We start from the raw sequence: 47,680 nt of genomic DNA, 5'->3' as shown, positions 1-47,680 counted from the left end.
ATTGGCAACGACTGCGGTCGTTCCAATTCTGCTTTTTCACGCAAGGGGCCGTAAAGGCCAACAACAAAAGCGAAATAAAAAATCTGGATTCCGCTGAACATAGCCAGAGCGAAAGCGGAGGCTATTTAAAATCGAAAAAGGGATACACACCCAGTTTAAAAATAAGTATACCACGTTTTTTGCCTGTGGAAAATAGTCTGCGGATATGTTATGATAAGAAACAACGATATTCCCATAAAATGTTAAAAATGAGGAAGGTAATAGCATGCGTGAAAGTGGAATCCTGATGCCGGTGTCCAGCCTGCCCGGCCCTTACGGTATTGGCTGCTTTGGCAAGGAAGCATTCAAGTTTGTGGATTTTCTGGCACAAGCGGGCCAGAAGATCTGGCAGATCCTGCCGCTCAGTCCCACCGGCTACGGTGACAGCCCCTATCAGAGCTGCTCGGCCTTTGCGGGCAACCCCTATTTTATCGACCTCGACGCTTTGAAGGAAGAAGGCCTGCTCACCGCCGCCCAGCTCAAGGCCGAAAAATGGGGCACAGACCCCAAAGAGGTGGACTACGGCACTTTGTATGTGAGCCGCTTTAAAGTCCTGCGCACCGCCTACGCCGCATGGCGCAAGCAGTGCGCAGGGCTGCACGGCTGCAGCTATTACTTCCCGGATGATTATTATGCCTTTACTCTCGCCAATGAGGAATGGCTGGACGACTACGCCCTGTACATGGCCCTGAAAGTGGCCAACGGCATGAAGAACTGGGTGGAGTGGGACAAGCCCTACCGCCTGCGCGACAAGAAGGCCCTTGCTGCCTTTGCCGCCGAAAACGAGGAAGAGATCGGGTTCTGGAAGTTCGTGCAGTACAAGTTTGCGGCCCAGTGGCAGGCGGTGAAGGCCTATGCCAACAAAAAGGACGTGCAGATTTTGGGCGACATCCCCATCTACGTCTCTGCCGACTCGGTGGATGCATGGGTGGGCGGCGCGCTGTTTGAGCTGGATGCCGACGGCGGCTTTGCCCGTGTGGCGGGCTGCCCGCCGGATTACTTCTCTGCTGACGGTCAGCTGTGGGGCAACCCGCTGTACAACTGGGCCTACCACAAAAAGACCGGCTACGCGTGGTGGGTGCGCCGGGTGCGCCACGCACTGGGCATCTACGACCTGCTGCGCATCGACCACTTCCGCGGCTTCGATACCTATTGGGCCATCCCGGCGGACAGCACCACCGCCCGCACCGGCAAGTGGGAGAACGGCCCCGGCATGGAGCTGTTCGATGCGCTGGAAGCTGCCCTTGGCAAGCTGCCCATCATTGCCGAGGATCTGGGTGAACTGTTCCCCAGCGTGCGAAAGCTGCTGGCCGACAGCACCTTCCCGGGCATGAAGGTGCTGCAGTTCGCCTTTGGCGGCGGGGACAGCGAGTATCTGCCCCACAACCACGTCAAGAACAGCGTAGTGTATCCCGGCACCCACGATAACACCACCCTGACCGACTGGTGGGAGAACGGCGCTTCCGAAAAGGAAAAGGCTGCCGCTGCCGCTTATCTGCACCTGACCGGCGTAAAGCCCACCGTAAAGGAGCTGGCGGCCATCCGGACCGATGATGTCCGCATCGCTCTGCTGCGCGCAGCGCTGGGGTCGGTGGCTGACCGGGCCATCATCCCCATGTACGACTGGCTGGGTCTGGGTGCGGAAGCACACCTGAATACCCCCGGCAAGCTGGGCGGAAACTGGGCATGGCGCGCCGCTGACGGCTTTGCCGCCAAGGCACTGGCCAAGACCATCCACGACGAGTGCAGTGTGTACTGCCGCGTATAAACAGAAGGCACAGAGCGGCGGGAGCTTAGCAATTTGACGAAAATATAAAAACTCCGGCAGAAAATTGTGCGTTTTGCTGGTAAAATCGGAAGCTGAATGGTATAATGTTGCTAAAGCGGCATTATGCCATTTTTCTTTGCCTGATGCGTTCCCGGCATTTCCGGAAACAGGGCGGGCGCGAGATGCATAATGCGGCAGATGGTTCCTGAACGTATGGGGAACAGGTGACTGCACGCGGGATACGGGAGCGCCGCGTGCGCAGATGATGGGGAAAATTACATGAAGAAAGAATGTACCGAGCAGGATCTACGGGAACTTGCGCGCTCAGCGCAGGCCGTATTTGAGGCAGTGACCCTGACCGAAGCACCGCTTTGTGACGGCTGGCAGGACGATGGCCTGCGGGTGGACTACGAGCTGCGCAATGGCCGTGTGGACTGTGTGCTGCACCGCAGAGTGGAAGCGGACGGCAAATGCTGGGAGCTGGAAATGTGCGCACCGCTGGCAGGCAATGTGCTGCCGGAAGAGCGCATGACACCCCGGGAGCGGGAGCTGTGCCGCGAGGATATGAGCCACGATTTCCTTACCGGTGTGTACAACCGCCGCTATCTGGAAACGGTGTTTGCCCAAAAGCTGGAACAGTGTGCAGCGCAGGGCCGCAAGGCGGCTGTGGCGCTGGTGAGCATCGACAACGGCCAGAAGCTGCGGGATACCTACGGCCAGCCTGTGATGGACCAGCTGCACTGCTTTGTGGGCAACCAGTGGAAAAAGAGCTTTGATACCCCTGCGGCCCGCGTGGTCTGCCGCCTGACCGGCAGCATCTTTGCGGTGGGCTGTCTGGACGCCGACGGCAAGCAGCTGGCAGAGGAAATGCAGAACCTGTATCGGCAGATGCCCCGGGAGTGTATCACCACCACCGGCATGATGCGCCGGGTGCCCTTTACCCTGAGCTGCGGCGTGGCGAGCCTTGAGGATGTCCCTGCAAAGAACTGGCAGGCATTGTATGAGCTGTGCGACGCACGCCTGCGGGAGGCACAGAACGCCGGCGGCGATCAGATGCGTGCAGAATAAAACCAGTGTATAAAATCCCCCTTTTGGCGCAGACTAAGGCCAGAAGGGGGATTTTTTGTATGGAAAACCAGAAAAACGACAACCTGAACCTGCTGGAAGCCGTGGTGCAGAATACCGAGATGGGCAAGAACACCTTGGAACAGATCGTGCCGATGACCGACGATGTGCAGTTCAAGGCCGAGCTGCTGCGCCAGCGCAATGTGTACCACCAGCTCAATCAGGAAGCGCACACCGCCATCGAGGCCTGCGGCGGCACCGCGCAGGGGCAGAGCGCCATGGCAAAGCTGAACACGAAAATGGGCATCAGTATGAAGACCCTCACGGACAAGTCCACCCGCAATCTGGCCGAGATGCTCACACAGGGCAGCGGCATGGGGGTGGTGGACTGCGTAAAGGCCCAGAAGGATTACCCCAATGCCGCGCCCGGTGCAAAGCGCCTTGCCCAAAGGCTGCAGGAGTTTCAGGAGGATAGCCGGGTAAAGCTGGAACAGTTCTTATAAGGCTGCGCTGCGGCGCATGAAAAAAAGCGACCCCGTCCGTCAGGTACAGCTGCCTGACGGGCGGGGTCATTGCCGCAAAAGCGGCACATCCTTTTACAGTGCTTCCACCATTGCTGCCACGATCTTGGTGGCGGTGGCTACATATTCCGCAATGCTGAACTTTTTCACCACCAGCACCTCGTGGCCGTCCTCGTCAGCGTTGTCGCTCATGGCGCGCAGGATGACGCAGGGCACACCGTTCTTGGCGGCAATCTGGCTCACAGCGGCACCTTCCATCTCCACGCAGTCGGGGGCGCATTTGGCTTCAATGGCAGCCTTGGTTTCACTGTCGCCCACAAACAGGTCGCCGGTGGCGATCTTGCCCACCAGAGCCTTCACACCCGCTTCGGCGCAGGCTTTTTCGGCGGCAGCGATCAGCTCCGGGTCGCCGGTGTATTCCTTGAGGAACGGCGGGTTCTGGCAGATCATGTCCAGCTGTGCGTCGTGGTACAGCACGGTCTTGCCGATGACCACATCGCCAATGCCGATCTTCGAGGTCATATTGCCTGCGATGCCGGAAAAGATGATCTTCTCCGCGCCGAATTTTGTGATGAGCACCTGCGTGGTGGCGGCGGCATTGGCCTTGCCCATGCCGGCACAGCACACCACCACCTGTCTGCCGGCCAGCGTGCCCTTGTGGTAATCCACGCCGCCGTAGGGCTCCACGGTGACGTTTTCCAGCTTTGCACACAGCTGATCGACTTCATCGGGCATTGCGCCCATAATACCGAAAATCATAGGAAACCTCTTTTACGATTTTAAATGGCCGACGCGTGCGCTCTGGCCATATATAGCGGAAGGTTATTTTTGATTTTGTAAGTTCCAAAAGCCTGCGGGCTTTTGGAACTTACTTTTTCACGGGAAGGGCTTGGGACGAACCCTCTCAGTCATCGCTGCGCGATGCCAGCTCTCCCAAAGGGAGAGCTTTTATGGCTCTTCCGGTTCGCTGCAATCGAGCTCCCCCTGAGAGGAAAGACTTCCCCCGGCCGGGGGAAGATGTCACGCAGCGACAAAAGGGGGAATCTGTCAAAACCGTCGGGTTTTGACTGAGAGGGTTTCCCTTTAAACGTTGAACAGGAACTCGATCACATCGCCGTCGTTGACAACGTACTCCTTGCCCTCGGTGCGCTGCAGACCCTTGGCCTTGACGGCGGCGTAATCGAAGTTGTTGGCTTCCAGATCGCTATAGCCAATGACGCTGGCACGGATGAAGCCGCGCTCGAAATCGCTGTGGATCTTGCCGGCAGCCTGCGGTGCCTTGGTGCCCTTGCGGATGGTCCATGCGCGGCACTCCTTCTTGCCGTCGGTCAGGAAGGAGATCAGGCCCAGCAGATCATAGCTGGCAGTGATGAGGTTGTCCAGACCGCTGGCTTCAATGCCCATTTCAGCCAGAAAAGCCTTCTTTTCCTCGGGAGAGTAGTCGGCGATATCCTCCTCGGTCTTGGCGCAGATGGGAATGTAGCGTGCGCCCTCTTCCTTGGCGCGTGCGGCCACCAGCGGGACATACTTGTTGTTTTCGATGCCCTCCATCAGGTCGTCCTCGCCCACGTTGCAGGCGTACAGCACCGGCTTTGCGCTCAGCAGACCCATCTCGTGCAGAACAGCTTGCTGCTCGGCATCGCCCTCGTCAAAATCGAAGCTGCGGGCAGGCTTGCCGGCGCTCAGGTGGTCGGCCAGCTGCTGCAGCCATGCGGCTTCGGCGGCAGCACCCTTGTTGTTGCCGCTCTTGGCAGCCTTTGCCATGCGGCCTGCGCGGTTCTGCACCACCTCAAGGTCGGACAGGATCAGCTCGTAGTCGATGGCGTCGATGTCAGCAATGGGGTCCACGGCCTCGGCCTTGGAAACATCCTCCACCACATGGATGATGTTGTCATCGTCAAAGCAGCGCACTACATGCACAATGGCGTCGCACTCGCGGATGTGGCCCAGGAACTTGTTGCCAAGGCCTGCACCCTGGCTGGCACCCTTCACAAGGCCCGCGATATCCACGAACTCCACGATGGCAGGGGTCTTTTTATTGGTCTGCCAGATCTCGGCCAGCTTGTCCAGACGCTTGTCCGGCACGGCTACGATGCCGCTGTTCGGCTCGATGGTGCAGAAGGGATAGTTTGCGGCTTCTGCGTTCTTGGTGGAGGTGATGGCATTGAACAGAGTGGACTTGCCGACGTTCGGCAGGCCGACGATACCTAATTTCATTTTATTATACTCCTTGCGAAAAAGATTTTACGCTGCGGTAAAAAGCGATATTATAACAAAATAATTGTAGCACAATGGACGTTTTTTCTCAATACTCACTTAAGTGGAAACGAAAAGCCGCCCGTGGAAAAGCAGTGCTGCTTTTCCACGGGCAGTCCTTATGATTCAGGTTGTACGGGTCTTACTTGCAGATGGCAAGGGTGCCGGACGCGGTCTCCTCAAAATGGCTGGCGTAGAATTCCTCCATCAGCCGGATGAGAGAAATGATGTCCCGGGCACCGGCGGTCTCGTAGCAGGAGTGCATGGCCAGCTGGGGCAGGCCGATGTCCACGCAGTTCATGGATACCTGTGCCATGGCAAGGTTGCCCAGCGTGCTGCCGCCGACCTTATCGGAACGGTTGGCAAAATACTGCAGCGGGACACCGGCGCGGGCGGCAAGCTCCTTTGCCACGGCCATGCTCATGCCGTCGCTGGTATACTTCTGGCCGGCGTGCACCTTGACCACAACGCCCTCGTTCATGTAGGTGCAGTTGTTCACATCGGTATATTCCGGGTGGTTGGGGTGCACGGCGTGGGCGTTATCGGCGCTGAACATGAAGCTGGAGGCCACCGCACGGTGGAAGTCCTCATCGCCGGGGCAGACGTTCTGCGCGATGCGGTGCAGTACATCGTACAGGAAGGTGGAAGCTGCGCCCTGCTTGGTGCCGGAGCCCACTTCTTCGTTGTCGAAGAAGGCGGCAACGTTGATGGAGCGGGCGCAGTGCGCGTTCAGAAAACCCTTCAGGATGCCGAACACGCACTGCTGGTCATCCAGACGGCCGGAGGAGATGAACTCTTCATTGCAGCCCCAGACGGCGGCCTTTTCGCGGATGCAGAGGAACAGGTCACTGCCAAGGATCTGCTCTTCTGCCACCTGCAGCTCAGCGGCGATCAGCTTTTTCAGCACGCCTTCCTCGGCGGCACCGCCCAGCAAAGGCAGCATATCCACCTGCTTGTTGTAGGAAGCCCTGTCGTTGACTTCGCGATCCATGTGGATGGCTACGCTGGGGATCATCAGCAGGTCGCGGTCCAGCGTGAGCAGGCGGGAAGTGATGGCATTGTTCTCCTTTATCAGCACGCGGCCTGCCACCGACAGCGGCCTGTCCATCCATGTGGAGCAGATCATGCCGCCGTAGCCCTCGGTGTTCAGCTTAGTGTACTTCTGGCCCATGTGGATCTCGGCGTTTTCCTTGATGCGGAAGCAGGGGGAATCCGTGTGGGCAGCGGCCACGTTGAAGCTGTAGTTTTCCAGCTGTTCTCCCATGCGGAATGCAAGGATGCTGGAGCCGTTGCGGCAGACAAAATAGCTCCTGCCGGGTTCCAGCTGCCACCGGCGGCTCTCCAGCAGCTCGGAAAAGCCCTCCTTCAGCAGGATGTTCCGGACGGATGCAGTGGTGTGGTATGCGGTAGGATTGCCGTCAATGAAGGACAGCAGCTCCTGTACTTCTTTTTCGATCATTGGAAGACCCTCCATGGATTTATCGGTTTGGATGCTCCTATTCTACTTCTGCTGTTTGCGCTTTGCAATAGCCGGCCCTGCGTGCGGGGAAGAATTTGTTTTACATTGCGCGGGTTCTATAGTATACTATTCCTGTTGGTAAATATCGAATCGACAGGAAAGGCAGGGACCCGTCATGGAACGCAGTGATCCGCGCTATCAGGCGTATGTGAAAATATTAAAAGAGGAGCTCATCCCGGCAATGGGCTGCACAGAGCCCATTGCACTGGCTTATGCTGCGGCCCGGGCACGCGAGGTGCTGGGCGCACTGCCCGAGAGCGTGCAGCTGCAGGTGAGCGGCAGCATCATCAAAAACGTGAAGAGCGTCATCGTGCCCAACACCGGCCACCTGAAAGGCATGGAAGCCGCTGTGGCAGCGGGCATCATTGCCGGTTCGGCAGACAGAGAGCTGGAAGTCATCTCCGAGGTCAGCGAGGACAAGAAGGCTGCCATCCGGGACTATCTGCAGACGGTGCCCATTTCCATCCAGCACATCGAGCAGGGGCATGTGTTCGATATCATCGTTACCGAGCGCAGCGGGGATTCCTACGCAAAGGTGCGCATTGCGGATTTTCACACCAACATCTGCCTGATCGAAAAGAATGGCCGGGTGCTCTACGAAAAGCCGCTGCTGAACGAGGAGACCCGGCGGGACAGCCGGGCCGACCGCAGCCTGCTGAACATGAAGGACATCTGGGACTTTGCCGAGACGGCCGACCTGCAGGATGTGGCGGACCTGCTGGAACGCCAGATCCGCTATAACAACGCCATTGCAGAGGAGGGCCTTCTGGGCGACTATGGCGCGAACATCGGCCGGGTGCTGCTTTCTACCTACGGCAACGATGTGTCTATCCGGGCCAAGGCCAAGGCGGCCGCCGGTTCGGATGCCCGCATGAACGGCTGTGAGCTGCCGGTCATCATCAACTCCGGCAGCGGCAATCAGGGCATCACCTGCTCGGTGCCGCTCATTGAATATGCCAAGGAGCTGCACAGCGGCAAGGAAAAGCTTTACCGTGCCCTCATCATTTCCAATCTGGTGGCCATCCACGAAAAGACCGGCATCGGCACCCTGTCCGCCTACTGCGGCGCAGTCAGCGCCGGTGCGGGCGCTGGCGCGGGCATCGTATATCTGTGCGGCGACGGCTATCAGGCCGCCATCCACACGGTGGTCAATGCGCTGGCCATCGTGTCCGGCATCGTGTGCGACGGCGCAAAGGCCTCCTGCGCGGCAAAGATCGCATCCTCGGTGGATGCGGCCTTGCTTGGCTACAACATGTACAAGTGCCATCAGGAGTTCAAGGGCGGCGACGGCATCGTGATGAAGGACATCGAGACCACCATCAAGGGCATCGGCCGTCTGGGCAAGGACGGCATGAAGGAGACCAATGAGGAGATTATCCGGCTGATGATCGAGTAAGGCCGGGCCGGAATTGTGAAAAAATCATACAAATCCTTCTTTATTTTGTCATAACTCTTCCGTATAATAAGAAGTGGAATACTTTGCTGCTCTGCCCGCCCGGCGGGCATCCGATAAAATGGGAGGAGATCATTATGGCCAACGAAAAGATCCTCGTTGTGGACGACGATACCAATATCTGCGAGCTGCTGCGGCTGTACCTGACCAAGGAGGGCTATCAGGTCACGGTGGCAAACGATGGCGAAGAAGGTCTGGAAAAGTTCAATCAGGTCAAGCCCGATATGGTGCTGCTGGACGTGATGATGCCCAAGATGGACGGTCTGGAAGTGTGCCGCCGCATCCGCAAGGCGGGCAACACCCCGGTGATGATGCTCACGGCCAAGGGCGAGACCTTTGATAAGGTGCTGGGCTTGGAGCTGGGTGCAGACGATTACATGGTAAAGCCCTTTGATGCCAAGGAAGTGGTGGCCCGCATCAAGGCGGTGCTGCGCCGCTGCCAGACCACCACGGCTGCTGCCGAGAGCACCGAGGGCGTGATCGAATTCGACAACCTGCGTCTGGACATGAACAGCTATGAGCTGCGGGTCAAGGGCAAGGTGGTGGAGGCTCCCCCCAAGGAGCTGGAACTGCTGAACTGTCTGGCCTCCCATCCGAACCGCGTCTACACCCGTGACCAGCTGCTGGACGAGGTGTGGGGCTTTGAGTATTACGGCGACAGCCGCACCATTGATGTGCATGTCAAGCGCCTGCGCGAGAAGCTGGCCGGTGCTTCCGACAAATGGGAGCTGAAGACCGTATGGGGCGTGGGCTATAAGTTCGAGGTGCGTCAGTAATGCGCAAAAGTATCTCGGTGGCATTCTTCTCGCTGGTGTCCACCCTGATGGTGCTGGGCATCGTGCTGATGGGCGCTTCGGAGTGGGTGCTGTTCAAGAACTACTTCGCCAAGGACCGCTACGAAACACTGGATCAGGTGGTGGGTGTCACCCAGCGCACGGCCCAGTATCTGGTCCAGCAGGCGGAGCTGCCGGAAGGCGATGAGCTGGACGCACTGAGCACCAAGCTGGAGATCATCGGCGAGAGCGCAGAGGCCTATCTGTTCTTTACCGACAACGACGGCCGGGTGATGATCGCCTCCAGCCCGGACAAGCTGGAGAGCCTGACCGTGCCGGAAGAAATGATGGAGAAGATCGACGCTTCCGATGCGGATTACTACCATGTGTTCGGCACGCTTGGCGGCATGCTGGACGGGAAAAGCTACATCACGGTCAGCGAAATGCGCAATGAGAACGGCCAGCCCAGCGGCTACCTGTTCCTGTGCTCTTCCGGCGAGCAGTTGACCCAGTTCAAGCAGCAGTTCTGGTCCAACTTCCTGCTGTCGGCCTGTGTGATGCTGCTGTGTGCTAGCATCCTGACCAAGATCCTGATGCGCCAGCTCACCGACCCGCTGCAGAAGGTGACGGATGCCGCCCAGCGCTTTGGCGGCGGGGATCTTTCCGTCCGTGTGGAGGGGGTGGAAGGCGAAGGCGAGGCAGCCGACCTTGCCCGCACCTTCAACCGCATGGCAGACAACATCCAGATGAACGACAACTCCCGCGGTCAGTTCATGGGCAACATCGCCCACGAGCTGCGCACCCCCATGACCACCATCAAGGGCTTTGTGGACGGCATTCTGGACGGCACCATCCCGCCGGATATGCAGAACCACTACCTGCAGCTGGTCAGTGAGGAAACGGGCCGTCTGGCACGGCTCATCCAGAACATGCTGGATCTTTCCAAGCTGGAAAGCGGCGAATATCAGGTGAATGCCCGGATGTTCAACATCTGGGAGACGATCACCGGCGTGGCGCTCTCGGCAGAGCAGCGCATCAACGACGGCATGATCGACATCGACGGCCTGACCATGGACGAAAAGGTGCTGGTCTACGCCGACCCCGACCTGATCCATCAGGTGGTGTATAACCTGCTGGACAACGCCATCAAGTTTACGCCTGCGGGCGGCACCATCCGCTTCGGGGTGGAAAAGCTTGGCCCGGAAGCCGAGATCTCCATCTGGAACTCCGGTCAGGGCATCAGCCCGGAAGCGCTGCCATACGTGTTCCAGCGGTTCTACAAGGAGGACCGCTCCCGCGGCCTGCACGCCCGGGGCGCGGGTCTGGGCCTGAACATCTGCAAGGTGCTGGTGAACCTTTCCGGCGGGCAGATCCGGGTGGAGAGCCAGCAGGGCGAGTGGTGCCGGTTTGTGTTCACCCTGCCCACCGTGGCCCCGAACCCCGGCGGCATGAAGCGTCTGCCGGACGAAGCCGGCGGTGAACCCACCGTGGAAGACCCTGCAAGCATGAAGCCCGTAGAATGAACTTCCAGCCAGACTGCCCCGGACCCGGGGCGGTCTGGCTGTTTTGGCGTGGGGAACTTTGCCGCCGATGAAACTCCCCCAGTCATCTCGCTGCGCTCAATGCCAGCCCCCTCTGGGATGGGGCCCGTGGCATGGCGGTAAAGCTTCCGGTTAAAGTGCAAATCTTCCGGGCGTGCCAGAGGCTCCCTCTCCGAGGGAGCTGGCAAAGCCGTCAGGCTTTGACTGAGGGAGTTTCTTCGCAAATGGACAAATCTTTCCAAATACGTCATTTCCGTGAAAAAGCCATTGGCGGGTTTGATTTTTTGCTCGTTTTCATGTAAACTAAAAGATAACCATGCCCATGCTGTTTTTGCGGTTTGAAACCGCCAGTACAATGGGACAAATGGGAATAAGAATTTATAAAATAACGGAGCGTAAAGATAGAATATGGCAATCGTAAGTCCTTCGATCCTTTCCGCTGATTTTGGCAAACTGGGTGCAGACTGCCGCATGGTGCTGGATGCCGGTGCACAGATGCTACATTACGACGTGATGGACGGTCACTTTGTGCCCAACATCAGCTTTGGCGTGCCGGTGCTCAAGAGCCTGCACAAAAATCTGCCGGATGCCTTTTATGATGTGCACCTGATGATCAGCCATCCGCTGCAGTATGCGGAAGCCTTCATCAAAGCCGGTGCCACCCTGTACAACTTCCACCTTGAGTGCGAGGACGATATCCAGGCCACCATCGATGCCGTCCGGGCGCTGGGCTGCAAGGTGGGGCTGACCATCAAGCCCGGCACCGAGCCGCAGGCGCTGGCACCGTATCTTGACCAGCTGGATCTTGTGCTGGTGATGAGCGTGGAGCCCGGCTTCGGCGGGCAGAAGTTCATGCCCTCGGCGCTGGACAAGCTGCGCTGGCTCAAGGCAGAGCGCGAAGCGCGCGGTGCACACTATCTGCTGGAAGTGGACGGCGGCGTGGACAATGCCACCGCGCCCCAGTGCGTGGAAGCGGGCGCTGATATTCTGGTGGCGGGCAGTGCAGTGTTCGGCGCAGCAGACCCTGCTGCAGCCGTGCAGCACCTCGCCAGCCTTTGAAAGGATAACCATTTATGGATGAATCTTTGATCCGGGAGCAGGAGGCACAGCTCCAGAAGACCGGCCGCTACTATAAGCATATCTGCTTTATGGCGGTGCCGGTGCTGTGCATGGCCTGTTTTCTGTACGGTGTGCGCCCGCTGCTGCTGTGCGGCATTGCGGTGCTTACCGGCAACCTGTGCGACCGTCTCGTTTCGCTGCTGCGCCGCCGCGTGTATCAGGGCAGTGACTTTTCCAACGAGAGCTTTGCGCTCGTCATTGCCCTGCTGATGCCGGTGACGGTGGATATCTATGTTCTGATCGCCGCAGTGCTTGCCGGTGTGCTGATCGGCAAGGAGATCTTTGGCGGCTACGGCAGCTACCCCTTCAACCCGGCTGCTGTGGGCTATGTGGTGGCGGCAGTGTCATGGCCGGAACAGGTGTTCCGCTATCCGCAGCCCTACACCAGCATCCCCCTGTGGGACGCCTCCATGGTGCCGGTCTCCAGCGCCATTGAGGACACCCTGCGCAGCGGCGGCATGCTGAACATCGGCTCGCTGGCGTTGGGTCTGGGCGAATATGCTGCTCCCATGGGCACCGGCGCTGCGCTGGTGATCCTTGCCTGCGGCCTGTTTTTGTGGACCCAGAAGGATGCCCACATGTCTGCATCGATCAGCTTTCTTGTGACCTGTGCGGTCATTGCGTTCTTCTTCCCGCGGCAGGCGGGCCTTGCCGACAGTGCCGTGCTGTCAAATATCCTGCCCCGCCTGCAGTGTGTGCGGGATGAGCTGCTGACTGGCGCGATCCTGTTCAGCGCGGTGTTCCTGATCAACGAGCCTTACACCTGCGTGCACCACCGCATGGGCCGTGTGCTGTACGGCGTGCTGGTGGGCGTTGTGAGCATGGGCTTCCGCTACTATGGCGTGTACGAGACCGGTGTGTGCTTTGCGCTGCTGGCGGTCAACAGTGTGTCGGCATGGATCGACCGCACCGAGGCAAAGCTGTATCACCTGACCCATCTGCAGGCAGATGCCGGAAAGGGGGCAGCACAATGAGACGCGCAACGGCTGAACTGATCGTAAAAGATCCCAACAAGTTTGCCCACCACGACCGTGTGTTCCTGAATAACCCGGTGGTCATGCAGGGCATGGGCCTTGCCCCGCTGGTGGTGCTTGCCACCAGCGGCCAGAATGCGGTGATGCTGGCGGTGGCGGTGGCGCTGCTGCTGGTGCCCTCCCGCGTGCTGGCATGTCTGCTGAGCCGCCTTGTGCCCCTGCACGACGAGGACCCCGCTCCGGAAACGCTGCAGAAAAAGCTGCTGCCCCGTGCACTGGTGTACGGCTTCAGCACGGCGGTGGTGTATCTGGCGGTGTATCCCATCCTGAATATGCTGTTCAGCACCAGCCTGCTGAGCCTTGGCATCTACCTGCCCCTGCTCACGGTGGAGCCGCTGCTGACCTACCGCTTTGGCCGCGTGCAGGAGACGGTGCGCAAGGCTGTCTCCAAGGGCCTGCGCATCACGGTGGGCTATGCTTTGCTGCTGGTGCTGCTGGGCTGCGTCCGTGAATGGCTGGCCGCAGGCACCATGTTCGGTGTGGTTGTCAGCCGCCCGGTGCTGCCCATGGCAAGCATGCCGGCAGGCGGCTTTATCGTGCTGGGCGTGCTGTGCGCCGTATGGCGTGCACTGGCCCAAAAGCGCAAGGCATATCTCACCAAAGAGGCACGCAACCTTGTGGATGTGCATTCCCAGAAGGAGGCGGACCGCGAACAATGAGAGATGTTGTAACAACAAGTGCAGTGTTCTTCAGCTATGCACTGCTGGCGGTGTTCGCGCAGAACGCCGTCTTTACCCGTGCACTGGGCGTTTCGCGTCTGGTGCAGCTGGTGGGCGATGACCGCACCAGCAGCTGGCTGTTCGGTATGCAGCTGTGCATCACGCAGGTGCTGGTAACGCCCTTTGCGTGGTATGCCGGCAGCCGGATCGCGCCGCTGGCAAACCGTGCCCAGCTGCGCCCGCTGGTGTATATTGCCAGCATTGCCGTGGTGTGCGTTCTGGAGCACGCCGTGCTGTGGCTGGCGAAAGGCCTGCCGCACCGCAGCGCATTGCTGCGCATCGTGCCGCTGGCGGGCCTGAACAGCTGTGTGCTTGGCACTGTACTGGTGGAGCGCACCCAGAGCTTTACGCTGGGGCAGAGCCTTGGCTTTGGCCTTGGCAGCGGCCTTGGCTATGTGCTGGCGGTGCTGTTGGTAACGGAAGCCCGCCACCGCCTGCGCAGCAAGGCCATCCCGGAAGCATTCCGCGGCCTGCCCATCACGCTGGTGTATATCGGCGTGCTGGCACTGGCGATCTATGGTTTCACCGGACATTCTGTGATCCTGTAACATTGGCAGGGAGGAGAATCGACAATGGCAAAGTATAAACGTCAGAAGGTCAAGCGCTACCGCCGCAGCTTCTACAGCCGCGGTACACGCATCAAAAAATGCATCGGCATCGTGGTGCTGGTGCTGGCGGTGTTGGGCGCAGCCTGGCTGGCAGCACCCCACGTGCTGGACTGGGCTACCCACACCTGGTATACTGTGGTGAAGAACCGTGATCTGGAAGCTGAATCGGCATCCCGCGCAGCCGCCTCGTCCGAAGCAGCTGCATCCTCGGCGGTACAGGAAGCGGCTTCGTCCCAGCCGGAGCCGGAACAGCCCAAGGAGCTGGACGGCAAGGCCGTTACCGGCGGCAGCTGGGCCGCAGTGGATGTGAGCACCCTTGCCGATGATGCGGCCATCCGTGCAGCGGCGCAGCAGCTCAAGGCGCAGGGAGCGGATTACGGCCTTGTGACCCTGAAAACACCGGATGGCAGCATCTGCTACGCTTCGCAGGTGCCGGCTGCCGCCCAGAGCATTGCCGAAACGACCGTGGACCCGGCCCGCATCGCGGCCATCTTCCGGGAGGAGGGCGTGATCCCTGTGGCCCAGCTTGCAGCCTTCAAGGACCCCATCTCCTCCCGCACCGACCGCAGCATGGCCATCCACTACGGCGACGGCCTGTGGCTGGATGCCCAGAAGGGCGGCAATGCATGGTTGAATCCCTACTCCGCTGCGGCAGTGGAATATGTAGGCGATCTGGTAGCCGAGGTGCAGGGCATGGGCTTTGAGCAGGTAGTCCTGACCAATGTCCAGTTCCCGAAGCTCAGCCGCAAACAGGACTACGGCGAGACCAGCGGCGTTTCCCGCGCGGATCAGCTCAAGGCGGATATCGCCGCCCTGCAGAGCCGCTTTGCGGGCAGCATGACCCTGTGGTTCAGCTACACGCTGGATCAGTGCAACACCAACAGCGTGTCGCTGGATGTGCCCGCTGTGACGCTGGGCATGGACAACCTGCTGGTGACGGCAGACAAGGCGATGGACGCCGACAGCCGCACCGCACTGGAGCAGTCTGCCGCCGGACAGGGCGTGCAGCATCTGGTGCTGCACAGCGCCGACATTTTCCAGTAACGTCTCTGGTTTTATAAGAGGGAGGAATCTGCTATGAATACCAAATCCTGCTTTGCACCGGCCCACATCCTTCTGCCTTCGGAGCAGATCCCACTGGAAAAGTGGGGCTGCATTGCCTGCGATCAGTTCACCAGTGACCGGGATTACTGGCAGAAAGCCGAGGCTGCCGCAGCAGGCAGCCCCAGCACCCTGAACATGATCCTGCCGGAGGTCTATCTGGAGGACGGCGATGCCGATGCACGCATTGAGAAGATCCATGCCACCATGGATGACTATGCCCGGAACGTGCTGACCCGCGCGGTGGACGGCTTTGTTTACGTGGAGCGCACCGAGCAGAGCGGCAAGGTGCGGCAGGGCCTTGTGGGCATGGTGGATCTGGAAGCCTACAGCTACCGCCGCGGCGCACCCTGCGCCGTGCGTCCCAGCGAAAGCACGGTGGAAAGCCGCATCCCGCCCCGCATGAAGGTGCGCACCGGTGCCGCGCTGGAAACGCCCCATATCATGATGCTGGCGGACGACCCCGGCTGCACCCTCATCGAGCCGGTGGCGGCGCATAAAGCCGAACTGCCCAAGGTATACGAGGGCGAATTGATGCTGAACGGTGGCCACATTGCGGGCTGGGCTGTGGAAGACCCTGCCCTCATTGCGCAGATCGAAGATGCGCTGGCTGTGCTGGGCAGTCAGGAAGAATTCGACAAAAAGTATCCGGATGCCACCCGCCGCGACCCGCTGACGCTGGCCGTGGGCGACGGCAACCACTCGCTGGCCACTGCAAAGGCCTGCTGGGAGGAGCTGAAAAAGACACTCACACCGGAGCAGGCAGCAAACCATCCGGCCCGCTGGTGTCTGGCCGAGGTGTGCAATGTGCACTCGCCTGCGATCGAGATCGAGCCGATCCACCGCGTGCTGTTCAATGTGGACTGCGCAGCGGTGCTGCTGAGCCTGATCACCTGGAGCGATTCCAATATGGCCGGCTGCAGCTTTGGCGGCAGCAAGCAGCAGCCCTTCACGCTGGCCGGGCCGCACATGTCCAACGTGCTCAGCTTTGAGGACCCAACCGCACCGCTGACCGTGGGCACCATTGACGAATTTATCGAATACTATCTTGAGCACCACAAGGAAGCCCGCGTGGACTATGTGCACGACGAGCCTGCTGTGCGCGCCCTGTGCAAAAAAGGTGCTGTGGCATTCCTGATGCCGCCGTTTGCCAAGAGTGACCTGTTCAAAGGCGTTGTGATGGGCGGCGTGCTGCCGCGCAAGACCTTCAGCATGGGCCACGCAGAAGAAAAGCGGTACTATGTGGAGTGCCGGAAAATTACGGAATAATTATTGGAGAACCATGACATTTAAAGAATTGAATCTGTCCGCCCCGCTTCTGCGCGCTGTGCAGGAGGCAGGCTATGAGACCCCGTCGCCCATTCAGGCGGCGGCGATCCCGCCGGTGCTGTCCGGCCGGGATCTGATGGGCTGCGCCCAGACCGGTACCGGCAAGACGGCTGCTTTTGCGCTGCCCATGCTGGACCGGCTCACGGCCAATGCGCCCCGCAGAAAGGGTGCCATCCGCGCCCTGATCCTGACCCCTACCCGTGAGCTTGCTTTGCAGATCGGCGAAAGCTTTGATGCCTACGGCAAGTATCTCAAGCTGCGCAGCACCGTCATTTTTGGCGGCGTGGGCCAGGCACCGCAGGTGGAAGCGCTGAAAAAGGGCGTGGACATCCTGATCGCCTGCCCGGGACGGCTCAACGACCTGATCGGTCAGGGATTTATCGATCTCTCGAACCTTGAGATCTTTGTGCTGGACGAAGCCGACCGGATGCTGGATATGGGCTTTGTGCACGATGTGAAGAAGGTGATCGCAAAGCTGCCCGGGGAGCGTCAGAACCTGATGTTCAGCGCCACCATGCCCACCGAGATCGAACAGCTGGCCGCAGGCATCCTGCGCAAGCCCGCCTTCGTCAAGGTGGACCCGGTGTCCAGCACCGTGGACCGCATCCAGCAGAGCCTGTACCATGTGGAAAAGGGCAACAAGAAATTCCTGCTGCCGTGGCTCATCAAGAACCTGCAGCCCCCGGTGGTGAACGCGCTGGTGTTCAGCCGCACCAAGCACGGCGCGGATAAAATTGCAAAAGACCTCACCAAGCAGGGCATCCCGGCGGCGGCCATCCATGGCAACAAGAGCCAGACCGCCCGCGTGACCGCGCTGGAAAACTTCAAGGCCGGTAAGACCAAGGTGCTGGTAGCCACCGATATCGCCGCCCGCGGCATCGATATCAGCGAGCTGTCCCATGTGTTCAACTACGACCTGCCCGAGGTACCGGAGACTTACGTGCACCGCATCGGCCGCACGGCCCGCGCCGGTGCCGACGGTACGGCGGTCAGCTTCTGTGCACCTGAGGAGCAGGAGTATCTGGCAGGCATCGAAAAGTTGAACCGCCGCAAAATTCCCGTGGTGAGCGGCCACCCGTGGGACGGCGTGCCCGCGCCGGTGCGCCCGGAGCCGCCGGTGCGCGGCAAAAAGCCCAAGGCAGCCGCCGCTGAACCGGCAGAAAAGCCTGCCGCAAAGCAGCCGAAGCCCGCAAAGGCCGAAGCAAAAAACGCAAAACCTGAAAAAAAGGCTGCACCCGCACCCAAGGTGCAGGCAAAGCCCGCAAAAACCGAAAAAGAGGAACCATTCATGGATGATACCAAGCGTACTACCGGCGGACGCAGCAATGACCGCCGTTCCAATAATAACAGCCGCCCGCGCCGGGAGCAGAACGCTCCTGCCCGCGGCAGCAATGCGCAGCCCAAGTTTGACCCGCATTTTGTGAGTGCCCCGGAGGCCACTCCGCTGCGCCCGGCCAAAAAGACTCCGGCTGCACCCGCCGCCCCGGCCATCCGTACGGCTGCACAGCCTGCTCAGCAGAACAGCAGCACGCAAGGCCAGAAGAGCCGTCGCAATGACCGCAGCGACCGTCCGGCCCGCCAGAACAGCCAGCCTGCCGCCCAGAGCCAGAGCACAGAGCAGGGCCGCGGTGCAAACAACGGCCAGCGCGGCCGTCAGAATGCGTCCCGCAATGCACAGCCTGCACCGGCCCGTGCCCCCAGAGCGGAGAGCAGCCGCCGCGGCCGTGCCGCTGCTGCAAGGGACGAAGACCCGGGCCTTATGCTCATCAGCCGCCGTCCGCCGCAGCAGAAGTTCACGAACTTTGAGGAGTATATGAACGCCCACGGCGGTGCAACTGCACCCATTGAGGACCACAGCGACGAAGTATGAGCAAAAATGAACCGTTTGCCCCATGGCAGTGCCCGCTGTGCGGGGAAAAACTGACCGGCGACAGCACCCTGAAATGCACAAAAGGCCACTGCTTTGACCGCGCCAAGGAGGGCTACTGGCATCTGCTGCCGGTGCAGAGCATGCGCACCAAGGCCCCCGGCGACAGCAAGGAGATGGTGGCCGCCCGCCGCGCGTTCCTGAATGCCGGATACTACGGCATCTTTGGCAAAGCGGTGGGTGAGCTGTGCGCAGAGTACGGCCAGCCTGCCAGCCCGGAGGCGGCGCTGCATCTGCTGGATGCAGGCTGCGGCGAGGGCTGGTACGACCGCTGCATCGCGCAGGCGCTTGCCGAAAAAGGCCGCCGGGTGCAGCTGGCGGGTTTTGATATCGCAAAGCTTGCGGTGCGTCTTGCGGCCAAGGCCCTGCCCACGGCACAGTATGCGGTGGCATCCAGCTTCAGCCAGCCGGTGCGCACCGGCGGGGCCGACCTGCTGCTGAACTGCTTTTCGCCCTTTGCACAGGAGGAATTCCTGCGGGTGCTGCGCCCGGGCGGACGGATGATCTATGTGGTGCCCGGTGCCGAACACCTGTACCAGATGAAGGCCGTGCTCTACGAAAAGCCCTATAAAAACCCGGTGCAGCAGATCGCCTATGACGGTTTTGCCGCCATTGGGGAACGGGAAGTGACCGGCCGCGTCACGGTGCCCCACGAACAGCTGGAAGCGCTGTTCGCCATGACACCCTATTACTGGAAAACGCCGCGCGGCGGGGCGGAGCGCCTTGCTGCGCTGTCCCAGCTGGAAACCGATATCTCGTTCCGGTTCCTTGTATTTGAAAAGCTGTAATGATAGCAGTTTGCGTTTTTAATGCACAAGCAACATCCGCAGACTGCATATCGCAAATATGCCGTTTTAATAGGCACTATTTTTGAAAATTGCGATAAAAAGCAAAAAACGCTCGTCATGCAGAATTGTGTGACGAGCGCTTTTTTGTTTCGGTTTCTGTCAAAAGCCCCGTCCCCGAGGGGGCTTTCGAGCGAATGCGAGACTGGAGGAGTTCCGTGTGATAGGTCGTCCACGAAAAACACCACTGCCCCCACCGCCGGAGGATAGGAGAAGTCCGGCAGGTGAGGGCAGCAGTGCTGTATCAGGATAGAGAGATCGCTTAGTGTTTTTCGCCCTTGGGCAGCAGACCGGCACGCTCCAGGGCCGGACGCAGGGCGAGGTACAGGATGACCGCACACACGGTGGAGGCCACGCTGTTTACAAAGGTGACACCGCCTGCAATTTTGGTCAGCGCCTGCGCCACGGTGTATTCCTGACCAAAGATGTACACATTGCGGAAGTAGCCCAGGAACGGGTCGGTCAGCACGTTCAGCAGCAGGCCGGAACCGGCAGAAACGATCACCTTGACGAGATAGCCGGAGCTGTGCTTGTCGAGGTCGCGCAGCTTGAATGCCTTGTGCGCCACGGCACCGCAGGTGATGCCGATGATGAACTTGAGCACAAAGGTGGTGACGGCATAGCCCGGGTCACCGGCCAGAATATCGGCCAGCGCCAGACCAATGGCACCGGCCAGACCGCCGGACACACCGTCCAGCAGTAGGGCGGTCAGGGCGGTGAAGGTGTTGCCCAGATGGAACGAAGAACCGCCGTAGAACGGCACACGGAAGAACAGATAGGCCACAAGGCTTAAAGCGGCCATGACACCGGTCAGGGCCAGCTCCTTGGTGGTGAAGGTGCGCTTGTACAGCACACTTGCAAACAGAATGACGATGACAACGACTGCCAGAAGCAGCCACATTGCAGTAGTAGACATGATTTACTCTCCCTCCAAATTTCCGTTCCCGCGGCACCAAAGCCCCACTGGGGCTTTGATTGCTTCGCAACCACTTACCTACAATCCTACTTGACATTTGGGTGTCCAGCGGGTATGCTCCTATTATACGCAGAACTGACACCATGAAAATACCCAGAATAAAGTTTTTTAATGGGGTCAGTTTGATGCAATACCCAGACAGGAGGGATAATTTATGGTCCATCTGACCACGGCGCTGGATGCTTCTTCTGGCGTGCCGCTGTACGAACAGCTGTACCGCAGCCTTGCCGGAGAGATGCGAAGCGGCACCCTTGCGGCGGGCACCCGGATGCCCGGCAAGCGGCGGCTGGCGGCAGAGCTGTCCGTCTCGGTGAATACGGTGGATGCCGCCTATCAGATGCTGGCGGCGGAAGGGTATCTGGAATCGCGGGAGCGCAGCGGCTTTTATGTACAGGAATATCTGGCCCTGCCGTCCCGGCCTGCCGGCGGGCCGGAACAGCCCGCACCGCCAAAACCGGAACCGCCTGTGCTGCCGGTGCGGTACGACCTTTCCACCCGCGGGGTAGACCCGGAGCTGTTCCCGTTCCGCACATGGGCGCGGCTGCAAAAGGAGCTGCTCTATTCCTCGCCCCAGCTGCTCACCCACGGCGATGCGCAGGGCGACCCGGCCCTGCGGCAGGCGCTGGCGGAATATCTCTCTGAATACCGCGGTGTGCAGTGCGGGCCGCATCAGATCGTGGTGGGCGCGGGATTGGAATATCTGCTGGGCCTGCTGGCACCGCTGCTGCCCGGCCCTGCAGCGGTGGAAACGCCGGGCTACCCCCGTGCTTTGCAGGTGCTGCAGAACAACGGTGTGCACTGCTGCTGCCTACCGGTGGACGAGGACGGCCTTTCGGTGGAAGCACTGAACCGGTCGGATGCAGCGGTGTGCTACGTCACGCCCAGCCACCAGTTCCCCACAGGCGTTACCATGCCTGCGGGCCGCAGGGCCGAGCTTCTGCACTGGGCAGCCCGCAGGCCGGGCGGGCGGTATATTATAGAAGATGATTACGATTCGGAGTTCCGTTTTGATACCCGGCCTCTGCCCAGCCTGCAGGGCATGGCGGGTGCAGACGGCCCGGTGGTGTACCTCTCCACCTGCTCCCGCAGTCTGGCTCCCAGCATCCGTATCGCCTATATGGTGCTGCCGGAGCATCTTCTGCCTGTATGGCGGAAAAAATACCGCCTTTACTCCGGCACGGTGAGCCGGTTTGAGCAGCAGACGCTGGCCCGCTTTATCACCGAGGGCTACTTCACCCGGCATCTGGCCCGGGAACGTGTGGCCTACAAGGCCCGGCGGGACGCACTGGCGGCAGCGTTGAACACTGCCTTTGCTCCCGGCGAGCTGACCCTTGCGGGCCTGCACACCGGCCTGAACCTGCTGGCAAAGCTCAAAGACCCGCCGCCGGATGCTGCGCTGCGCTGCGCGGCGGAAGCCGAAGGCGTGCAGCTGAGCCTGCTGAGTGATTACGACCTGACCGGAGAAGCACCCTCAGCGGCGGGCACGCTGGTGCTGGGTTATGGCTCGCTGAAGGACGAGGCCTGCGCCTCGGTGGGCGAAACATTGAAAAAGGTCTGCATGGCAGCGCGGGAAGCATCCGTGACCGTGTAAGTGCCGCTGGCGGCATTCCACTGGCCGGGCAGGGCCTGCGCCGCCACAGCGGCGCTGTTGTTGGCAAGAAATTCCAGTGTGCGTTCCAAAGCGTCATAGTCCAGCGCGGTCAGGTCGGTGAGCAGGGCCGAACTGCTGGCACGCAAGGCATCCGGCAGGGTGGCGGGCAGCAGGTCCAGATCCTGCCGGAGAAACGCATCCCACACGGCAGCGCGGGCCGCTGCGGTACGTACTGGTGAAAAAGCTTCGTCGGCCTGCAACTGGCACAGGAATTCGTGCGCGTCCCCGGCGGAAATGCCCTGCACGGCCCGGCTGCGGCCATAGCGGGCAAGCTCTTCCTCGGTCAGTGCGCCGGTAAAGCCCACCCGCACCGGCCCGTACCGGCTGGCAATGCGCTCCAGCACATCGGGAGAAAAGGCCAGATACCTTGTGCCCTCCGGCAGGGCCAGCACCTGTGCCAGCGCTTCGCGGCAGCGGGCCGGGCCAGCGGCGGCATAGCAGCGGGCAAGGGATGTTTCTTCTTCTGCAAAAGGCACGGTGAGCACGGCAGGCACGCTGAGCAGATGCACGCAGTTCTGGCTGGCGTTCAGGTAGGCCAGCACAAAGCCGGGCTGTTCGCCGGAGACGCACAGCAGCACAGTGAGCTGGTCGGTGGTCTTGGGCAGCTGGATGGGCACACCGCTCTCGCTGCGGGCAGCCTGCCGCAGCTGGGTGCGCAGCTGCTGACGGGACAGCAGCACCGTGCCGCCCACCAGCGGCACCAGCACCAGCAGCGAAGCAAACAGTGCTGCCCAAAAGGGCTTCCAACCTCCACTGCGCATGGGATACACCGCCTTTCCTTTGCATAAAGCTTTGGCCTGCAGGCAAGACTTTATGCAGAAAAGGAGGCGTTTGCAGATGAAAAACAAAAAAGAGACTGCACCGACCACAGAGAAAGAACGGGAGAACTTCTGGCTGGAGATCGGCCCCGCCAGCGCCTATTACGGCACAGATTCTTATGAGACCGCGAAAGAAAACGGCGATGCCAGCCCGGATGGAAAAGCCCGGGGGTTTGAAGGCGCGGAGCCAAAAGAAAAGTAAAATAAATTTATGGCAGCGCTATGATGAGGGAGGACAAAAGTAATACCAAAACAAAATTCATCTGTCGGCATAACAGATGAAAAAGCAGCGTATGATATACAAAATGTCTTGCGCACAAGGACAGAATATGGTATAGTCTTTCTATCGCGCACAACTGTGCGCCAGAAGAACTGAAAAAGACGTGCACGGCGGAGAAAGACCGTGCACTCTGGAGAAGCCCGCTTGTAAAGTGGGTGCCGAAGGTGTAAGGCCGCAGGGAAAGCGGCTGTATCTCTCAGGCAAAAGGACAGAGCTATCGTCTTTGCGCAATGGGGCGCAGCCGGGAATGCGGCGCACCCCGGCGGCGGAAAATGAGAGCGCTCCGAATTTTTGCGGGCAGAGCCTTTGGTGGGTTCTGTCCGCTTTTGTTTTGTGTATAGGGGGAAAGAGAGAATGGTCGAGATGATCACGCAGGTGAACAATGCCATCAATGGCGTGGTGTGGGGGCCGTTTGGTCTGGCACTGCTGTTCTGCACCGGCTTCTGGATGAGCGCCCGCACGGGCTTTTTCCAGTTCCGCAAAATGGGCTACTGGCTCCGGCATACCATCGGCGCGATCTTCACCAACAAGGACATCACCGCGCACACCAGCAAGGAGGATATGGCCATCAGCCAGTTCCAGAGCATGTGCACGGCGCTGGCGGGCACCATCGGCACCGGCAACATCGTGGGTGTGGCAACGGCCATCGTTTCCGGTGGGCCGGGAGCCATCTTCTGGATGTGGGTCATGGCATTGCTTGGCATGATGACCAGCTTTTCGGAGAATGTGCTGGGCGTGTACTACCGCCGCAAAAACGAAAAAGGCGAGTGGTCGGGCGGTGCCATGTACTACCTCACCGATGGTCTTGGCGCAAAGAAGGGCTGCAAACAGCTGGGCAAGGTGCTGGCAGTGCTGTTTGCCTGTTTCTGCATTCTGGCTTCCTTCGGCATTGGCAACATGAGCCAGATCAATTCCATCGCGGGCAACATGAACGCTGCTTTTGGCGTACCGACCCTCGTCACCGGCCTGTGCCTGATGGTGGTCACGGCCCTTATCGTCATTGGCGGTTTGAAGCGCGTTGCCGCTGTTACCGAAAAGCTGGTGCCACTCATGGCCCTGTTCTACATTGCAGGCGCGCTCATCATCGTAGTGCTGCACGCGGGCAACATCCCAGCGGCATTTGCGGCTATTTTCAAGGGTGCTTTCAATCTGAACGCCGCCGGCGGCGGTGCGCTGGGCTACGGCATCAGCCAGACCATCACCTGGGGCTTCAAGCGCGGTGCCTTCTCCAACGAAGCCGGTCTCGGCTCTGCCGTCATGGTCAACTCCGCTTCCAACGTCAAGGAGCCGGTGCATCAGGGCATGTGGGGCGTGTTTGAGGTGTTTGCCGATACCATCGTGGTCTGCACGCTCACTGCTCTGGTCATCCTGACCACCGGCGTGGTAGACCTGCAGAGCGGCGCTGTACTGGCCGGTGTGCAGGACAACGCATTGGTGGGTCAGGCCTTCACCGCCGCATTTGGCAACTTTGGCCCCAAGTTCATTGCTGTTTCCATTCTGCTGTTTGCCTACTCCACTACGCTTGGCTGGAGCCACTACGGCACCAAGGCCGTGGAGTATCTCTTCGGCACCACAGGCAGCCGCATCTACAAGGTGGTCTTTGTGTGCATGACCGTGGTGGGTGCCACCATGAAGCTGGGCCTTGCGTGGGATCTTTCCGATACTTTCAACGGTCTGATGATGATCCCGAACCTGATCGGCGTGCTGGTGCTGTCCGGCACTGTGGTGGACATCACCCGCAACTACTTCGACCGCCGGGTGAAGGGCAAGGACATCGAACCCATGTGGTCGGCTTTCCTGGAGTACCAGAAGCAGGAGGAGGCCGAAGCCGCCGCAGAGGAAGCGGAGCTGGAAAAGGCCGCAAACGAATAAAATACCCAAAAGCAAGGGCTGTCTGTGAATGAGGACAGCCCTTGCTTTTGTCTGCTGCCCTGCCTTATAATAAATTAAAAAACAGGGGAGGGAACAACCATGAGCGAATTTTCCCATCTGAAAAACAAACTCCTTGCCGAACAGGTGGAGGACGAAATTTACCACTATATTCTGGATACCCCGCTGGAGCCGGGAGCCAAGCTGCCCAATGAATTTGAACTGGGCGAAAAGTTCGGCGTGGGCCGCAGCACGGTGCGCGAAGCCGTGAAGCTGCTTTCCAGCAAGGGCATCGTGGAGGTGCGGCGGGGCTCCGGCACCTATGTGGTCACGACCGCCAAGGGCCTTTCGGACCCGCTGAACCTGCGCAGCGTGCAGGACAAGAACGCACTGGCACTGGATCTTGTCAATGTGCGCCTGCTGCTGGAACCGGGCATGGCCGAGATGGCAGCGCTGAACGCTTCCGACGAGGACATCGAGCGCATCCAGCGCCTGTGCGACCGGGTGGAGAGCAAGATCCACAGCGGTGATCTGTACATTGAGGACGACATCGCATTCCATACCTGCATCGCAGAGAGCAGCAAGAACATGGTGGTGGAGCAGCTCATCCCCATTATTGATACGGCGGTCATGATGTTCGTGAACGTCACCCACAAAAAGCTGACGGAGGAGACCATCCTGACCCACCGCATGATCACCGAAGCCATTGCCCGGCATGACCCCATTGGCGCCCGGTCTGCCATGGTGATGCACCTGAACTTCAACCGCAACTGCATCCGAAAGCTTTACGACGGCGAATGGGAAAACTGACGCCGCCGCATTTTACGTTCCCGCACAGTGCAAGGTCTGTGCGGGAACTTTTTATGCTTGAAGTTGTCTGATGACTTTTTAAGACGAATGACACAGAAAAGTCGGAAAACTGGTTAGATTATATGATGTATCCAAGATTTCAGAGCAATATGCACGAAAAACTGGGCTGGTTATTGTTATAAAGTGGGTTCTGACTGCGACAACTTGCAAACGAGGCGGGATTCGATTAAAATAAATATGTAAGATGTCCGACAGTCAAAAGGACGATTTGCAAAGCAGAAAAAAGAGTATTTTGGAGGTACGATCATGGAACTGCGTTCTCAGGCAGTGCGTAAACTGGCACCGGAAAACGATCCGCTGAAGATCGGCATGGGCTGGAAGGTGGACGACCTTGCAAAGCCCCAGATCATGGTGGAGAGCACCTTTGGCGACAGCCACCCCGGCAGCGCCCATCTGGATCAGTTCGTGAAGGAGGCTGTACAGGCAGTCAACACCCACGGCGGCAAGGCTGCACGCTATTTTGCAACCGATATGTGCGACGGCATCGCACAGGGCCACGACGGCATCAACTACTCGCTGCCCCACCGTGACGCCATCGTGAATCTGGTGGAAGCTCAGGCCAACGCCACCGTGTACGACGGCGGCGTGTTCATCGCCAGCTGCGACAAGTCCATGCCCGCCATGCTGATGAGCATTGGCCGCCTGAAGGATATGAGCGCCATCGTGGTCACCGGCGGCGTGATGGAAGCCCACACCCTGCCCAAGAAGTACGTGGTCAACGACCCCGCCTGCGCCATCAACGACCTGCTGACACTGGAACAGATCGGCAAGTTCGACGCATGGGAAAAGACGGGCGTGATCCCCAACGAGCAGCTGGACTACTACAAGCACAATGCCTGCCCCAGCTGCGGTGCCTGCTCCTTTATGGGCACCGCTTCTACCATGCAGATCATGGCCGAGGCTCTGGGCCTGATGCTGCCCGGCACCGCCCTGATGCCGGCCACCGCCCCGGAGCTGAAGCAGGCCGCCTATGATGCCGGCGTTCAGGTGATGAAGCTGGTGGCCGAGGGCATCAAGGCCAAGGACATCGTCACCATGAAGAGCTTTGAAAACGCCATCATGGTGCACGCCGCCATCTCCGGCTCCACCAATGCCACCATGCATCTGCCCGCCATTGCACACGAGTTCGGCTTTGAGATCGATGCCGACACCTTTGACCGGATGCACCGCGGCGCACACTATCTGCTGAACATCCGTCCCTCCGGCGACTGGCCCGCACAGTACTTCTACTATGCAGGCGGCGTGCCCCGCGTGATGGAAGAGATCAAGTCCATGCTGCATCTGGACGTGATGACTGTCACCGGCAAGACGCTGGGCGAAAACCTGGAAGACCTGAAGAAGAACGGCTTCTACGAGCACTGCGACGAGATCCTGCAGGAAAAGACCAAGGGCCTGGGCATCAAAGTCACCCGCGAGGATATCATCCACAGCTTTGACAATGCCAAGGGCACCGACGGCAGCATCGCCATCCTGAAGGGCAATCTAGCCCCGGAAGGCAGTGTCATCAAGCACACCGCCTGCCCCAAGAACATGTTCCACGCCACCCTGCGCGCAAGGCCCTTTGACAGCGAGGAAGAGTGCATCAGTGCCGTTCTGAACAAGCAGGTCCAGCCCGGAGATGCTATCTTCATCCGTTACGAAGGCCCCCGCGGCAGCGGCATGCCCGAGATGTTCTACACCGGCGAGGCCATCTGCGCCGACCCGAAGCTGGCTTCCAGCGTGGCGCTCATCACCGACGGCCGCTTCTCCGGCGCAAGCCGCGGCCCGGTCATTGGCCATGTCAGCCCGGAGGCCGCTGTGGGCGGCCCCATCGCTCTGGTGGAAGAGGGCGATCTCATCCGCATCGATGTGCCGAACCGCCAGCTTGCCATCGTGGGCGTGAACGGTGAGGAAAAGACCCCCGAAGAGATGGAGGCCATCCTTGCCCAGCGCCGTGCCAACTGGAAGCCCAAGGCTCCCAAGTACACCAAGGGCCTGCTGAAGCTCTACTCTCAGCACGCTGTCAGCCCCATGAAGGGTGCATACATGGAGTAAAAACGCTTCGTTTGCGATAAAAACCAAAAACAAAAATTAACTGTTCAGCGTTGTTTTGCTGAACGGTCTGGATAAAGTTACGCCAAAAATAAAAAAGCGGATATTGCTTCGTCTATAAAAAACCATCGAAATCCGGTGTCCGTCTGCGGGGACGGCGCTGAAATAAGACCCAAAGCACACAAAACATCAAAAAATGGAGGAAACGTTTATGACAGCTGTTGCAACCCCGGACGCCGCACGGCTCGTGTTCGCCGCGGTGGCGGGACTGATCCTTTTGCTCATCCTTATCATCAAGTTCAAAGTCCACGCCATGATCTCCATCCTGATCGGTGCGGTGGGCATCGGCCTGATGGCCGGTATGCCCCTGTCTGACATCATCGGCTCGGTCAACGAAGGTATCGGCAACACCTTAAAGGGCATCGCTCTTCTGGTGGGCCTTGGCTCCATGTTCGGCGCCATTCTGGAAGAATCCGGCGGCGCACAGACGCTGGCCGTGACCATGGTGCGCAAGTTCGGCGACGAAAAAGCCGCATGGGCGCTGGGTATCACAGGTCTGGTGGTGGCCATGCCGGTGTTCTTTGATGCCGGTCTGATCATCCTGATCCCGCTGGCCTTCTCTCTGGCAAAGCGCACCAAGCGCTCGGTCCTGTACTATGTCATCCCTCTGCTGGCCGGTCTGGCTGTCGGCCACGCCTTCATTCCTCCCACGCCGGGCCCCGTTCTGGTGGCCAGCATGCTGGGCGTTGATCTGGGCTGGGTCATCCTCATCGGCATCTTCTGCGGCATCTTCGCCATGATCGCTGCCGGTCCCATCTGGGGCAGCATCTGCGGCAAAAAGTACATGGTTGAAGTCCCCGAGCACATTGCACAGCAGGCAGACATTGACGAGAGCAAGCTGCCCAAGTTTGGCACCATCGTGGGCATCATCCTGATCCCGCTGGTCCTCATCATTGCAAACTCTGTGGCAAAAGTGGTGCCCGCTCTGGCTGGCATCCAGCCCGTTCTGGCCTTCCTCGGCGAGCCCTTCATGGCGCTGCTGCTGGCTACCATCGCTGCTATGTATCTGCTGGGCACCCGTCACGGCTATAACAATGCCCAGCTGGAAAAGATCATGACCAAGTCTCTGGAGCCCACCGGTATGATCCTGCTGGTCACTGCCTGCGGCGGCGTGCTGCGCTATATGCTGCAGAACTCCGGTCTGGGCGATGTCATCGGCAACGCCGTGGCAAACGCCAGCCTGCCGCTGGTGCTGGTGGCCTTCATCGTGGCTGCTCTGGTGCGTATCTCGGTGGGTTCCGCTACCGTGGCTATGACCATGGCAGCCGGCATCATCTCCGCCATGCCCGGCCTCAGCGAGCTGAGTCCGCTGTACCTGGCCTGTGTCACCGCTGCCATCGCCGGCGGCTCCACCGTGTGCTCTCACTTCAACGACTCCGGCTTCTGGCTGGTGAAGAGCCTTGTGGGCATGGACGAAAAGACCACCCTCAAGACCTGGACCATCATGGAAACTCTGGTTGGCGGTGTGGGCTTCCTGGTAGCACTCATCATCTCCTTCTTTGCCTGATCATCCTCATCTGCGGGGCTGTGCCTGCACACAGTCTGCGCAATGCTTTGCAAATTCCTAGGATCTCCTCAGCACAGCAGACCCCCGGGCGGTTTACCGTCCGGGGGTCTGCTGCTTTCTGTATTATCTGTATTATAAAAGCGGAAGGTCCGGCCCGGAGGCCAGCTGGATGAAGGCGTCCATTTCCCGGGTGCAGCATTTATCCTTGTGGTAGAACATCTGGCGGTACATGGTCAGCCGGAAGTCTGACACCTCCAGAATGCGCAGATCTCCTCTGGACGCAGGCTCGGCCACAGCGAAGCGCGGCAGCAGGGAAATGCCGGAGGAACGCTCCAGCATCTTGATGATAAAGGAGGTATCGCTGATCTCAAGGCTGGGGGTCAGCTCGATCTGGCGGGAAGCCAGAAACCGGTCAAAGGTGCGGCGGTAGTTGGCGTTGCGTTCGGTGAGGAAGAAGGGCTTGTCCAGAAGCTCTGCCACCCGGTACGGGCCGGGGTGGCCGAGGTCGATGTCCGGGGAGGCCACGAACACCACCTCTTCCGGGATCTCGTTGCATTTGTGCCAGCTGTTGGAGTAGCGCGGCTCGTCCAGAATGCAGATGAGGTCCACCTCGCCGCGCTCCATCTTTTCGATCAGCTCTTCCGGGGAGCCGGTAGTGACCCGAAGGCTGACTTTGGGGTGTTCCACCCGGAACTGATGCATCAGGCCGGGCAGACGGAAAAAGCAGAGGGATTCCAGCGTGCCGATGTGCAGGCAGCCCTCCAGCTCGGCATCCTCGCTCAGGGCGCGGCGGGCGTTGTGGATGGTATCCAGAATGCTGTTGGCGTATTCCAGAAAGCACTGACCCTGTGCGGTCAGGATCACCCGCTTGCCCATGCGGTCGAACAGGCGCACACCCAGCTCTTCTTCCAGCGCTTTGATCTGTACGGTAACGGCAGACTGGGAATAGCCCAGACTTTCCGCTGCCTTGGAAAAGCTCTGGAACTGGGCGGCACGGATCAGGGTGTTCAACTGGCGCACTTCCATGGCAAAGCTCCCTTACTATTAAGATTTTTAAACCATAACTTTATTTTTATGAATTTGAATCATGCATATGTCTATGTTAAACTAAATGTGTCAACACGTCAAGTGAAAATTTGACGTTTCGTGAAAGGCTGGCCGTGCGGGCTGCGGCGGAGAGAGCGCTGTCAGGTGCTGCACAAAGGTCAGGATAGGAAAAGGAGGATTTTATTCTTATGGAAAAGAAAAAATTCAAGCTCGGACTGCTGCCGAAGCTGCTCATCGCCATCGTGCTGGGCATCATCATCGGCCAGTTCTTCCCGGTGTGGTTCTGCCGGGTCGTCGTCACGGCATCCAGCATCTTCAGCTCGTTCCTGAAGTTCGTCATCCCGCTGATGATCGTGGCCTACGTCACCATGGGCATTGCCGACCTGAAGAGCGGCGCAGGCAAGCTGCTGCTCATCACGGTGGCTCTGGCCTACGGCTCCACCCTGATCGCAGGCTCGGCATCCTATCTGGTGTCCGCAAACCTGTTCCCCAGCTTCATGAGCGAAGGCGCTCTGGAACAGATCGCCGCCACGGCTGACAACTCTCTGGCCAGCTACATCTCCATTTCCATCCCTCCGCTGCTGGACACCCTCTCTGCCGTGGTGCTGGCCTTTGTGCTGGGCCTGTGCCTGTCCACCTTGCGCGGCAAGACCATCGGTGATACACTTTACAACGGCATGAAGGACTTCTCCGGCATCATCGATCAGGTGCTGCACAGCGTCATCATCCCGCTGCTGCCCCTGTACGTCTGCGGCACCTTCATCGACATGACCAAGTCCGGCAAGACCTTTGCCATTCTGGGCATCCTGTGGAAGGTGTTCCTGGTGGTCATCATCATGCATCTGGTCTGCATCTTCCTGCAGTTCTGCGTTGCAGGCGCTGTGAGCCACAAGAGCCCCTTCAAGATGATCCGCAACCAGATCCCCGGCTACACCACCGCTCTGGGCACTCAGTCCTCTGCAGCCACCATCCCGGTCAACCTGCAGTGCGCTGCGGCTGACGGCGTGAGCGAGCAGATCCGCAACTTCGTGGTGCCTCTGTGCGCCAACATCCACATGGCAGGCTCCATGATCACCATTACCGCCTGCGCAACTGCCGTCTGCCTGATGAACCAGCTGCCCATCAGCCTTGCTACCGTGGTGCCCTTCATCATGACGCTGGGCGTTGCCATGGTGGCTTCTCCCGGTGCTCCCGGCGGCTCCATCATGACCGCTCTGCCCTTCCTGTACATGATCTTTGGCGCTGAGGCCGGTGACCCCAATGGCCCCATCTGCGCCATCATGGTGGCTCTGTACATCACTCAGGATTCCTTCGGCACTGCCTGCAACGTCTCCGGCGACAACGCCATCGGCGTGATCGTGGAGACCATCTACCAGAAGTTCATCAACAAGAGCAGCGCAAGCGTCTGATGCGCGGCGCGCGGTTTTTGACCTGACAGGAGTGACACCCCATGGCATTTATCAGTGTTTTTGATGTTCTGGGCCCGAACATGATCGGCCCTTCCAGCTCCCACACCGCAGGCGCAGAGATCATCGCCTTTCTGGCACAGAAGATGATCGCCCCGCCGCTGAAGCGGGCGGACTTTACCCTCTACGGCTCCTTTGCCAAAACCTACCACGGCCACGGTACCGACCGCGCCCTGCTGGGCGGCATCATGGGCTTTTCGGCCGATGATACCCGCATCCGGGATTCCTTTGCCATTGCCACCGACCGCGGCCTTGGCTACAGCTTCACCCCCAATGAGGTGGAGACCGACATCCACCCCAACACGGTGGATATCCGCATGGAGAATGCGGCCGGTCAGGTGATGACCGTGCGCGGTGAATCGCTTGGCGGCGGCAAGGTGCGCATTGTGCGGATCAACGGCGTGGAGGTGGACTTTACCGGCGAGTACAATGCCCTCATCGTGGTGCAGAAGGACAAGCCCGGCGTGGTGGCCCACATCACCAAGATCCTCAGCGACCGCAGCGTGAACATCGCGTTCATGCGTCTGTTCCGCGAGGAAAAGGGGCACACGGCTTACACCATCGTGGAGTCGGATGAGCGCCTGCCCGAGGGTGTGGATCAGCTGCTGCTGGCAAACCCGAACATCAACGATGTAATGGTCGTGCAGCCGTAAGGAGGGACGAGCGATGAACATGGATTTCAAGTCCGCCAAGGAGCTGCTGGACCTGTGTGAGGAAAACCAACTGCCCATTTCGGAAGTGATGCGCCAGCGGGAATGCCTGCTGGGCGAAGTGCCCCGGGATGCTGTGGACCACCGCATGGCAAAGGCATGGGAGATCATGCACGCTTCTGCCACCCAGCCGCTGAAAAAGCCCATCAAATCCATGGGCGGGCTCATTGGCGGCGAGGCCAAAAAGCTGGAAACACATTATAATAAGAAGAAAAACATCTGCGGCGACGTGCTGCAGAAGGCCATGACCTACGCCATGGCCGTGCTGGAAGTGAACGCTTCCATGGGCCTGATCGTGGCTGCACCCACCGCAGGCTCTGCAGGCGTGGTGCCGGGCATGATGCTGGCCCTGCAGGAGTGCTACCGCATCTCCGACCAGCGCATCGTGGATGCCCTGTTCAACGCCGGTGCCGTGGGCTATCTTGCCATGCGCAACGCCACCGTGGCCGGTGCCGTGGGCGGCTGTCAGGCCGAGGTGGGCATTGCGTCTGCCATGGCTGCTTCTGCCGCCGTGGAGCTGATGGGCGGCAACCCGCAGCAGTGTCTGGATGCAGCTTCCACCGTGCTGATGAACATGCTGGGCCTTGTGTGCGACCCCGTAGGCGGGCTGGTGGAGTACCCCTGCCAGAACCGCAACGCTGCCGGTGTGGCCAACGCCCTCATTGCAGCAGAACTGTCCCTGAGCGGCATCCGCCAGCTGATCCCCTTCGACCAGATGCTGGAGGCCATGTACGCCGTGGGCAAGCGCCTGCCCGCCGAGCTGCGCGAGACCGCCCTTGGCGGCTGTGCCGCCACCCCCGCCGCCTGTGCCGCCTGCGGCCTGTGCAGCGGGAACTGATCTTTCAACATGCAGCGCCGCCGGTGTGGAAACGCCCGGCGGCGTTTTTGCGCGTTCGTGACCGGAAATGCCGGCCCAAACGGCGGGGCTTTGCATCTTTTTGTGCAAACACACCGAAAAGATGGCCGGGATGACTGGCGCTTGTCTGCGAAATGTGATAAACTAAACGCAGAAGTGCTCTGCGCAGCCCGTGCAGAGCGGCAAAAAAGATGATAAGTGAGGTCGTTTGTAATGAAGATCATTCGTGCAAAAGATTATGCGGATATGTCCCGCAAGGCAGCCAATATCATTTCGGCACAGGTCATTATGAAGCCCAACTGCGTGCTGGGTCTGGCGACCGGCGGCACCCCCGTGGGCGCGTATGCACAGCTGGTGGACTGGTACAACAAGGGCGACATTGATTTTTCTGAGGTGACCACCGTCAATCTGGACGAGTACCGCGGCCTGCCCAAGGAGCACCCGGAAAGCTACTGGAGCTTCATGCACCGCAACCTGTTCGACAAGGTGAACATCGACCCTGCAAAGATCAACCTGCCGGACGGCACCAACCCCGATGCAGAGGATGCCTGCGCAAAGTACAACCAGATCATCCACGCTGTGGGCGGTATCGACCTGCAGCTGCTGGGCATCGGCCACGACGGCCACATCGGCTTCAACGAGCCGGGCGAAGCCTTTGAGCTGGAGACCCACTGTGTGAACCTGACCGCCGAGACCATTGAGGCAAACAAGCGCTTCTTTGACGGCAATGTGGATCTGGTGCCCAAGCAGGCTTATACCATGGGCATCAAGACTATCATGCAGGCACGCAAGGTGCTCATGGTGGCAAACGGCGCAGGCAAGGCCGAGATCGTCAAGAAGGCATTCTTCGGCCCCGTCACTCCGGAGGTGCCCGCAAGCATCCTGCAGATGCATCCGGACTTCACGCTGGTGGGCGACGAGGAAGCTCTGAGCCTGATCTGATCGTTCCGCGCTCTGACTGCCGCACGGTGCAATGCCGTGCGGCAGTTTTTTGCTGCCAACGGCTTTACAATCGCGTAAAAAGGCGGTATTCTTTATACGATACTTTTCTCAGGGAGGAAACCATGGATATCCGCCAGCTGCACTACTTTCTGGTATTGTGCGATGAAATGAATTACAGCCGCGCGGCACAGCGGCTGTTTTTGTCACGGCAGGCACTGCGGCAGAGCATCTCTGCGCTGGAAGCCGAGCTGTGCGGGCCGCTGTTCCTCAGCGCCCACCACAAGCTCACCCTTACCGACCGCGGCATGAGCCTGCAGCGCCATGCCGCGCCGGTAGTGGAACAGTTCCAGCAGATGCAGGCATCCCTGCGGGCCGAGATCCAGTCGGCGCAGCCGGTGCGCATCGGCATCAGCGTGTCGCTGGTGCCGGACTACCTGCCCGGATTGGAGACCCAGCTGGACAAGTTCCGCCAGCAGTATCCCCATGTGGAGATGCGCTTCCGCATGATGGACAACGATGCGGTGGCGGACGATGTGGAGCAGGGGGAGCTGGACGCGGGTCTGGTCATCGATCTGGGCTGTGCTGCGCCGGTACTGGCCCGCACCACCCTGCGGGCAGACCCTGCCTGCCTGCTGGTGCCCCGGGGGCACGCGTTCTGGGATAAGGAGAGCATCCCGCTGGCAGAGCTGCGCGGTCAGCGGGTGCTGCTGCCCAGCTTGCGGCAGGATCTGTTCAGCCCGCTGTGGTCGGCCTGCGCCCGGTTGGGCTTTGCGCCGAATGCGGAGATCGGCCCCAGCTTTTATCAGGCCTATTATCTTGTGCAGGAGCAGCTTTGCACCTGTCTGACCCGCTATGAACCGGGAGCCAGACGGGAACTGGACCGTGTGCGGGATGTGCTGCTGGAAGATCTGCCCCCGCTGTGCGTCTCACTGGTGCAGCGGCGGGATCATTCCTCTGCCTACATCGACCTGCTGCGCAGCTACCTGATGGAGGTGCTGGGCGGTTCGGCCAGCCTGCCGCCCCGCCGCGGACGGCCCGCAAAGCCGTTCTACAATTTCCCGGTGCTGTCCAGCGCTGCGGCAAAGGCTGCACCGGCCCACCCGGTGCCCGGCACCCAGCTGGATTTTGCCGGCGGCACCAACTTCCGGGAGCTGGGCGGTTACGAAGCCGACGAGGGCAAGCATATCAAGTGGGGCCAGATCTGGCGCGGCATCCCTACCTGCAAGCTCACCGGTGAAGCCGACCGCGCGAAGCTGGACGCGCTGGGCCTGCGCCTGATCCTTGATCTGCGCAGCAGCGGGGAAGAGCAGAAAGAACCGGACTACGTACCGGACGGTGCACGTCTGGTGCAGATCTGCGGCCTGTGCGCCGAGGACGGCCACGAGATCTCCTTTGCGCCGGATGATATCGCCGCCCTGATGAAGGGCTATGAAGAAAGCGCCGACGGCAGCACCTTCGTGCAGGCTATGTACGAGCGGATGCTGTTTGGCAACAAGGCGTTCAAGGAGCTGTTCCGTGCGCTGGAAGCAGGCGAGACCCCCATCCTGTTCCACTGCTCGGCCGGCAAGGACCGCACCGGCGTGGCGGCCATGCTCATTCTGCTGGCACTGGGCGCTTCGGATGAGACGATCTGTGCGGACTATGAGCGCACGAACCTCTGCCGCAAGGCTGAGATCGACGCAGTGCTGGCGGAGCACGCCGAAGAGATCGCGGCAAACCCGGCCTGCCGGATGCGCTATTACCGCAAGGCGGGCGTGGACCCGGCAGCCGCACCCTTTGTGCTGCGCACCATCCGCGCAAAATACGGCAGCGCCGAGAACTATCTGGAAGCCGAATACGGCCTGACCCCTGCGCGCCTGATGCGGCTGCGCAGGATGTATCTGGAATAAACGGGAACGGGGACGGCATCCGGTGTGGATACTGTCCCTGTTTTCTGCACAAAATGTTCTGCGAGGCAGGGTTTTCCTCTTGACAAGCGGGCAATTGTTTCGTACTATAAATAGTAGTATGGAATAAAAGACGCTGTGTGCAGGTCGTTCCCGTGACCCGTGTCCCTTACAGGCAGAGCCTGCCTGTTTTTATATAAGATAGAACTGTAGATAGAAAAGCTTGCAGCCTGTTCGTGCGGCATTGGCCGCGCGTGTGGTCTTGTTGCCACTTTTTGCATTGAAAGCTCACTTATAAAAAATGTTTGCAGCCTACACCTGCCCTACAGCGTCTCCTGCTTATGATTCAGAATTTTGAATTTTAACAAAGGAGAGTGAAATGCGATGTCCACGATCATCTGGATCGTGATCTTGATCGTCGCGCTTGCTGCGGGCATCGGTGCAGGCTATTTTATTGGTTACAACAACCGTAAAAAGACCGCCGAAGCTCAGATCGGCAGCGCGGAAGCCGAGGCCACCCGTCTGGTGAACGAAGCGATCAAGACCGCAGAACAGAAACGCAAGGAAGCGGTTCTGGAAGCAAAGGACGAGGCCTTCAAGCTGAAGGCCGAGGTGGATGCCCAGAAGGCAGAAGCCGATAAGGAGATCAAACAGCGCCGTGCGGAGATCAGCCGTCAGGAGAACCGCATCGACCAGAAGGAAACCGCCCTCGACCGCAAGACCGAGGTACTGGAAAAGAAGGAAGAGGAGCTGAAAAAGCGCGCCGCTGAGGCCGAGGAGCGTCTGGCCGAGATCGACGCTCTGCGCGCCAAGGAGATGGAGCGGCTGGAAACGCTGGCCGGTCTGAGTCAGGAGGACGCCCGCGAGGTGCTGCTGCACAAGGTGGACGAGGAGCTGACCCACGAAAAGGCCGTGCGCGTTGCCGCCTATGAGACCGACCTGAAGGAGAACTGCGACAACATCGCACGCAACCTGATCGGTCAGGCCGTCAGCCGCTGCGCTGCCGACCACTGCAGCGAGACCACCGTCAGCGTGGTGCCGCTGCCCAGCGATGAAATGAAGGGCCGCATCATCGGCCGCGAGGGCCGCAACATCCGCGCTCTGGAGACCGCGACCGGTGTGGACCTGATCATCGACGATACCCCGGAGGCCATCACCCTGTCCTCCTTCGACCAGACCCGCCGCGAGGTGGCCCGCATGACGCTGGAACGCCTGATCGGCGATGGCCGCATCCACCCCGCCCGCATCGAGGAGACGGTGGAAAAGTGCCGCCACGAGCTGGAGCTGCAGATGAAGCGCGAGGGCGAGCGTGCCGTGATGGAGCTGGGCATCCATGGCCTGCACCCGGACCTCATCAAGCTGATCGGCCGACTGAAGTACCGCACCAGCTTTGGCCAGAACGCCCTGACCCACAGCATGGAGGTGGCATGGGTGGCCGGTCTGCTGGCAGGCGAGATGGGTGTGAATGTGACCATGGCACGCCGTGCCGGTCTGCTGCATGATATCGGCAAGGCACTGGATCATGAGATCGAGGGCAGCCATGTGCAGATCGGTGTGGATATCTGCCGCAAGTACAAGGAAAATACCCAGATCATCCATGCCATCGAGGCCCACCACGGCGACGTGGAACCCAAGACCCCGCTGGCCTTCATCATTCAGGCTGCCGACGCCATCAGCGCTGCACGCCCGGGTGCCCGCCGCGAGAATGTGGAAAGCTACGTCAAGCGTCTGGAAAATCTGGAGGAGATCTCTTCCAGCTTTGAGGGCGTGGAGCAGGCCTTTGCCGTGCAGGCAGGCCGCGAAGTGCGCATCATGGTCAAGCCCGATGTCATCAGCGATGATCAGGTGATCCTGCTGGCACGCTCCATTGCCAAGAAGATCGAGGACACGCTGGATTACCCCGGCCAGATCAAGGTCAATGTGATCCGCGAGAGCCGCGCTGTGGAGTACGCAAAATAAAGTTTTGCCCAAAAAGCTGCCGTGCAGATGCACAGCAGCTTTTTTCTGCTTGTAATCCGGCAGCAAAAAAGGTATCATGGAGAAAAACAGACCGAAAGGGGAGAACCACTATATGAAACATGCAAGAAAATGGCTGGCTTGCCTGCTGGCGGGTGCACTGGCACTGGCGGTGCTGGCCGGATGCAGTGCACTGATGGGCGGCACGGTGCAGAAGGATACAGAACAGGCCAAGGCCCTGATGAAAGAGGTAGACCCCAGCCTGACCTATAATACCGATCTGGAAGATGCAGCCAGCCGTTTGGCAGACTGGCTGGTGGAGGACTCCACCCAGCTGACCACCCAGTCCGGCCTGCTGACACGCAAGGTGCCCATGACCACCGGCTCCGGTGCCATGCTGGATACGAATGTGTACGATTTTATCGATCATTCCACCAGCTTTCTGTTCCTGCCCAGAGGCGTGGTGATCGGCCTTGCAATGAACAACGAATGGGGCTTTACCGGCTACCTGTATGCTCCGCCGCTGAGCGAGGCGGGCAGCGCACTGCGCAGCTATGCGGCAGGCTGCACACGGATGGGCGCGGTGTTCATTGAATACGGCGGCGAGACTTACGTAGTGGCTATGTTTGCCTAAAAACCGAAAAAACGGTGTTTCCCTGCTGAGAACGGTGCGTTTTCAGCAGGGATTTTTTGTGTCTGGTATGTGCACAAAAAACAGGTTGAAAGTACGACTTATGCACAAAAAATGAAAATACGCAGGTGAAATCTCTTCATCTGTTTCCCCGAAAAACACAAAAAACTCATGTTTTCACGAAACTGTATTTTGTGCAACTACAGTATATCTTCAAAACTGCACAAAAACAAAAACAAAATTTTTGCTGACCATTGGTCAAAGCACAGAAAAACAGCCGGAAGCCTTTCCTTTTCAGGCGGAACAGCGTATAATGCGGATATCGCACAAAGGTGTGCAGTGCTCCAGAGGAGGAGCAAAAAACCTTTGTGCATTTTTCACCATTCAATGCTTTACCTCAATAAAGCATTGAGGTAAGAGAGAGGGAAAAAATATGAAATTCGATCGTCGTATTTCTCGCCGCAGCTTCCTGGCTGCTGCAGGCGTATCGGCTGCTGCACTGGCTCTGACTGCCTGCGGCGGCTCTTCCAGCACCGCTGCTTCCGGCTCCACCGCTGCTTCTGGTGCAGCCGCCTCTGCTGAGGGCGGTGTGCTGAACGTCATGCTGGAGACCGAAGTCCAGTCTCTGGACCCCCAGCTGGCTACCGACGGCACCTCCTTTGAGGTCATCGCCAACTACACCGACGGCCTGATGCAGATGGATGCGAACGGTGCAGCCGTGGAGGCTCTGGCAGAGAGCTATGAGCTGAGCGAGGACGGCAAGACCTACACCTTCCACCTGAAGGATGCAAAGTGGTCCAATGGCGATGCCGTTACCGCAGCAGACTTCGTGTTTGGCTGGCAGCGTGCTGTTGACCCCGCAAACGCTTCCGAGTATGCCTACATGCTGAGCGATATCGGTCAGGTGGTCAACGCCGCCGAGATCATTGCAGGCGACAAGCCCGTCACCGATCTGGGCATCACCGCAGTGGACGACAAGACCCTGAAGGTGGAGCTGAACGTTCCGGTCAGCTACTTCCTGAGCCTGATGTACTTCCCCACCTTCTACCCCATGAACCAGAAGTTCTTTGAGAGCTGCGGCGATACCTACGGCACCAGCGCAGACACCGTGCTGTCCAACGGTGCATTCGTGCTGACCAGCTATGAGCCGGCCGCCACCGCTTTTGAGCTGGTGAAGAACGCCGACTACTACGATGCTGACCGCATTGCGCTGGACGGCCTGAACTATCAGGTCATCAAGGACAGCCAGCAGGCTCTGATGAGCTATCAGAACGGCGATCTGGATATCACCCTGCTGAACGGCGAGCAGGTCGAGCAGGTCAAGGACGACCCCGAGTTCACCAGCGTGGGCGCCGGCTACTTGTGGTACATCAGCCCCAACATGGACGCTGTGCCGGAGCTGGCAAACCTGAACCTGCGCCGTGCCATCACCTTTGCACTGGATCGTGATTCCATCACCAATGACGTGCTGAAGGACGGCTCTTCTCCCGCCTACACCGCAGTGCCCGCACAGTTCGCCACCGGCCCGGATGGCAGCGATTTCAGCGCCGACCAGACCAAGTTTGCAGAGTTCTGCGCATACGATCCCGACAAGGCTGCAGAGTACTACGAGCAGGCCAAGGCTGAGCTGGGCAAGGATTCCTTCTCCTTCACCATGGTCGTCGATGCCGACGATGCTCCTCAGAAGGTCGCTCAGGTCGTTCAGGAGCAGCTGCAGACCACTCTGCCCGGCTTTACTCTGGAGCTGAAGGTGGAGCCCAAGAAGCAGCGCGTGCAGGATATGCAGGACGGCAACTTTGAGATCGGCCTGACCCGCTGGGGCCCCGACTACGCCGATCCCATGACCTATCTGGGCATGTGGGTCACCGGCAACTCCAACAACTACGGTCTGTGGAGCGATGCTGACTACGATGCCGTCATCGCAGAGTGCACCACCGGCGGTCTGTGCACCGATCCCGAGGGCCGCTGGGAAGCCATGTATGACGCTGAGTCCATCGTGCTGGAGCAGGCCGCCATCTTCCCGCTGTATGGTCAGTGCAACGCCGAGATGATCTCTTCTGCCGTGACCGGCGTGGACTTCCACCCGGTTGCTCTGAACCGCGTCTTCAAGGACGCAAAGAAGAGCGTCTGATCCTGATCGAGAACTGAAATGCCGCACAGTGGCAGCGTGATTGCCGCTGTGCGACTTTTTGGCTTTTGCACTGTCCGCGTCCGGCGCACGGATGACCGCGGCAGAAAAAGCCGCCCTGTCTTGAGCAGGGAGAAGAAGAAACTTTAAGGGGGTCTACCCAACGTGAAAAAATACACGCTCAAGCGTATCATCACTTCGTTGTTTACGCTGCTGGCCATCCTGCTGGTGTTGTTCATCCTCATGCAGCTGATGCCCGGTTCGCCCTTCAACGATGAAAAGCTGACGCCGGAAATGCGCGCATCCCTGTACGCAAAGTACGGTCTGGATCAGCCCATCTATGTACAGTTCTTCCGCTATGTGACCAACATGCTGCGCGGTGACTTCGGCGTCAGCTACAATATCTCCAAGAACACGCCCATCTCCCAGCTGATCCAGTCTCGTCTGCCCATTTCCATCCGTGTGGGCGGCATGGCTGTTACACTGGGTGCCATCGTGGGCCTTGTGCTCGGCATCATTGCAGCCCTCAAGCGGGACACCATCTTCGACACTCTGGCCACCATCATCTCGGTCATCGGCGTGTCGGTGCCGTCTTACGTGATCGCACTGGCCCTGAGCTATACCTTTGGCTTCAAGCTCAAGTGGTTCCCCATGCTGTTCTCCGCAAAGGACGTGTTCGGCTCCAGTGTGCTGCCCAGCATCTCGCTGTCCATGTTCACCATGGCTTCCATTGCCCGCTTTACCCGCAGTGAAATGATCGAGGTTCTGGACTCCGATTATATGCTGCTGGCCGAGAGCAAGGGCATTTCCGGCCCGGCGCTGATCTTCCGCCACGCGCTGCGCAACGCGCTGATCCCCATTATCACCGTGCTGGCCCCGCTGATCGTGGACCTGATGACCGGCTCGCTGGTGGTGGAGAAGATCTTCGCCATTCCCGGTGTGGGCAGCCTGCTGGTGACGGCCATCCAGTCCAACGACTACAATGTGGTCATCAGCCTGAGCTTCATCTACAGTGCCATGTACATTGGCATCATGCTGGTCGTTGACCTGCTGTACGGCATCATCGACCCGCGCATCCGCTTGGCAAAGGGGGACGACTGATATGGCAGAAAAAGCGATTCGCCTGGGCGGCGAAGCCACGGCTGATGCCATCGTCAGCGCAGTGGATACCATGTATTCCGAGCACACCTTCAACGAGAAGGACTTTGTGCTCAAGCATAACGACGCAGAGATCGCAATGGACTCGAACTTTGCCGCACAGAGCTTCTGGAAGGATGTGCGGGTGCGCTTCTTCCGCAAAAAGAGCGCGGTGCTCGGCCTGATCCTCGTTGTCTTTATCGTGCTGCTGGCGGCATTTGGCCCCGGCATGAACGAGTATACCTACTCCGGTCAGGAGCTGAGCCAGAAAAACTTTGCGCCCCGCGTGCAGGTGCTGGAAAACTTCGGCATCTTCAACGGTGACGAGAAAATGAGCACCACCACCGGTTCCAAGACAGTGAATGCCTATGTGGAAAAGGGCAAGGAGGATGTCTACTACTGGTTCGGCAGCGACACCTATGGCCGCGATATCTGGACCCGTACCTGGGAGGGTGCCCGCGTGTCCCTGATCATCGCGGTTGCCGCCGCCATCATCGATATGGTCATCGGCATGAGCTACGGCCTGATCTCCGGCTACTTTGGCGGCAAGGTGGATATGATGATGCAGCGTTTCCTGGAAGTTGCCAACGGCATCCCCCGTCTGGTGATCGTCACGCTGCTTCTGCTGGTGCTCAAGCCCGGCATGATCACCATTATCTTTGCCCTGATGCTCACCGAGTGGGTGGGCATGAGCCGCATTGCCCGCGCTGAGATGCTCAAGCTGAAGGATCAGGAGTTCGTGCTGGCCTCCCGTACGCTGGGCGCAGGCAGCTTCTTCATCATCTTCAAGGAAGTGCTGCCCAACATCATCGGACCCATCATCACGCAGGTCATGTTCAGCATCCCCACCGCAATTTTCACCGAGGCATTCCTGTCCTTTGTGGGTCTGGGCATCCCGGTGCCGCAGTGCTCGCTGGGTTCTCTGATCAGCGAGCTGTACAACAGCTTCACCACCCATCCTTATCAGATCATCCCGCCGATGGTGGTCATGAGCCTGCTGATGATGAGCTTCAACCTCGTGGCCGACGGCCTGCGCGAGGCGCTGGACCCCAAGATGAAGAGTATGTAAGGAGGAACACCCCATGCCTGAAAAGAAAAAAGAACAGGTCTTGTCGGTGCGAGACCTTGATATCACCTTTAAGACCACCGCAGGCCCGGTGCACGCCATCCGCGGCGTGAACATCGACCTGTACAAGGGCGAAACAGTGGCGCTGGTGGGCGAATCCGGCTCCGGCAAGTCCGTTACCATGAAAGCCGCCATGGGCATTCTGGCACAGAACGCCATTGTGAACAGCGGCTCCATCCAGTTCAGCTACCATCACGCTGATGGCAGCCCCGAGACGGTGGATCTGCTGCAGAAGGACAAAAAGTGGATCCGCCGCCACATCAACGGCAAGCGCATCGCCATGGTGTTCCAGGACCCCATGACCAGCCTTGACCCCACCATGCCCATCGGCAAGCAGATCATGGAGGGCATGCTGTGGCACTACAAGATGCCCAAGGATGCCGCCTACAAAAAGGCTGTGCAGCTGCTGGAAGAGGTGGGCATCACCGATGCCGAAAAGCGCATGAAGAGCTACCCGCACCAGCTGTCCGGCGGTATGCGCCAGCGCGTGGTCATTGCCATTGCACTGGCCTGCGACCCCGACCTGCTGATCTGTGACGAGCCCACCACGGCACTGGATGTGACCATTCAGGCCAAAATTCTGGAGCTGATCCGCAGCATCCAGCGTGAGCGCGGCATCTCTGTCATTTACATCACCCACGATCTGGGCGTTGTGGCAAAGGTGGCCGATTATGTGGACGTGATGTACGCAGGCAAAATCGTGGAGACCGGCACCATCGACGAGATCTTCTACGAGCCGCGCCACCCCTACACATGGGGCCTGCTTTCCGCCATGCCCGATCTGGACACCGCAGACGACCGTCTGTACACCATTCCGGGTTCGCCGCCGAACCTGCTGCATGAGAAGCAGGGCGATGCCTTTGCACCGCGCAACCACTTTGCCCTGAACATCGACGACGAAGTGGACCCGCCCATGTTCAAGATCAGCGACACCCACTATGCAGCTACATGGCTGCTGGACCCCCGCGCACCCAAGGTGGACATGCCGCCTGAGCTTGCTCAGCGCATCGCCCGCATGCGTGCCGAGGCAGAAAAGATCAAGGAGGCGGAATAAATGGCAGGACAGAATGCTGCTCCGCTGCTGAAGGTCGAGGGCCTGAAGCAGTATTTCCGCGTGAGCAAGAGCTATACCGTCAAGGCTGTGGACAATGTCAGCTTTGAGATCTATCCCGGCGAGACCTATGGTCTGGTGGGCGAGTCCGGTTCCGGCAAGTCCACCATCGGCCGCAGCGTCATCCGCCTGTATGACCCCACTGCCGGCAAGATCACCTTTGATGGGCATGATATCAGCGGCAGGCTGAGCCGCGTGCAGAACGATACGCTGCGCACCCAGATGCAGATGATCTTTCAGGACCCCATGGCGTCCCTGAACCCCCGCAAAAAGGTGGAGGATATCATCGGCGAGGGTCTGGACATCCACCACATGTACAAGACCCGCGAAGAGCGCCGCGAAAAGGTGGAGAAAATTCTGGCCAAGGTGGGCCTTGCGCCCGAACATGCCGAGCGCTATCCTCACCAGTTCTCTGGCGGCCAGCGCCAGCGCGTGGGCATTGCCCGCGCCCTCATCATGAACCCCAAGCTCATCATCGCAGATGAGTGCATCTCGGCGCTGGACGTGTCCATTCAGGCGCAGGTGGTCAACCTGATGAAGGATATCCAGCAGGAGACCGGCACGGCCTACCTGTTCATTGCGCATGACCTTTCCATGGTCAAGTACATCTCGGACCGCATCGGAGTGCTGCATCTGGGCCACCTGCTGGAGACGGGTACGACCGAAGAGATCTTCGAGAATCCCATCCACCCCTACACCCGCAGCCTGCTGTCGGCCATCCCGCTGCCGAACCCCGTTGTGGAGAAGCGCCGCGTGGCTGAGACCTACGACTACGCCACTTCCGGCATCGATTACAACAAGGGCACCGATCACCATGTGAGCGGCAGCCACTATGTCAAGTGCACCGACGAAGAGTTTGCAAAATGGTGTAAATGATAGTAAACAAAGAAGGAGCGTTCCCGCGTGGAAACGCTCCTTCTTTGTTTTATTATAATTACGCAGAAAGGAATGGAATGCAGGAGGTTCAGCAGTTATCGTAGCGGGCAAGGTTGCGGTTGCGGCGTTCGATAAAGTAGTACAGGGCTTTGCTCCGGCTGAAAAAGGCAAAGCGCATTTTATTGTAGAAGGACAAAATGGAACGGCTCTTTTGGTAGGCATGGCGGATGAGCTGATCCGATTCAGGGTCTAAGGCAGAACGATAGAGGATCGGGTAATCATTCAGGGCCATATCCACAAAATAGGCATCGTTTTCCAGCATGCCGGGGTACCGCTTTTCAAGAAACAGATAACGCTCTGTGACCATCGCAAGCCTGTCCTGAAAGAACTTTATACAGTCTGTATGGAGAGTGCTGCCATCGCGCTGATAATAGTAATACAGGGGTTCGTCCGAGTACACGATCTGCCCTGCGTCGAACAGGATCTTGTATGCAATGCCAAGATCTTCCATAACGCGACCGACCGGAAACCGGATGGTGTCAAACAGTTCCCGTTTGCATAATTTATTCCATGCATAACATGCGTAGGTATCCTCCGTAAAAAGCTCCCGGATGGCATCAGCACCTTGAAAGAGCGTAACGTTTCGGGAAGAAAGCGGAGCAGGGACCTCCGGCGCGTCAGCATAGACGAGTTTCCAATGGACGGCAGAAATATCGGTGTGGTACTCATGGAGCAGATCATAAAGGGTCTCGATGAAATTTTCTGCAATGTAATCATCGCTGTCAACAAAGGAGATGTACGCACCGGATGCCGCATCCAGTCCCACATTCCGGGCATCGGATTGGCCGCCGTTTTTCTTATGGATGACCCTGATGCGTGCGTCCCGCTGTGCCCATGCATCACAGAGTGCAGGGCAGTTATCGGGAGAACCATCATCGACCAGGATCACCTCAAGGTTCGGATATGTCTGGGCCAGAATGCTGGCGACACACCGGTCCAGATAGGGCTCTACTTTATATACCGGAACAATGACGGACACGAGTTCGTTATTTGTATTCTGCATGATATCCTCCTCCAAGCTGGTTTAATCATATCATGGGAGCAGGGATTCCGCAATGAGAACTTTATAAGTTTTGGGTTCAAGTCCTGGCGGCCCTCAGAACGGCATCCGACACCATTTGACATTCCTATGCGCTGGGACCCGCAGGCTAAGTAAAGCCCCACCGGGGCTTTACTTGCGTCGCTTCGCGTCGCCGCCTTGTTCAAGTCCTGACTGGCAACAAAAAAGAGCACCCCGATGGGTGCTCTTTTTTGTTATGGGCCAGCCAGGACTTGAACCCGGGACCAAGCGGTTATGAGAACGTCGCTAATTTTGAAATCCCGTTTTTCTTGTGAAATTTTATGGCTATTTGATAATTCCATAAAAGTGCCTTTGTGTACTTTGACGTAACTTTTGGTATCTTTTTGTCTCTAAAACGGCTCTTTGTAGGTGAAACGGTAGGTGAAAATTTTCACCTACGAAACTCGACACTTACTGTTACCATTTTGGCTTTACATGGCTCACTTTCTAAAATTGAAGGTGAGCTTTTTCTTTTGCAGAAATCGGGAAGGAGGTTTTCTACTCCTCTGCTGCGGACCCCCTCTATCTGTCCGCAGCAGAACAACAAAATGCAAAAAGCCCAGAGCGATACCGCTCCAGGCTCCTTTGTCTGTATGTACATATCATATGTATAATGTCCGGGGCGGATATTGTCAAGGGAAGTGAACGGGTTTCATCTCTAGGTGCCCACCGATTCATCTTGTTTGGTGTTTTGCATCCACCGCACCAGCGCTTCGGCGTCCTGTTTGCCTTTGGCGTACATTTTTTCAAGGCTGGCGCGGTTCTTGGTCAGGGTGGACATTCCCTCGGTGCTGTCCGGAGCGATGATGCAGACAAGGCCCTGTCGCTCCAGCTCCCGCGCCCGCTGGACAGCCGTGTTGTACCGCCATGCCCGGCGGCGCAGCCCCTCGGCTGCAGCGGGGTAATGCGACTGCAGCAGGTGTGCCAGATGCTTGTCCCGGGCATCACTACTCACCAGCCCGATGGGCTTGGTCAGGATGAGAGCCACCCGGTCGCAGCCGTGGGCAAA

Annotated in this window: 40 protein-coding genes and 1 riboswitch; of the genes, 32 read left to right on the top strand and 8 right to left on the bottom strand. The window is 59.1% G+C overall.

Annotated elements, in window-relative coordinates; translation table 11 throughout:
* The first annotated feature begins 265 nt into the window (after positions 1-265).
* From malQ to WMO17_RS11100, 3 genes are all read left to right on the top strand, one after another.
* A complete protein-coding gene (gene malQ, locus WMO17_RS11110; protein WP_349138111.1) occupies positions 266-1,807 on the top strand; it encodes a 4-alpha-glucanotransferase in 1,542 nt (513 codons plus the stop codon).
* A gap of 279 nt (positions 1,808-2,086) precedes the next feature.
* Entirely contained in the window at positions 2,087-2,875 is a 789-nt protein-coding gene (locus WMO17_RS11105) for a GGDEF domain-containing protein (protein WP_349138110.1), read from the top strand.
* A 59-nt stretch (positions 2,876-2,934) separates the two neighbouring features.
* Positions 2,935-3,375 (top strand): hypothetical protein, encoded by a 441-nt coding sequence (locus WMO17_RS11100; RefSeq protein WP_044953312.1) that lies wholly within the window; start codon positions 2,935-2,937, stop codon positions 3,373-3,375.
* Positions 3,376-3,468: 93 nt separating this feature from the next.
* On the opposite strand, the gene WMO17_RS11095 is transcribed toward WMO17_RS11100, so the two are convergent.
* From WMO17_RS11095 to WMO17_RS11085, 3 genes are all read right to left on the bottom strand, one after another.
* Positions 3,469-4,152 (bottom strand): 5'-methylthioadenosine/adenosylhomocysteine nucleosidase, encoded by a 684-nt coding sequence (locus tag WMO17_RS11095; RefSeq protein ID WP_005938270.1) that lies wholly within the window; start codon positions 4,150-4,152, stop codon positions 3,469-3,471.
* 324 nt (positions 4,153-4,476) lie between these two features.
* Positions 4,477-5,610, bottom strand: a complete 1,134-nt coding sequence (ychF, locus tag WMO17_RS11090; RefSeq protein ID WP_097774170.1) for a redox-regulated ATPase YchF — start codon at positions 5,608-5,610, stop codon at positions 4,477-4,479.
* Positions 5,611-5,791: 181 nt separating this feature from the next.
* Entirely contained in the window at positions 5,792-7,108 is a 1,317-nt protein-coding gene (locus WMO17_RS11085) for a M18 family aminopeptidase (RefSeq protein WP_349138109.1), read from the bottom strand.
* A gap of 175 nt (positions 7,109-7,283) precedes the next feature.
* On the opposite strand from WMO17_RS11085, the gene WMO17_RS11080 reads away from it, so the two are divergent.
* The 11 genes from WMO17_RS11080 to WMO17_RS11030 all read left to right on the top strand — a co-directional run bounded on the left by WMO17_RS11080 (position 7,284) and on the right by WMO17_RS11030 (position 19,560).
* A complete protein-coding gene (locus tag WMO17_RS11080) occupies positions 7,284-8,564 on the top strand; it encodes an L-cysteine desulfidase family protein (protein WP_154256415.1) in 1,281 nt (426 codons plus the stop codon).
* A 134-nt stretch (positions 8,565-8,698) separates the two neighbouring features.
* Positions 8,699-9,397 carry a response regulator transcription factor gene (locus tag WMO17_RS11075; RefSeq protein WP_005938284.1) on the top strand — a complete coding sequence of 233 codons (699 nt, stop codon included), beginning with the start codon at positions 8,699-8,701 and terminating at the stop codon, positions 9,395-9,397.
* Entirely contained in the window at positions 9,397-10,917 is a 1,521-nt protein-coding gene (locus WMO17_RS11070) for a sensor histidine kinase (RefSeq protein WP_120020658.1), read from the top strand. Before WMO17_RS11075 ends, WMO17_RS11070 begins: the two co-directional genes overlap by 1 nt.
* A 426-nt stretch (positions 10,918-11,343) precedes the next feature.
* On the top strand, positions 11,344-11,994 hold the full coding sequence (gene rpe, locus WMO17_RS11065) for a ribulose-phosphate 3-epimerase (RefSeq protein ID WP_097774165.1): 651 nt from the start codon (positions 11,344-11,346) through the stop codon (positions 11,992-11,994).
* A gap of 14 nt (positions 11,995-12,008) precedes the next feature.
* Positions 12,009-13,028 (top strand): RnfABCDGE type electron transport complex subunit D, encoded by a 1,020-nt coding sequence (locus WMO17_RS11060; RefSeq protein WP_349138108.1) that lies wholly within the window; start codon positions 12,009-12,011, stop codon positions 13,026-13,028.
* Complete coding sequence (locus WMO17_RS11055) at positions 13,025-13,747, top strand: Rnf-Nqr domain containing protein (RefSeq protein WP_154256411.1); 723 nt, start codon at positions 13,025-13,027, stop codon at positions 13,745-13,747. The genes WMO17_RS11060 and WMO17_RS11055 overlap by 4 nt, the downstream gene beginning before the upstream one ends.
* Positions 13,744-14,355: an Rnf-Nqr domain containing protein gene (locus WMO17_RS11050; protein WP_005938298.1), complete on the top strand. Its 612-nt coding sequence runs from the start codon at positions 13,744-13,746 to the stop codon at positions 14,353-14,355. Before WMO17_RS11055 ends, WMO17_RS11050 begins: the two co-directional genes overlap by 4 nt.
* A gap of 24 nt (positions 14,356-14,379) precedes the next feature.
* On the top strand, positions 14,380-15,459 hold the full coding sequence (locus tag WMO17_RS11045) for a putative glycoside hydrolase (RefSeq protein ID WP_349138106.1): 1,080 nt from the start codon (positions 14,380-14,382) through the stop codon (positions 15,457-15,459).
* Between the two features lie 33 nt (positions 15,460-15,492).
* Positions 15,493-16,785: a DUF1015 domain-containing protein gene (locus WMO17_RS11040; protein WP_349138105.1), complete on the top strand. Its 1,293-nt coding sequence runs from the start codon at positions 15,493-15,495 to the stop codon at positions 16,783-16,785.
* A gap of 13 nt (positions 16,786-16,798) precedes the next feature.
* A complete protein-coding gene (locus WMO17_RS11035; RefSeq protein ID WP_349138104.1) occupies positions 16,799-18,715 on the top strand; it encodes a DEAD/DEAH box helicase in 1,917 nt (638 codons plus the stop codon).
* On the top strand, positions 18,712-19,560 hold the full coding sequence (locus tag WMO17_RS11030; RefSeq protein ID WP_349138103.1) for a putative RNA methyltransferase: 849 nt from the start codon (positions 18,712-18,714) through the stop codon (positions 19,558-19,560). The genes WMO17_RS11035 and WMO17_RS11030 overlap by 4 nt, the downstream gene beginning before the upstream one ends.
* Before the next feature lie 319 nt (positions 19,561-19,879).
* Here the strand turns inward: WMO17_RS11030 and WMO17_RS11025 are convergent, their stop codons facing one another.
* Positions 19,880-20,533 (bottom strand): ECF transporter S component, encoded by a 654-nt coding sequence (locus WMO17_RS11025; RefSeq protein ID WP_242960012.1) that lies wholly within the window; start codon positions 20,531-20,533, stop codon positions 19,880-19,882.
* Between the two features lie 214 nt (positions 20,534-20,747).
* Here WMO17_RS11025 and pdxR point away from each other — a divergent pair, with 214 nt between their 5' ends.
* Complete coding sequence (gene pdxR / locus WMO17_RS11020) at positions 20,748-22,184, top strand: MocR-like pyridoxine biosynthesis transcription factor PdxR (RefSeq protein ID WP_291015895.1); 1,437 nt, start codon at positions 20,748-20,750, stop codon at positions 22,182-22,184.
* On the opposite strand, the gene WMO17_RS11015 is transcribed toward pdxR, so the two are convergent.
* Complete coding sequence (locus WMO17_RS11015; RefSeq protein WP_097774157.1) at positions 22,091-23,005, bottom strand: hypothetical protein; 915 nt, start codon at positions 23,003-23,005, stop codon at positions 22,091-22,093. The two genes, pdxR and WMO17_RS11015, sit on opposite strands and share 94 nt — an antisense overlap.
* Positions 23,006-23,081: 76 nt before the next feature.
* On the opposite strand from WMO17_RS11015, the gene WMO17_RS11010 reads away from it, so the two are divergent.
* The 5 genes from WMO17_RS11010 (at position 23,082) to WMO17_RS10990 (ending at position 29,679) form a co-directional block, all read left to right on the top strand.
* Entirely contained in the window at positions 23,082-23,264 is a 183-nt protein-coding gene (locus tag WMO17_RS11010) for a hypothetical protein (RefSeq protein ID WP_044953367.1), read from the top strand.
* Positions 23,265-23,462: 198 nt separating this feature from the next.
* A riboswitch (glycine riboswitch) is annotated at positions 23,463-23,564 on the top strand.
* A 132-nt stretch (positions 23,565-23,696) separates the two neighbouring features.
* Positions 23,697-25,214, top strand: a complete 1,518-nt coding sequence (locus WMO17_RS11005) for an alanine/glycine:cation symporter family protein (RefSeq protein ID WP_349138102.1) — start codon at positions 23,697-23,699, stop codon at positions 25,212-25,214.
* Positions 25,215-25,313: 99 nt separating this feature from the next.
* Positions 25,314-26,021 (top strand): FadR/GntR family transcriptional regulator, encoded by a 708-nt coding sequence (locus WMO17_RS11000; RefSeq protein WP_349138101.1) that lies wholly within the window; start codon positions 25,314-25,316, stop codon positions 26,019-26,021.
* 312 nt (positions 26,022-26,333) lie between these two features.
* Entirely contained in the window at positions 26,334-28,115 is a 1,782-nt protein-coding gene (ilvD, locus tag WMO17_RS10995) for a dihydroxy-acid dehydratase (RefSeq protein ID WP_435387701.1), read from the top strand.
* A gap of 208 nt (positions 28,116-28,323) precedes the next feature.
* The gene (locus tag WMO17_RS10990) at positions 28,324-29,679 is read left to right on the top strand and encodes a GntP family permease (RefSeq protein ID WP_349138100.1); all 1,356 of its coding nucleotides are present in this window, start codon (positions 28,324-28,326) and stop codon (positions 29,677-29,679) included.
* Between the two features lie 132 nt (positions 29,680-29,811).
* On the opposite strand, the gene WMO17_RS10985 is transcribed toward WMO17_RS10990, so the two are convergent.
* Positions 29,812-30,705: a LysR family transcriptional regulator gene (locus WMO17_RS10985; RefSeq protein ID WP_005936828.1), complete on the bottom strand. Its 894-nt coding sequence runs from the start codon at positions 30,703-30,705 to the stop codon at positions 29,812-29,814.
* A gap of 209 nt (positions 30,706-30,914) precedes the next feature.
* On the opposite strand from WMO17_RS10985, the gene WMO17_RS10980 reads away from it, so the two are divergent.
* From WMO17_RS10980 to WMO17_RS10925, 12 genes are all read left to right on the top strand, one after another.
* Positions 30,915-32,135: a dicarboxylate/amino acid:cation symporter gene (locus WMO17_RS10980; RefSeq protein ID WP_349138098.1), complete on the top strand. Its 1,221-nt coding sequence runs from the start codon at positions 30,915-30,917 to the stop codon at positions 32,133-32,135.
* Between the two features lie 41 nt (positions 32,136-32,176).
* Complete coding sequence (gene sdaAB / locus WMO17_RS10975) at positions 32,177-32,845, top strand: L-serine ammonia-lyase, iron-sulfur-dependent subunit beta (RefSeq protein WP_005936832.1); 669 nt, start codon at positions 32,177-32,179, stop codon at positions 32,843-32,845.
* 13 nt (positions 32,846-32,858) lie between these two features.
* Positions 32,859-33,740, top strand: a complete 882-nt coding sequence (gene sdaAA, locus WMO17_RS10970; RefSeq protein ID WP_435387700.1) for an L-serine ammonia-lyase, iron-sulfur-dependent, subunit alpha — start codon at positions 32,859-32,861, stop codon at positions 33,738-33,740.
* A gap of 231 nt (positions 33,741-33,971) precedes the next feature.
* Positions 33,972-34,700 (top strand): glucosamine-6-phosphate deaminase, encoded by a 729-nt coding sequence (gene nagB / locus WMO17_RS10965; protein WP_005936840.1) that lies wholly within the window; start codon positions 33,972-33,974, stop codon positions 34,698-34,700.
* A gap of 122 nt (positions 34,701-34,822) precedes the next feature.
* A complete protein-coding gene (locus WMO17_RS10960; protein ID WP_349138096.1) occupies positions 34,823-36,589 on the top strand; it encodes a tyrosine-protein phosphatase in 1,767 nt (588 codons plus the stop codon).
* Positions 36,590-36,970: 381 nt separating this feature from the next.
* Entirely contained in the window at positions 36,971-38,545 is a 1,575-nt protein-coding gene (gene rny, locus WMO17_RS10955; RefSeq protein ID WP_005936849.1) for a ribonuclease Y, read from the top strand.
* A gap of 112 nt (positions 38,546-38,657) precedes the next feature.
* On the top strand, positions 38,658-39,176 hold the full coding sequence (locus tag WMO17_RS10950) for a hypothetical protein (RefSeq protein WP_097774148.1): 519 nt from the start codon (positions 38,658-38,660) through the stop codon (positions 39,174-39,176).
* 430 nt (positions 39,177-39,606) lie between these two features.
* Positions 39,607-41,304: a peptide ABC transporter substrate-binding protein gene (locus tag WMO17_RS10945; RefSeq protein ID WP_349138094.1), complete on the top strand. Its 1,698-nt coding sequence runs from the start codon at positions 39,607-39,609 to the stop codon at positions 41,302-41,304.
* 162 nt (positions 41,305-41,466) lie between these two features.
* Entirely contained in the window at positions 41,467-42,402 is a 936-nt protein-coding gene (locus WMO17_RS10940) for an ABC transporter permease (RefSeq protein ID WP_005936865.1), read from the top strand.
* 1 nt (position 42,403) lies between these two features.
* Positions 42,404-43,507, top strand: a complete 1,104-nt coding sequence (locus WMO17_RS10935; RefSeq protein ID WP_005936868.1) for an ABC transporter permease — start codon at positions 42,404-42,406, stop codon at positions 43,505-43,507.
* A gap of 13 nt (positions 43,508-43,520) precedes the next feature.
* Complete coding sequence (locus tag WMO17_RS10930; RefSeq protein ID WP_005936870.1) at positions 43,521-44,618, top strand: ABC transporter ATP-binding protein; 1,098 nt, start codon at positions 43,521-43,523, stop codon at positions 44,616-44,618.
* Positions 44,619-45,551, top strand: coding sequence for an ABC transporter ATP-binding protein (locus WMO17_RS10925; protein WP_005936872.1), 933 nt, complete (start codon positions 44,619-44,621; stop codon positions 45,549-45,551).
* A gap of 88 nt (positions 45,552-45,639) precedes the next feature.
* On the opposite strand, the gene WMO17_RS10920 is transcribed toward WMO17_RS10925, so the two are convergent.
* Together WMO17_RS10920 and WMO17_RS10915 are read right to left on the bottom strand one after the other, a co-directional pair.
* Entirely contained in the window at positions 45,640-46,614 is a 975-nt protein-coding gene (locus WMO17_RS10920) for a glycosyltransferase family 2 protein (protein ID WP_349138093.1), read from the bottom strand.
* 715 nt (positions 46,615-47,329) lie between these two features.
* Positions 47,330-47,680: DUF6363 domain-containing protein (locus tag WMO17_RS10915; RefSeq protein ID WP_349138091.1), on the bottom strand; the 351-nt coding region annotated here is incomplete at its 5' end.

Source organism: Faecalibacterium faecis, assembly GCF_040096475.1.
Classification (GTDB): Bacteria; Bacillota; Clostridia; order Oscillospirales; family Ruminococcaceae; genus Faecalibacterium; species Faecalibacterium taiwanense.
The sequence above is the reverse complement of the archived record's forward strand: the minus strand, read 5'-3'. Positions and strand labels throughout refer to the sequence as shown.

Bases quoted from the DNA above. Each gene is read 5' to 3' on its own strand.
- malQ (WP_349138111.1), top strand. From the start codon at position 266: ATGCGTGAAAGTGGAATCCTGATGCCGGTGTCCAGCCTGCCCGGCCCT.
- WMO17_RS11105 (WP_349138110.1), top strand. From the start codon at position 2,087: ATGAAGAAAGAATGTACCGAGCAGGATCTACGGGAACTTGCGCGCTCA.
- WMO17_RS11100 (WP_044953312.1), top strand. From the start codon at position 2,935: ATGGAAAACCAGAAAAACGACAACCTGAACCTGCTGGAAGCCGTGGTG.
- WMO17_RS11095 (WP_005938270.1), bottom strand. From the start codon at position 4,152: ATGATTTTCGGTATTATGGGCGCAATGCCCGATGAAGTCGATCAGCTG.
- ychF (WP_097774170.1), bottom strand. From the start codon at position 5,610: ATGAAATTAGGTATCGTCGGCCTGCCGAACGTCGGCAAGTCCACTCTG.
- WMO17_RS11085 (WP_349138109.1), bottom strand. From the start codon at position 7,108: ATGATCGAAAAAGAAGTACAGGAGCTGCTGTCCTTCATTGACGGCAAT.
- WMO17_RS11080 (WP_154256415.1), top strand. From the start codon at position 7,284: ATGGAACGCAGTGATCCGCGCTATCAGGCGTATGTGAAAATATTAAAA.
- WMO17_RS11075 (WP_005938284.1), top strand. From the start codon at position 8,699: ATGGCCAACGAAAAGATCCTCGTTGTGGACGACGATACCAATATCTGC.
- WMO17_RS11070 (WP_120020658.1), top strand. From the start codon at position 9,397: ATGCGCAAAAGTATCTCGGTGGCATTCTTCTCGCTGGTGTCCACCCTG.
- rpe (WP_097774165.1), top strand. From the start codon at position 11,344: ATGGCAATCGTAAGTCCTTCGATCCTTTCCGCTGATTTTGGCAAACTG.
- WMO17_RS11060 (WP_349138108.1), top strand. From the start codon at position 12,009: ATGGATGAATCTTTGATCCGGGAGCAGGAGGCACAGCTCCAGAAGACC.
- WMO17_RS11055 (WP_154256411.1), top strand. From the start codon at position 13,025: ATGAGACGCGCAACGGCTGAACTGATCGTAAAAGATCCCAACAAGTTT.
- WMO17_RS11050 (WP_005938298.1), top strand. From the start codon at position 13,744: ATGAGAGATGTTGTAACAACAAGTGCAGTGTTCTTCAGCTATGCACTG.
- WMO17_RS11045 (WP_349138106.1), top strand. From the start codon at position 14,380: ATGGCAAAGTATAAACGTCAGAAGGTCAAGCGCTACCGCCGCAGCTTC.
- WMO17_RS11040 (WP_349138105.1), top strand. From the start codon at position 15,493: ATGAATACCAAATCCTGCTTTGCACCGGCCCACATCCTTCTGCCTTCG.
- WMO17_RS11035 (WP_349138104.1), top strand. From the start codon at position 16,799: ATGACATTTAAAGAATTGAATCTGTCCGCCCCGCTTCTGCGCGCTGTG.
- WMO17_RS11030 (WP_349138103.1), top strand. From the start codon at position 18,712: ATGAGCAAAAATGAACCGTTTGCCCCATGGCAGTGCCCGCTGTGCGGG.
- WMO17_RS11025 (WP_242960012.1), bottom strand. From the start codon at position 20,533: ATGTCTACTACTGCAATGTGGCTGCTTCTGGCAGTCGTTGTCATCGTC.
- pdxR (WP_291015895.1), top strand. From the start codon at position 20,748: ATGGTCCATCTGACCACGGCGCTGGATGCTTCTTCTGGCGTGCCGCTG.
- WMO17_RS11015 (WP_097774157.1), bottom strand. From the start codon at position 23,005: ATGCGCAGTGGAGGTTGGAAGCCCTTTTGGGCAGCACTGTTTGCTTCG.
- WMO17_RS11010 (WP_044953367.1), top strand. From the start codon at position 23,082: ATGAAAAACAAAAAAGAGACTGCACCGACCACAGAGAAAGAACGGGAG.
- WMO17_RS11005 (WP_349138102.1), top strand. From the start codon at position 23,697: ATGGTCGAGATGATCACGCAGGTGAACAATGCCATCAATGGCGTGGTG.
- WMO17_RS11000 (WP_349138101.1), top strand. From the start codon at position 25,314: ATGAGCGAATTTTCCCATCTGAAAAACAAACTCCTTGCCGAACAGGTG.
- WMO17_RS10990 (WP_349138100.1), top strand. From the start codon at position 28,324: ATGACAGCTGTTGCAACCCCGGACGCCGCACGGCTCGTGTTCGCCGCG.
- WMO17_RS10985 (WP_005936828.1), bottom strand. From the start codon at position 30,705: ATGGAAGTGCGCCAGTTGAACACCCTGATCCGTGCCGCCCAGTTCCAG.
- WMO17_RS10980 (WP_349138098.1), top strand. From the start codon at position 30,915: ATGGAAAAGAAAAAATTCAAGCTCGGACTGCTGCCGAAGCTGCTCATC.
- sdaAB (WP_005936832.1), top strand. From the start codon at position 32,177: ATGGCATTTATCAGTGTTTTTGATGTTCTGGGCCCGAACATGATCGGC.
- sdaAA (WP_435387700.1), top strand. From the start codon at position 32,859: ATGAACATGGATTTCAAGTCCGCCAAGGAGCTGCTGGACCTGTGTGAG.
- nagB (WP_005936840.1), top strand. From the start codon at position 33,972: ATGAAGATCATTCGTGCAAAAGATTATGCGGATATGTCCCGCAAGGCA.
- WMO17_RS10960 (WP_349138096.1), top strand. From the start codon at position 34,823: ATGGATATCCGCCAGCTGCACTACTTTCTGGTATTGTGCGATGAAATG.
- rny (WP_005936849.1), top strand. From the start codon at position 36,971: ATGTCCACGATCATCTGGATCGTGATCTTGATCGTCGCGCTTGCTGCG.
- WMO17_RS10950 (WP_097774148.1), top strand. From the start codon at position 38,658: ATGAAACATGCAAGAAAATGGCTGGCTTGCCTGCTGGCGGGTGCACTG.
- WMO17_RS10945 (WP_349138094.1), top strand. From the start codon at position 39,607: ATGAAATTCGATCGTCGTATTTCTCGCCGCAGCTTCCTGGCTGCTGCA.
- WMO17_RS10935 (WP_005936868.1), top strand. From the start codon at position 42,404: ATGGCAGAAAAAGCGATTCGCCTGGGCGGCGAAGCCACGGCTGATGCC.
- WMO17_RS10930 (WP_005936870.1), top strand. From the start codon at position 43,521: ATGCCTGAAAAGAAAAAAGAACAGGTCTTGTCGGTGCGAGACCTTGAT.
- WMO17_RS10925 (WP_005936872.1), top strand. From the start codon at position 44,619: ATGGCAGGACAGAATGCTGCTCCGCTGCTGAAGGTCGAGGGCCTGAAG.
- WMO17_RS10920 (WP_349138093.1), bottom strand. From the start codon at position 46,614: ATGCAGAATACAAATAACGAACTCGTGTCCGTCATTGTTCCGGTATAT.